General features: G+C 69.3%; 51 protein-coding genes and 2 pseudogenes (2 of these 53 cut by a window edge). 23 read left to right on the top strand and 30 right to left on the bottom strand.

Annotation, left to right across the window (positions count from 1 at the left end):
* Positions 1 to 41 carry the beginning of a hypothetical protein gene (locus tag HNP84_RS34345; protein WP_185054214.1) on the bottom strand. 391 nt of this gene lie to the left of the window's left edge, so the window shows 41 of its 432 coding nt (coding positions 1-41); it begins with the start codon at positions 39 to 41; its stop codon lies off the left edge, out of view.
* 106 nt (positions 42 to 147) lie between these two features.
* Between HNP84_RS34345 and HNP84_RS51510 the strand changes: the two genes are divergently transcribed.
* Complete coding sequence (locus HNP84_RS51510; RefSeq protein ID WP_221337137.1) at positions 148 to 351, top strand: hypothetical protein; 204 nt, start codon at positions 148 to 150, stop codon at positions 349 to 351.
* Between the two features lie 4 nt (positions 352 to 355).
* Here the strand turns inward: HNP84_RS51510 and HNP84_RS34335 are convergent, their stop codons facing one another.
* A complete protein-coding gene (locus HNP84_RS34335; protein ID WP_312926424.1) occupies positions 356 to 1273 on the bottom strand; it encodes a helix-turn-helix transcriptional regulator in 918 nt (305 codons plus the stop codon).
* Between the two features lie 268 nt (positions 1274 to 1541).
* Between HNP84_RS34335 and HNP84_RS34330 the strand changes: the two genes are divergently transcribed.
* From HNP84_RS34330 to HNP84_RS51500, 4 genes and pseudogenes are all read left to right on the top strand, one after another.
* Positions 1542 to 2564: a zinc-dependent alcohol dehydrogenase family protein gene (locus HNP84_RS34330; protein WP_185054211.1), complete on the top strand. Its 1023-nt coding sequence runs from the start codon at positions 1542 to 1544 to the stop codon at positions 2562 to 2564.
* 286 nt (positions 2565 to 2850) lie between these two features.
* Positions 2851 to 3021, top strand: a complete 171-nt coding sequence (locus HNP84_RS51505) for an alpha/beta hydrolase (RefSeq protein WP_221337135.1) — start codon at positions 2851 to 2853, stop codon at positions 3019 to 3021.
* A gap of 360 nt (positions 3022 to 3381) precedes the next feature.
* A pseudogene (locus HNP84_RS53875) lies at positions 3382 to 4083 on the top strand (xanthine dehydrogenase family protein molybdopterin-binding subunit); the annotation flags it as partial.
* Positions 4084 to 4244: 161 nt separating this feature from the next.
* Positions 4245 to 5003 carry a xanthine dehydrogenase family protein molybdopterin-binding subunit gene (locus HNP84_RS51500; RefSeq protein WP_312926421.1) on the top strand — a complete coding sequence of 253 codons (759 nt, stop codon included), beginning with the start codon at positions 4245 to 4247 and terminating at the stop codon, positions 5001 to 5003.
* 355 nt (positions 5004 to 5358) lie between these two features.
* On the opposite strand, the gene HNP84_RS34315 is transcribed toward HNP84_RS51500, so the two are convergent.
* From HNP84_RS34315 to HNP84_RS34305, 3 genes are read right to left on the bottom strand one after another with little or no spacing between them, the layout of a single operon-like run.
* The gene (locus HNP84_RS34315; protein ID WP_246519092.1) at positions 5359 to 6198 is read right to left on the bottom strand and encodes an MBL fold metallo-hydrolase; all 840 of its coding nucleotides are present in this window, start codon (positions 6196 to 6198) and stop codon (positions 5359 to 5361) included.
* The gene (locus tag HNP84_RS34310; RefSeq protein ID WP_185054210.1) at positions 6185 to 7528 is read right to left on the bottom strand and encodes an MFS transporter; all 1344 of its coding nucleotides are present in this window, start codon (positions 7526 to 7528) and stop codon (positions 6185 to 6187) included. The genes HNP84_RS34315 and HNP84_RS34310 overlap by 14 nt, the downstream gene beginning before the upstream one ends.
* A complete protein-coding gene (locus tag HNP84_RS34305) occupies positions 7518 to 8612 on the bottom strand; it encodes a carbon-nitrogen hydrolase family protein (protein WP_185054209.1) in 1095 nt (364 codons plus the stop codon). The genes HNP84_RS34310 and HNP84_RS34305 overlap by 11 nt, the downstream gene beginning before the upstream one ends.
* A 27-nt stretch (positions 8613 to 8639) precedes the next feature.
* Between HNP84_RS34305 and HNP84_RS34300 the strand changes: the two genes are divergently transcribed.
* Positions 8640 to 9560, top strand: coding sequence for a TrmB family transcriptional regulator (locus tag HNP84_RS34300; RefSeq protein ID WP_221337133.1), 921 nt, complete (start codon positions 8640 to 8642; stop codon positions 9558 to 9560).
* 74 nt (positions 9561 to 9634) lie between these two features.
* On the opposite strand, the gene HNP84_RS34295 is transcribed toward HNP84_RS34300, so the two are convergent.
* Positions 9635 to 10327 (bottom strand): FadR/GntR family transcriptional regulator, encoded by a 693-nt coding sequence (locus HNP84_RS34295; protein WP_185054208.1) that lies wholly within the window; start codon positions 10325 to 10327, stop codon positions 9635 to 9637.
* Positions 10328 to 10407: 80 nt separating this feature from the next.
* Here HNP84_RS34295 and HNP84_RS34290 point away from each other — a divergent pair, with 80 nt between their 5' ends.
* The 6 genes and pseudogenes from HNP84_RS34290 to HNP84_RS57080 form a co-directional block, all read left to right on the top strand.
* Positions 10408 to 11646, top strand: coding sequence for a CaiB/BaiF CoA transferase family protein (locus HNP84_RS34290; protein ID WP_312926419.1), 1239 nt, complete (start codon positions 10408 to 10410; stop codon positions 11644 to 11646).
* On the top strand, positions 11643 to 13103 hold the full coding sequence (locus HNP84_RS56370; RefSeq protein ID WP_185054206.1) for a carboxyl transferase domain-containing protein: 1461 nt from the start codon (positions 11643 to 11645) through the stop codon (positions 13101 to 13103). Before HNP84_RS34290 ends, HNP84_RS56370 begins: the two co-directional genes overlap by 4 nt.
* Positions 13104 to 13704: 601 nt before the next feature.
* A complete protein-coding gene (locus HNP84_RS34280; RefSeq protein WP_185054205.1) occupies positions 13705 to 14184 on the top strand; it encodes a hypothetical protein in 480 nt (159 codons plus the stop codon).
* Between the two features lie 81 nt (positions 14185 to 14265).
* A protein-coding gene (locus HNP84_RS34275) for an IS5 family transposase (protein WP_221337132.1) occupies positions 14266 to 15089 on the top strand; the annotation gives its coding sequence in 2 pieces (ribosomal slippage) (positions 14266 to 14725 and positions 14725 to 15089; 825 coding nt in all).
* A gap of 163 nt (positions 15090 to 15252) precedes the next feature.
* Positions 15253 to 16470 (top strand): exonuclease domain-containing protein, encoded by a 1218-nt coding sequence (locus tag HNP84_RS34270; protein WP_185054204.1) that lies wholly within the window; start codon positions 15253 to 15255, stop codon positions 16468 to 16470.
* A 131-nt stretch (positions 16471 to 16601) separates the two neighbouring features.
* Positions 16602 to 17006 (top strand): annotated as a pseudogene (locus HNP84_RS57080) (IS30 family transposase); the annotation flags it as partial.
* On the opposite strand, the gene HNP84_RS34260 reads toward HNP84_RS57080, so the two are convergent.
* The 8 genes from HNP84_RS34260 to HNP84_RS34230 all read right to left on the bottom strand — a co-directional run bounded on the left by HNP84_RS34260 (position 16990) and on the right by HNP84_RS34230 (position 26278).
* Complete coding sequence (locus HNP84_RS34260; protein WP_185054203.1) at positions 16990 to 18033, bottom strand: radical SAM protein; 1044 nt, start codon at positions 18031 to 18033, stop codon at positions 16990 to 16992. The pseudogene HNP84_RS57080 and the gene HNP84_RS34260 overlap by 17 nt on opposite strands.
* Complete coding sequence (locus HNP84_RS34255; RefSeq protein ID WP_221337131.1) at positions 18003 to 18470, bottom strand: 6TM ABC transporter family protein; 468 nt, start codon at positions 18468 to 18470, stop codon at positions 18003 to 18005. The genes HNP84_RS34260 and HNP84_RS34255 overlap by 31 nt, the downstream gene beginning before the upstream one ends.
* Positions 18471 to 18487: 17 nt before the next feature.
* Positions 18488 to 20329 (bottom strand): alpha/beta hydrolase family protein, encoded by a 1842-nt coding sequence (locus tag HNP84_RS34250; protein WP_185054201.1) that lies wholly within the window; start codon positions 20327 to 20329, stop codon positions 18488 to 18490.
* 130 nt (positions 20330 to 20459) lie between these two features.
* Positions 20460 to 20741, bottom strand: a complete 282-nt coding sequence (locus tag HNP84_RS56885; RefSeq protein WP_376772002.1) for an ALQxL family class IV lanthipeptide — start codon at positions 20739 to 20741, stop codon at positions 20460 to 20462.
* A 33-nt stretch (positions 20742 to 20774) separates the two neighbouring features.
* Positions 20775 to 24332: a class IV lanthionine synthetase LanL gene (lanL, locus tag HNP84_RS34245; RefSeq protein ID WP_185054200.1), complete on the bottom strand. Its 3558-nt coding sequence runs from the start codon at positions 24330 to 24332 to the stop codon at positions 20775 to 20777.
* Positions 24329 to 24631, bottom strand: coding sequence for a hypothetical protein (locus HNP84_RS34240; protein WP_185054199.1), 303 nt, complete (start codon positions 24629 to 24631; stop codon positions 24329 to 24331). Before HNP84_RS34240 ends, lanL begins: the two co-directional genes overlap by 4 nt.
* Before the next feature lie 584 nt (positions 24632 to 25215).
* A complete protein-coding gene (locus tag HNP84_RS34235) occupies positions 25216 to 25359 on the bottom strand; it encodes a hypothetical protein (protein ID WP_185054198.1) in 144 nt (47 codons plus the stop codon).
* Between the two features lie 307 nt (positions 25360 to 25666).
* The gene (locus HNP84_RS34230) at positions 25667 to 26278 is read right to left on the bottom strand and encodes a TetR/AcrR family transcriptional regulator (RefSeq protein ID WP_246519090.1); all 612 of its coding nucleotides are present in this window, start codon (positions 26276 to 26278) and stop codon (positions 25667 to 25669) included.
* Between the two features lie 122 nt (positions 26279 to 26400).
* Between HNP84_RS34230 and HNP84_RS34225 the strand changes: the two genes are divergently transcribed.
* Positions 26401 to 27300, top strand: coding sequence for an NmrA/HSCARG family protein (locus HNP84_RS34225; protein ID WP_312926410.1), 900 nt, complete (start codon positions 26401 to 26403; stop codon positions 27298 to 27300).
* 292 nt (positions 27301 to 27592) lie between these two features.
* Here HNP84_RS34225 and HNP84_RS55440 read toward each other — a convergent pair whose 3' ends face one another.
* The 5 genes from HNP84_RS55440 to HNP84_RS34200 form a co-directional block, all read right to left on the bottom strand.
* Entirely contained in the window at positions 27593 to 27715 is a 123-nt protein-coding gene (locus HNP84_RS55440) for a hypothetical protein (protein ID WP_281396370.1), read from the bottom strand.
* A 556-nt stretch (positions 27716 to 28271) separates the two neighbouring features.
* Positions 28272 to 29915 carry a tannase/feruloyl esterase family alpha/beta hydrolase gene (locus tag HNP84_RS34215; RefSeq protein ID WP_185054196.1) on the bottom strand — a complete coding sequence of 548 codons (1644 nt, stop codon included), beginning with the start codon at positions 29913 to 29915 and terminating at the stop codon, positions 28272 to 28274.
* 332 nt (positions 29916 to 30247) lie between these two features.
* A complete protein-coding gene (locus HNP84_RS34210; protein ID WP_185054195.1) occupies positions 30248 to 31657 on the bottom strand; it encodes an aldehyde dehydrogenase family protein in 1410 nt (469 codons plus the stop codon).
* A 29-nt stretch (positions 31658 to 31686) separates the two neighbouring features.
* The gene (locus HNP84_RS34205; RefSeq protein ID WP_185054194.1) at positions 31687 to 32424 is read right to left on the bottom strand and encodes a GntR family transcriptional regulator; all 738 of its coding nucleotides are present in this window, start codon (positions 32422 to 32424) and stop codon (positions 31687 to 31689) included.
* Between the two features lie 14 nt (positions 32425 to 32438).
* Positions 32439 to 32966: a VOC family protein gene (locus HNP84_RS34200; RefSeq protein WP_185054193.1), complete on the bottom strand. Its 528-nt coding sequence runs from the start codon at positions 32964 to 32966 to the stop codon at positions 32439 to 32441.
* Between the two features lie 242 nt (positions 32967 to 33208).
* Here HNP84_RS34200 and HNP84_RS34195 point away from each other — a divergent pair, with 242 nt between their 5' ends.
* Both HNP84_RS34195 and HNP84_RS34190 read left to right on the top strand, forming a co-directional pair.
* Positions 33209 to 35356 carry an alpha-ketoacid dehydrogenase subunit alpha/beta gene (locus HNP84_RS34195; RefSeq protein WP_221337129.1) on the top strand — a complete coding sequence of 716 codons (2148 nt, stop codon included), beginning with the start codon at positions 33209 to 33211 and terminating at the stop codon, positions 35354 to 35356.
* Positions 35356 to 36729: a dihydrolipoamide acetyltransferase family protein gene (locus HNP84_RS34190; RefSeq protein WP_185054191.1), complete on the top strand. Its 1374-nt coding sequence runs from the start codon at positions 35356 to 35358 to the stop codon at positions 36727 to 36729. The genes HNP84_RS34195 and HNP84_RS34190 overlap by 1 nt, the downstream gene beginning before the upstream one ends.
* 41 nt (positions 36730 to 36770) lie before the next feature.
* Here the strand turns inward: HNP84_RS34190 and HNP84_RS34185 are convergent, their stop codons facing one another.
* On the bottom strand, positions 36771 to 37520 hold the full coding sequence (locus HNP84_RS34185) for a helix-turn-helix domain-containing protein (RefSeq protein ID WP_185054190.1): 750 nt from the start codon (positions 37518 to 37520) through the stop codon (positions 36771 to 36773).
* Between the two features lie 197 nt (positions 37521 to 37717).
* On the opposite strand from HNP84_RS34185, the gene HNP84_RS34180 reads away from it, so the two are divergent.
* From HNP84_RS34180 to HNP84_RS34145, 8 genes are all read left to right on the top strand, one after another.
* Positions 37718 to 38944, top strand: coding sequence for an amino acid ABC transporter substrate-binding protein (locus tag HNP84_RS34180; RefSeq protein ID WP_185054189.1), 1227 nt, complete (start codon positions 37718 to 37720; stop codon positions 38942 to 38944).
* A complete protein-coding gene (locus HNP84_RS34175) occupies positions 38941 to 39732 on the top strand; it encodes an ABC transporter ATP-binding protein (RefSeq protein WP_185054188.1) in 792 nt (263 codons plus the stop codon). The genes HNP84_RS34180 and HNP84_RS34175 overlap by 4 nt, the downstream gene beginning before the upstream one ends.
* On the top strand, positions 39729 to 40523 hold the full coding sequence (locus HNP84_RS34170) for an ABC transporter ATP-binding protein (RefSeq protein ID WP_185054187.1): 795 nt from the start codon (positions 39729 to 39731) through the stop codon (positions 40521 to 40523). The genes HNP84_RS34175 and HNP84_RS34170 overlap by 4 nt, the downstream gene beginning before the upstream one ends.
* Positions 40520 to 41392 carry a branched-chain amino acid ABC transporter permease gene (locus HNP84_RS34165; RefSeq protein ID WP_185054186.1) on the top strand — a complete coding sequence of 291 codons (873 nt, stop codon included), beginning with the start codon at positions 40520 to 40522 and terminating at the stop codon, positions 41390 to 41392. The genes HNP84_RS34170 and HNP84_RS34165 overlap by 4 nt, the downstream gene beginning before the upstream one ends.
* A complete protein-coding gene (locus HNP84_RS34160; RefSeq protein WP_185054185.1) occupies positions 41389 to 42390 on the top strand; it encodes a branched-chain amino acid ABC transporter permease in 1002 nt (333 codons plus the stop codon). The genes HNP84_RS34165 and HNP84_RS34160 overlap by 4 nt, the downstream gene beginning before the upstream one ends.
* A 43-nt stretch (positions 42391 to 42433) precedes the next feature.
* On the top strand, positions 42434 to 43375 hold the full coding sequence (locus HNP84_RS34155) for an NAD(P)-dependent oxidoreductase (RefSeq protein WP_185054184.1): 942 nt from the start codon (positions 42434 to 42436) through the stop codon (positions 43373 to 43375).
* A gap of 77 nt (positions 43376 to 43452) precedes the next feature.
* Positions 43453 to 44313 (top strand): enoyl-CoA hydratase/isomerase family protein, encoded by an 861-nt coding sequence (locus HNP84_RS34150; protein ID WP_185054183.1) that lies wholly within the window; start codon positions 43453 to 43455, stop codon positions 44311 to 44313.
* 45 nt (positions 44314 to 44358) lie between these two features.
* Positions 44359 to 44919: a VOC family protein gene (locus HNP84_RS34145; RefSeq protein ID WP_221337128.1), complete on the top strand. Its 561-nt coding sequence runs from the start codon at positions 44359 to 44361 to the stop codon at positions 44917 to 44919.
* Between the two features lie 235 nt (positions 44920 to 45154).
* Here the strand turns inward: HNP84_RS34145 and HNP84_RS34140 are convergent, their stop codons facing one another.
* The 10 genes from HNP84_RS34140 to pglZ form a co-directional block, all read right to left on the bottom strand.
* Positions 45155 to 45475, bottom strand: coding sequence for a type I-E CRISPR-associated protein Cas6/Cse3/CasE (locus HNP84_RS34140; RefSeq protein ID WP_246519089.1), 321 nt, complete (start codon positions 45473 to 45475; stop codon positions 45155 to 45157).
* Positions 45476 to 45479: 4 nt separating this feature from the next.
* Entirely contained in the window at positions 45480 to 46169 is a 690-nt protein-coding gene (cas6e, locus tag HNP84_RS34135; protein ID WP_185054181.1) for a type I-E CRISPR-associated protein Cas6/Cse3/CasE, read from the bottom strand.
* Positions 46166 to 46915: a type I-E CRISPR-associated protein Cas5/CasD gene (gene cas5e, locus HNP84_RS34130; protein WP_185054180.1), complete on the bottom strand. Its 750-nt coding sequence runs from the start codon at positions 46913 to 46915 to the stop codon at positions 46166 to 46168. Before cas5e ends, cas6e begins: the two co-directional genes overlap by 4 nt.
* On the bottom strand, positions 46912 to 48198 hold the full coding sequence (cas7e, locus tag HNP84_RS34125; RefSeq protein ID WP_185054179.1) for a type I-E CRISPR-associated protein Cas7/Cse4/CasC: 1287 nt from the start codon (positions 48196 to 48198) through the stop codon (positions 46912 to 46914). The genes cas5e and cas7e overlap by 4 nt, the downstream gene beginning before the upstream one ends.
* A 20-nt stretch (positions 48199 to 48218) precedes the next feature.
* Positions 48219 to 48830: a type I-E CRISPR-associated protein Cse2/CasB gene (casB, locus tag HNP84_RS34120; RefSeq protein WP_185054178.1), complete on the bottom strand. Its 612-nt coding sequence runs from the start codon at positions 48828 to 48830 to the stop codon at positions 48219 to 48221.
* On the bottom strand, positions 48827 to 50683 hold the full coding sequence (gene casA / locus HNP84_RS34115; RefSeq protein ID WP_281396369.1) for a type I-E CRISPR-associated protein Cse1/CasA: 1857 nt from the start codon (positions 50681 to 50683) through the stop codon (positions 48827 to 48829). Before casA ends, casB begins: the two co-directional genes overlap by 4 nt.
* A 31-nt stretch (positions 50684 to 50714) precedes the next feature.
* The gene (locus tag HNP84_RS34110) at positions 50715 to 53306 is read right to left on the bottom strand and encodes a CRISPR-associated endonuclease Cas3'' (protein WP_185054176.1); all 2592 of its coding nucleotides are present in this window, start codon (positions 53304 to 53306) and stop codon (positions 50715 to 50717) included.
* A gap of 117 nt (positions 53307 to 53423) precedes the next feature.
* Positions 53424 to 55574 carry a DEAD/DEAH box helicase gene (locus HNP84_RS34105; protein WP_185054175.1) on the bottom strand — a complete coding sequence of 717 codons (2151 nt, stop codon included), beginning with the start codon at positions 55572 to 55574 and terminating at the stop codon, positions 53424 to 53426.
* Complete coding sequence (gene brxD, locus HNP84_RS34100) at positions 55574 to 56902, bottom strand: BREX system ATP-binding protein BrxD (protein ID WP_185054174.1); 1329 nt, start codon at positions 56900 to 56902, stop codon at positions 55574 to 55576. Before brxD ends, HNP84_RS34105 begins: the two co-directional genes overlap by 1 nt.
* 25 nt (positions 56903 to 56927) lie before the next feature.
* Positions 56928 to 57671, bottom strand: partial view of a BREX-2 system phosphatase PglZ gene (pglZ, locus tag HNP84_RS34095; RefSeq protein ID WP_185054173.1) — the end only. 2142 nt of this gene lie beyond the right edge of the window; the window shows 744 of its 2886 coding nt (coding positions 2143-2886); the start codon falls outside the window, past its right edge; the stop codon is at positions 56928 to 56930.

Here is a 57671-nt window from a genome sequence, read left to right as displayed (position 1 = left end):
GCGGCCATGAGCACGCTGCTGAGCACGCTGCGCTTCTTCATCCTGGCATCCCTGCTTCTTCTTGGAGGCAAAATACGAGCAAGTGGTCGCATTTGAGGACGTGATCAGATTACGAGGGGCTGCTCGTATTTCTCAAGGAACGCTGGGATGAACCTCGGGCGTCCGGTACTGGAACGCGACATGGCGACGATGGTGAGCGGGGCAGGCATGGCCCGGAACGGGGTCCAGGTCCTCGAAACGCTCGGCGATGGCGATCAGGTCGAGGCGACTCTGCCCCACACCCGGACCGAGGGACACCAGGTCGGGACTCATCGCACGTCCCGGGCAGTGGGTTATGAAGACGGCCTTTGAATCGTCACCTGCGCTGAGCGTCCGCGTCGTGTGGCTGGGCGGGCTGGTCGAGGGTGGCGGCCCAGCTGGCGAGCAGGCGCAGGGCATCCGAGGAGGGGGTGTCGGGGGTGGCGGTGTAGACGGTCAGGTTCAGGCCGGGGTCGGCGTGCAGGTCCATGGACTCGTAGTCGAGGACCAGGTCGCCGACGGCCGGGTGGTGGTACGCCTTGGTGCCGGTGTGGTGCAGGCGGACGTTGTGCTGGGCCCAGCGGCCGCGGAAGTCGTCGCTGCGGGTGGACAGCTCCCCGATCAGCTGGGTGAGCTCCTTGTTGTAGGGGTCGCGTCCGGCCTCGGTGCGCAGCAGGGCGACGGTGATGTCGGCGGCGGTGTCCCAGTCGGGGAAGAAGTCCGGCCCGGCCGGGTCGAGGAACTGGAAGCGCGCGATGTTGGCCGGCTGGGGGCGAGCGGTGTCCGGGCGCGGGCCGCGGCCGGGGGTGGGGATGTGTGAGTGGAAGACCGGCCAGTACATGGCGTAGCCCAGGCGGTTGGCGGCCACGATGTCCATCCGGCCGTTGCGGATGATGGCGGGCGCGTCGGTCATGGCGTCCAGCATGCGCTGCAGGCCGGGGCGCACCTTGCGGACGCGGCGGGGGCTGGGGCCGGTGGCCGCGGCGCGGGCCAGGTCGAACAGGTGGGCGCGTTCGGCGTCGTCGAGCTGCAGGGCGCGGGCGACGGCGTTCAGGACGTCGGTGGAGACGCCGTTGATGTGGCCCTTCTCCAGGCGGGTGTACCAGTCGGTGCTCACGCCGGCCAGGACGGCGACCTCCTCGCGGCGCAGGCCGGGCACCCGGCGACGGCCGCCGAGGGCCAGCCCGGCCTGCTGCGGGCTGATCCTGGCGCGCCGGCTGGCCAGGAAGTGGCGGATCTCATCGCGGTTGTCCACCTTTCTCACTGTAGACAGCGCCCTGGGGCGTAAGGGGGTGGAGATTGTCCCCCCGATAAACGCGACCTCCCGCGCGTGCGATGAACCCGGTTTCCTGGGCGATGTCACACGAAGTGATGGCATGTCCGTTCCCGGACGGGCACCGCCGTCGCCGGCGAGATCAACAGGAATCCGGCTTCGCTCGCGGACGTCGTCCCGCCTGAGGTGGTTCACGTCCGGGAGAAGCGGGCCGATCCCGCTGAAACCCATATCGAAGGAGTTACCACCCATGCGTGGAGCAGTGCTGCACGCGCCGGGCGACGTCCGCGTCGAGGACCGCCCGGACCCGCAGATCATCGAGCCCACCGACGCGATCATCCGCCTGACGGCCACCTGCATCTGCGGCTCGGACCTGTGGCCCTACCGCGGTGTGGACAAGCCGGACGGGCCGATGCCGATGGGCCACGAGTACGCCGGCGTCGTCGAAGAGGTCGGCAGCGAGGTCACCACGGTCAGGCCGGGCCAGTTCGTGGTCGGCTCGTTCTGGGCTTCTGACAACACCTGCGAGATCTGCCGATCCGGCTACCAGTGCGCGTGCGTCCAACGCGTGCTGATGGGCACCATCGGCACGCAGTCCCAGTTCGCACGGATTCCGCTCGCCGACGGCACGCTGGTGGCCACCCCCGGCATGCCGGACGCCGATCTGGTGCCGAGCCTGCTGGCCGCCTCCGACGTGCTGGGCACCGGCTGGTTCGCCGCCGTCGCCGCCGAAGCCGGGCCGGGCAAGACCGTCGCCGTCGTCGGCGACGGCGCCGTCGGACTGTGCGGCGTACTGGCCGCCAAGCAGCTCGGTGCCGAACGCATCATCGCGATGAGCCGGCACGCGCCCCGGCAGGAGCTGGCCCGCCGGTTCGGCGCCACCGACATCGTCACCGAGCGCGGCGACGACGGCGTGGCCGTGATCAAGGAGCTGACGAACGGGCTCGGCGCACACAGCGTCCTGGAGGCCGTCGGGACCCAGGAGTCGATGCTGCAGGCCATCCGCTCCACCCGGCCCGGCGGGCATGTCGGCTTCGTCGGCGTCGCCCATGACGTCGCACTGCCCGGTGACCTCATGTTCGACTCCCTGGTGCACCTGCACGGCGGCCCCGCTCCCGTCCGCCGGTATCTGCCGAAGCTGATCGAGCTGATCTGCGACCGCGCCATCGACCCGGGCAAGGTCTTCGACCTGACCCTGCCGCTGGACCAGGCGGCCGAGGGCTACAAGGCGATGGACGAGCGCCGCGCCATCAAGACCCTGCTTCGCCCCTGACCGGCCACGGCCGCTGGGCGCCCGGCCCGAACGCGGCGATCTCGGCGCCGACACGCAATTCGATCTGGACGACGACGTCACCCGCACGCCGGTTCCGCCGTAGGGGGCGCCGATGACGAGCGCCGAGCGGCTACAGCGGCGGCCGGCCGCGCCACCCGTCCTCTCCTGAGGTGTTCGTCGAGGACTTCAGCGCAGCCGTGGACTACCTCGGCACGCGCCCCTTCGTCGACAGGCAGCGCATCGGCGGAATCGGCATGTGCGGCAGCGGCGGATTCCTGATCAGCGCGTGGGAGAGCACGCCCACTCGCGGTATTTCAGCGAGGACGCCTACGAGCAGGCGGCAGAGCCGAAAGAGCTTCACGTCGTCCCGAACGCCGGCCACGTCGATCTGTACGACAAGACCGATCTGATCCCGTTCGACAAGCTGGAGGAGTTCTTCACCAAGAACCTCCTCTGATCACCAGGCCGTGCCTGCCCGGCTCCGAGCCCGCCGGGTGCGACCAGCGATGGGGCGGTGCGTCCTGGTGTCGCCCCACAGCGTCGCTCCTTTCCGATCCTCCCGCCGGTCCAAAGGAAAGTGAGGAATTCATGTCCGACAACCTCCCAGACGAAGACCGCCACGACGGGCAGGCGCCGCCGGGGGTGTCCGGCGAGGTTTCCTGTCGGTGACCGCTGCCGGTGGTGTGGTGGCCGGCCTCCTTCCGTCCGCGCTCGCGGCCAGCCGGTCGCGGTCGCGGTGGCCGAAACCCTGGAGGCCGCCCAGCATGCGGCGAGCCTGGTCAAGGTCGCCTACGCCGGCGAACGGCCCGCGACTGACATGTCCTCTTCAGCCGGAAACCCCGACCAACCCGAGAATTACCCGCGGGGCGACGTCGAGGTGGCACTACGCCAGGCGCGCAGCCGCATCGACCGGACGTACCGGCTCCAGCGCGAGCACCACAACTCGATGGAGCCGCACGCCACCCTCGCGCGCTGGGACGGCGACCGGCTCACCGTGTGGGACAAGACCCAGATGGTGCAGGGCACCCGCGCCGCCCTGGCCTCCGTGTTCGGCATCGACGAGCAGTCGGTCCGCGTCATCTCGCCGTTCGTCGGCGGGGCGTTCGGCAGCGCTCTGCGCGCCTGGCCGCACGTCACGATCGCCGCGCTGGCCGCCAGCCAGGTACGCCGCCCGGTCAAGGTCGTGCTCACCCGCGAGCAGATGTACACCGGGACGGGCTTTCGCCCGGTCACCGAGTACAAGCTGACCCTGGGCGCCGACGAGCGCGGCCGGCTCACCGCCGCCGTGCACGACATCCGCGCCGAGACCTCCACCTACGAGGACTACCGCGAGGCGCTGCTGACCCAGGGGCAGATGGTGTACACCACCCCCAACGTCCGCCAGACCTACCGCTCGATCCCGCTGGACATCAACACCCCCACCTGGATGCGCGGCCCCGGAGCGGCCACCGCCGCCTACGCGATCGAATGCGCCATGGACGAACTCGCCCACGAAGCCGGCATCGACCCGATCGAGCTGCGCCTGCGCAACGAACCCGACCAGGACCCAGGAACCGGAGCCCCGTTCTCCACCCGGCGACTGCGCGAGTGCCTGCGCACCGGCGCCGACATCGTCGGCTGGGACGACCGCAACCCCGAGCCCCGCTCGACGGCGACTGGCTGGTCGGCACCGGGGTCGCCGTGGCCACCTACCACACCGCCCGCGCCCCCGCCCAGGCGCCGGCCAGGCTCGCCCCCGACGGCACCGCCACCGTCCAGTCCGCCACCTCCGACATGGGACCCGGCACCTACACCTCCATGACCCAGGTCGCCGCCGACGCCCTCGGCCTCCCGGTGTCCCGGGTGCGCTTCCAGCTCGGCGACTCCACCATGCCGCCCGCCCCGCCCCACGGCGGCTCCATGACCATGGCCAGCGTCGGCTCCGCCGTCGCCGGCACCTGCGCCAGGCTCCGGCAGCAGGCCGTCCGGCTCGCCATCGAAGACCCCGGCTCACCCCTGCACGGCGCCGCCGCCGACGACATCGTCGTAGAGAACGGCCGCCTGCACCTGCACGGCGACCCCGGCCGCGGCGAGACCTACCAGCAGTTGCTGGCCCGTACCGGCCGCCCCCACCTGGAGGCGCGCGGCGGCTACACCCCCGGCCAGGAGACCGAACGCTTCTCCACCCACGCCTACGGCGCGGTGTTCGCCCAGGTCGCCGTGGACGAACGGCTCGGCCTGATCCGCGTGCGCCGGGTGCTCGGCGTCTACGACGCCGGCCGCGTCATCAACCCCAAGCTCGCCGAGAGCCAGGCGATCGGCGGCCTGGTCGGCGGCATCGGCATGGCCCTGCTGGAGCACACCGTCACCGACCCCCGCGACGGCCGCATCGTCAACGCCAACCTGGCCGACTACCTCGTCCCCACCAACGCCGACGTCCCCGACGTGGCCGCCGTCTAGCTGGACGGCGAGGACCGCCAAGCCGACCCCATCGGCGTCAAGGGCCTGGCCGAGGTCGTGATCGTCGGCGTGGCACCCGCGATCGCCAACGCCGTCTTCCACGCCACCGGCCGCCGCGTCCGCGACCTGCCCATCACCATCGAGGCCCTCCTGTGACACCCCGGGAAGGTCATCGCCATGCGCCGGCGACGTTGGAAGGGATCGGATGAGCGCACGCGGGCCGTCGGCACCCGAGCAGAGCACACCACCAGCCAGGAGAGAACGCGAGATGAGGTGTGGCACGGCCGCGGTGGCCGCGACCGGTCCGCGACGGAGCCGCCGGATCGTTCTCGGCATCCTCCGCGGCATCGCTGCTTCAGTGACCGGGCGTCGGAGACGCCGTGCACCAATGCCCCAGTGGCGCGGTGCACAGCCGATCGGCTATGCCTGCTGCGGCGAACGCGGAGCGGGTGTCCTCTGATCCCTGGGTGAAGTGCGCCCAGCCATCTTGGTGGGCGACAACGACGTGGGACGAACCGAGCACCTCTGCCGCCGCGGCAGCGCGTTCCGCTGTGAGGCTCAGTGGCCTCCCGCCGAACTTCGCGGGCACTGATGCCGATCCGGCGAACAGGACCGCGCAGTCGATCGTTCCGACGCGCTCGCGAATCTCGTACACGATCCCCAGTGAGGCGTTGTCACCACTGACATAGACCGTGGGATGCCGATCGACGCTGATGACGAATCCGATGACCTCGCAGTTGACGAAGCCCTCCTCGTTCAGCTCGCCATCGGCCGGGCCGTGCCGGGCAGGAACACCCGTCACCCGGAGCCGGCCGTCATCACTCGTCCAGGTCGCCCATGGATCCAGCGGTCGCGCGGGCGCGCCGAGGCGCTGTGCGGCAGTGGCCGGCGCGAGGACCACCGGCGCCCGAAGCGCGAAGGCCCGGCCGGCGTGGTCGAGGTTGTCGGGATGCAGGTCATGACTCACCAACGCCACATCGACCTCGCCGACGGCCGCCTCGTCGGCCGCAGGACCGGCCAGCTTTCGCAAGTAGCCGTAGTCGGTGGGAGAGTCGAAGGTCGGATCGCAGATCAGCCGGAAACCGGCCAGGTCGATCACGGTGGTGGGGCCGCCGAGGACCGCTACGCCGAACGGAAGGCGCCGCGGCGTCATCGGTACCGGCACGTGCTCGGGGGTGTGTTCAGAGGTGGACATGGCGTAGGTCCTTGCTGATGTAGGCGCCGACGAGCAGGAAGGCACCACCGGCCACCAGGATCACCAGGGGCGTGAGGTCGTAGTTCATCCCCTTGCCGAGCCACAGCATGTAGTAGGGGTAGAAAGCCGGGATGATGCTCGGAAGGCTGTAAGCGATCCCGTAACCGGAGGAGCGAACCTCGGTGGGGAACATCTCCATGATGTAGGCGGTGATCATGGCGAAGACGGTGAGGCCGGCGACGATGGCGATCGAGGCTCCGATGATCACAGCCGCGGATGAGGTGAAGTTGCCGATGGCGAAGGCGAACGCGATGGGGCCTGGGACGAGGTTGAACAGAGCGATCGTCATGATGACGTGGCGACGGCCGAATCGTTGGCCGGCGGCACCGATCAACGGAAAGAGCGCCACGCCGGCGACCGCTGAGATCAGGACCGTCGTGTTCACGGTTCCCGGGTCGGCGCCCAGCTTCTTGAAGTGTCCTGTGAAGACGCCGATCGTCGCGTCGAGGATGAGCCAGGCCCCGGTCGAGGTCACGAAGGCGACGGCGAAGTTACGCAGGTTCCGGCCGCGCAACAGTGCGGCGAGGGGGTTGCCGACACCGGCGGTCTTGGCCCACAGCTCGGACTCGGGCACCGACCGGAGGTAGTGGACGAACACCATGGCCGAGATCACGAACCCGACGGCGAACGGAATCCGCCACCCCCACACGCTGTAGGCGGCGTCCGCGTCGCCGGACGGGAGCACCTCCAGGATGCCCATCGTCAGCAACGTCATACAGCCGAGCGCGGCGGGATAGCCGACGTTGAGCAGGGCGCCGTAGAGTCCGCGCCGATCGCGCGGCGCGTACTCCATCGCCAGGGGGTTGGCGGCGGTGTACTCGCCGCCGAGGAAGATGCCGTCGATCAAGCGCAGGAGGACCAGCGCCCCGGCCGCCCACCAGCCGACGTCCGCATAGCCTGGCAGGAGGGCGATGAGCCCGGTACACACCGTGAAGCCGGCGGCCACCCAGACGGTCGTCTTGCGGCGTCCGACCCGGTCGCCGAGGACCCCGAAGACAATGGAGCCGATGGGCCGGCCGACCAGCGAGACGGCGAAGATCAGCGCCGTCAGCGTCGCGGCCTCGGTCGCGGAGGCGTCGGCCGGAATGAAATAGGCGATGGCCGGCGCCAGGGCGATCACCGGCAGGTAGACGTCGTACATGTCGACGAAGAACCCGCCGATCGCCGCGCGTAGCGCTTTGCGGCCCTTCGCCCGGTATTCGGGATCGTTGTTCTTCTCCAGGCGTGGGTCGGCCGCGTCGTGGGCTTCGATGTGGGTCTCAGAAGACATCGAAGACGCTCCCCTCGTGGTCAAGGGACGAGCGGCCAGGGAGCGAGCGGTCGAGGGACGAGGCCGCGGGCGGCTCATACCGCTGGTCGGCCTCCACGGGAGTCGTCTCGGTCATGGTGATCGCAGGCCGCCGGCGTTTGTCGACGCGCAGGTCGAAGATGTCGAACCGGTTGTAGGTGCCGACGATGTCGTGAGCACGCTTCAGGACGATCTCCTCGTGCAGGTCGATGGTCGCCGTCACCATGCCCTCGGAGGTCTTCGGCGGGCCGGCGATGATCTCGCCACGGGGACCGACGATGATCGAGACCGCGGGTGTTGCCCTGAGCTGCTGCTCGATGTGCGCATCGCCCTGGGCCACCGCGTCGATGGCCTCCTGGTCCAGCGCGGTGGCGGCCACGACGGTGAAGACCTTGCCCTCGAAGCTGTGAGCCGCGCTCCGCAGCCGGATGCTCTCGGCCAGGTCGTACTCCGGAGCGCCGGTCCGCTGGTCGAAGGGCCAGGCCGGCGGGTAGGTGGCGATGTGCAGCCGCTCACCCTGGGCGAGCAAGGTGTACCTGGCCAAGGTGTTGGTGTTCTCGCCGCAGATCAGGGCGCCGAGGAACCAGCCGTCGAGGTCCACCGGTTCCAGGTCGTGGGCGTCCCCATGTGACCAGGTCAACCGCTCGTGCCAGGTGCCGACCAGCTTGCGCCGGTGATTGACCAGCCTGCCGTGCCGGTCGAAGATCAGGTTCGAGTTGAACACCTGCCCCAGGCTGTGGGCGGCGCGCTCGTTGACGCCGACCGAGAGCACCACACCATGCCGCGCGGCGATGTCGCCGAGTCGTTGGGCATGAGGCCCGGGCACGGTGATGGAGGACTCGAACAGACGCAGATGAAGCTCATGCTGATCCACGGGCGGCAGCACCGACCCCCATATGGGGAACCCGGAGACGAACGTCTCTCCGAAGACGACCAACTCGGCCCCCTGGGCGGCCGCGTCCGCGACCAGTGACTCTAGCTTGTCGAGCGTGGCGTCCCGGTCGAGGAACACCGGTGCTGCTTGGACGGCGGCCACGCTTACGACGGGCAGACGATCGTTCGCCATCGGCTACTTCCATTGCTCGTTCTGTCGATGAGATTCGACACCTTCGACGAGGTAATCTCGCTTAGTCGGTTATTAGAGATTCAGATCACGACATGGGTCAACGGAAAGAATGTCGACCGTTTTCGACAACAGATCGACCGCAGACCCGTAACGCGCCGAGGAGAAACGATCATGTGGCAACAGCTGGTCGAGGCAGGTCTCGACCCGAAGGACGCGCACTTCTACCTCGCCGTCCTTCGGCGGGGGCGGGCCACCGTCGCGGAGGCCGCTCGCGAAGCCAACGTGAGCCGGACCAGTGGCTACGACATCGCGCGACGGCTCCAGGCCCGGGGGCTGGTCAGCAGAGTCGAGTCCGATCCCGGGGAAAGCGAGGATCTGCGCACACGGAGCCACCTGGTCGCCGGCGACCCCGTGCAACTCCAAGAGGAGTGGGCGATGCGGCGCCGTGTGCTCGACGACCTCGTGCCCCAGTTGCGCGCGCTGTTCTCGGCGAGCCGCGCGCGGCCCAAGGTCCGCTATCTGGAAGGGGCCCAAGGCATCCGTACGGCACTGTTCGAGACCCTTGAGTGGGATTCGCCGATCCGCGGCATCCTCTCGATGCGCGACCTCATGACCGTTCCCGGAGAGTCGGCCATGGCCGACTACATCGCCGGGCGGCGCGAGCGTGAGCTCGTCCTCAAGGTCATCCGCACCCGCGACCACGACTGGCCCGGCGGTTGGCTCACCAGTGCACGCGACTACAGGGTGGTCAAGCACGCGCCGACCGAGTACGAGTTCACCATGACCTCGGTCATCGGTTCCCGAGAGGTCGTCACGCTCTCCTCGGCGCGGGAGACGTTCGCGATGGTGATCGAGAGCGAAGAGTACGCCGAGATGCAGCGCAACTTCTTCGAGGTGCTGTGGCGCGTGAGCACCGATGCCGACAACGACGGCACCGGCATTCCCTGACCCCCGGCCCTGACACCCGAGCCCGGCACCGGACGGCCCGGCCGGACAAGCGGCGCGGGTACCGATCCACCGGCTCAGGAATCGCGCAAGATGGCGAGATCGCTGACGGTCGCCACGTGCGCGTGCATCGCCGAGGCGGCGGCCTCCGGGTCGCCGCTCCGGATCGCGGCGGCGATGCGGCGATGCTGCTCCAGTGACTCGCCCGGCCTCCCCGGCTGGCCGAGCGACTCGATCCGGGTCTCGGTGATCTCGGCCGAAAGCTCCAGCATCATCCGGCCGAGAAGCGGGGAGCGCGCGGCAGCCGTGACCGCCGCGTGGAACCGTTCGTCGCCATCCACCCCACGGCCGCCCCGCTCGATGTCGGCGGCCATCTGTTCGAGGGCGGCCTCCATCTCGACAAGGTCCGCGGCCGTGTGCCTGACGGCCGCCAGGGCGGCGAGCTTCGTCTCAAGCGCGTCGCGGGCATCGAGGACCTCCGGCAGCCGCCGTGCGTGCTCGCGAATGGCGTCCGCGATCCGCCCCATGCCCGCACCGGAGGTGATGACGGCGCCATCGCCATGGCGGACCGTCACGGCGCCGACCACCTCCATGGCCACCAGGGCCTGGCTGATCGTGGTGCGACTGACACCCAGACTGGCCGCGAGCTGCCGTTCGGGCGGGAGACGGTCTCCCACCTTGAGCCCGTTCTCCTCGGCCCAGGTAGCGATCTGACGGGCCACCGTCTCGTAGAGCCGGGGACGGGTGATCGGCCGCATCTGACTGCGCATGGGCTCAGTGTATTGACATCCACGCCCTCTGGCATATTGGGTGGGCCACTGGTCCACTCAGCCACTTCTGTGAGGCGTTCGTGTCCGCACTCTCTTCCGCACCCTTGACTCCCGCATCCGGTCCGCTCCGGGACGTCACCGTCGTCGACCTCTCCCGCGCGCTGGCCGGGCCCCATGCGACGATGATGCTCGGAGACCTGGGCGCCCGCGTGATCAAAGTGGAGGCCCCCGGCCACGGCGACGACACCCGCCGTTGGGGACCGCCTTTCCTCGCGCCCCTGGGGCAACGTGCCTACGAGGTCCGCCGGGAGGCCGAGCAGGGCAGCGAGTCGACGTACTTCCTCTCGGCCAACCGCAACAAGGCGTCGATCGCGCTCGACCTCAAGACACCCGAAGACCGGGAGACCCTCCTGCGACTGATCGACCGCGCCGACGTCCTGGTGGAGAACTTCCGGACCGGGGTGCTGGAGCGTCTCGGCCTGGACTTCGACACGCTGCTGCAGCGCAACCCGCGCCTGATAGCCCTGTCGATCACCGGCTTCGGGCACGACGGCCCCGAGGGGGGCCGCTCCGGGTACGATCAGATCGCCCAAGGTGAGGCCGGTTTGATGTCGTTCACGGGCCCGCCTGACCAGCCGGCCAAGGTCGGCACCCCGATCTCCGACATCCTCGCCGGCATGTACGGCGCGTACGGCGTCCTGGCCGCGCTGCACGAGCGTGAGCGCACCGGACGGGGCCAGATCGTCCGTACCTCCCTCCTGGCGGCCACCATCGGAGTGCACGCCTTCCAGGGCACCCGATGGACCTGCGCGGGTGAGATCCCCGTCCCCGAGGGCAACCACCACGTCTCCATCGCGCCGTACGGTCTGTTCCGCTGCGCCGACGGTGAGGTCCAGATCGCGATCGGCAGTGAACGGCTGTGGCGGGACTTCTGCGCCGGCTTCGGCATCGACCCCGGCATGGACGGGCTCGGCACCAACCCGGAGCGGGTCGCGCGTCGCGCCGAGGTCATCGAGCTGATCAACCGCGTCTTCGCCGAATGGAGCACCGAAGACCTGATCGCGCGACTCGACCAGATCGGCGTCCCCGCGGGACGGGTGCGTTCGCTGGATGAGGTCTATGAGTGGGAGCAGACCCGTAGCCAGCGTTTGCTCATCGACGTGGACCACAGCTCACTCGGACGACTCGTCCTTCCCGGGCCGCCCTTGCGGTTCTTCTCCCCCGACGGCGAGGAGGTCACCAGGACCGAGCATCAGGCCCCTCCGACCCTCGGAGAGCATCAGGACGCCGTCCTGCGGTGGCTGGAGGCAGCCCAGTGACCGGCGCGGCCGTCCGAGCCGGCGCCCGTGAGGTCATCGAGGCGGTCGTGGACGCCGGGAGCTTCGAGTCGTGGAACACGCCCCCGACCGGCACGGGAGCCGACGCCGACTACGCCGCGGCGCTTGCCCGTGCCCGGGAGCGCAGCGGCGTCGATGAGTCGGTGCTGGCGGGGTGCGCTCAGGTGGCCGGCCGTCCCGTCGTACTGATCGTCGGCGAGTTCGGCTTCCTGGGCGGCTCCATCGGGACCGTCGCCGCCGAGCGAGTCGTTCGGGCCGTGGAGCGTGCCACCCGGGCGGGCCTGCCGATCCTGGCTTCGACCGCCTCCGGCGGCACGCGGATGCAGGAGGGGACCCCGGCCTTCGTCCGGATGCTCGACATCGTCGCGGCCATCGCGCGGCACCGCGCCGCGGGCCTTCCCTACCTCGTCCACCTGCGCCACCCGACCGCCGGAGGCGTGATGGCCTCATGGGGTGCGCTCGGGCAGATCACCCTGGCCGAACCCGGCGCGTTGCTCGGCTTCCTCGGCCCACGGGTCACCGAACTCCTGACGGGCGCCCCCATGCCGGAAGGCGTGCAGACCGCCGAGAACCTCGCAGCCCGTGGTCACGTCGATGCGCTGGTCCCCATCGAAGGACTCCGCCAGGCCATCACGCCGATCCTGGACGCGCTCCTCGACCGGGAGGAGCCTTGCTCGCCGACGGCTCCATGCCCGGCGATCCGCCCTCTGGACGCCGATGCGGCGGAGGTGTGGGAGTCGGTCGAGGCCACCCGCGGACCTGACCGCCTCAGACTCTCGGATCTCTATCGGAGCGGAATCGACCTGCTGACCCCGCTCGCCGGCACCGGCCATGGCCGACCGGCCGTACAGGTGAGGCTCGCCCGCGTCACCGGTATCCCATGCGTTCTCATCGCCCAGGACCGGCATGCCGAGCACCCCCTGGGCCCTGGCGACCTGCGCGCCGCACAACGCGGTATGGCGCTTGCCGAGGAATGGAAGCTGCCGCTCATCACCCTGGTCGACACGGACGGCGCCGACCTGTCCCCCACCGCCGAGAACGGCGGGCTCGTCTTCACCATCGCACAGTGCATGGCCGATCTGCAGAACCTGACGGTGCCATCCGTGTCGGTTCTGCTCGGCCAGGGCGCAGGAGGCGGAGCCCTGGCTCTGCTGGGAGGCCGACACGTCGTGGCCACCCAGCGCTCCTGGCTTGCCCCGCTGCCGCCCGAGGGAGCCAGCGCCATCGTCCACGGCGATACAGCGCACGCGCCTGAGCTGGCGAAACGGCAGCGGATCGGCGCCCCCGACCTGCTGGCCGCCGGGATCGTCGACCGATTGGTACCAGAGCCGAAGGGCCAAACCGCTCACGAGCTGGCAGACGCGGTGGTCATGGCCACAGTCTCGGCTCTTCTGGAACAGACGGGCCTGAAAGCGACGACGACGGCGGCTCCCCAGTGACCGCAACCCGGCGGGAAGCGGGTCACGACGGCCCGCCCGCCACGAGAGGCCGGCGGGACCGGCCAAGTGGGCAGCCCGCGCATGCTGGGCGATCCGGATGAGGTCCGCGCCTACCAGGGGCCCTGTCCGCTCAGGCCGTCGTGGAACTGCCGGCCGACTCCGTCGTCCAGAAGCCGCCCGCGGCCGAGAAGGCCGAAGACAAGTCCGAAACCGATTCGAAACGACGGCTGAGGCCGCCGCGGCCGTGCTTCCCAGATTCGACTACGAGCGGCACAACCTGGGCACCTGCAACGACAAGCAGACTCCGAGCGGGCTGGTCTATACGGCGGAGGGGAGCTCAAGCCGTACAGTGCCTGCTGGACCAGGTGGCCAGGCTGAGGCGATTGGGACGCCGACCGGAAGCAGAGCGTCGCCGCCGGACGGCCGATCCCCGTGCAGTGGTCGATGTGTCAGATCCGATAACGATGGCGGTGGTTGCGTAGGCCGTGACGGCTTTGCCGCACCTCCGGGCGGCCTCAGCGCAGGAAGCGTTCCGAGACGGCCGGCATCGTGATCGCGTGTCCGGCTCGGTCGATGAGCTCGGCCAGCGCCGGGATCGGCCTTGGGCCTGTTCGAACGCGGAGATCGTGAGCCACCACAGTTGGCGGGCGCCGAGGAACGGCGTGTCGGTTTCGTGGACCGCGGTGCTCGGCCGGTTGCGGGTGTGCCGGAAAGCGCGCAGGTGGTGGCCCAGCTCGGTGTCCTCCTCGCCCGCCCAGCCGGCGTTGCCGTCCAGGTGGACGAACTGCAGGAATTGGATGCCGGCGGGGCGGTCGAACACGTTCCACTGGGCGTCGGCGGGGTGACTGTCGCCGTGGGTACGCGGCCTACTGGTGAGCACCTCTTCCTCGCTGGAGAAGAATCGGTTTCCGGCAGGTCCTGCAAGGACGGCTCGTCCGGCGTGACGTGGTCGACGTACTGGGGGGCGCGCAGCATTTCGGCGGCGGTGGCGGGCGAGTCGAAGCTAAAGATCGCCACGCCTTCGTACTCGGCCTGGCCGGAGCCGAGCGGCGGGGTGTCGATCTGGTGGACCTGCACGTAGTTCTCAGTGCGTGTTTGAGAAGATCGTTCAGGTCCGGCGTGGTGGCGTGACGACCGGCTCACGGGCGGCCAAGGTGTCCGGATGCCCCCTCAGCGCTACCCCTCGGACCTGACCGACGCCCAATGGGAACTCATCGAGCCCCTGCTCCCCGAGCCCAACACCGGTGGACGCCCGGAGAAACACCCACGCCGGGAGATCGTCAACGCCATCCTGTACGTGGTCCGATCCGGCTGCCCGTGGCGGTACCTGCCCACCGACCTGCCTCCCTGGCAGACGGTGTACTGGTACTTCCAGCAGTGGGAGCAGGCCGGAGTGACCGAGACGCTGTTGCGCGAGCTGCGCGTCAAGGCCCGCCGCCAGGCCGACCGCGCGGGTGAGCCGTCAGCGGGGATCATCGACTCTCAAAGCGTCAAGGGCGCCGACACCGTCGGGCGCGACAGCCGCGGCTACGACGCGGGCAAGAAGGTCAACGGCCGCAAGCGGTTCATCATCACCGACACCACCGGCCTGCTGGTCACCCTCGCGGTGATGGCCGCAACTGGCAGGACCGCGACGGCGCCAAGACCGCGTTGCTGTCGGCGTACCCGGCCACATCGATCCGGCATGTCTTCGCCGATCAAGGGTTTGCCGGCCGGTTGGTGGAGTGGGCTCGTGACAGGCTGCGCACCACGTTGGAGATCGTACGTAAGCCCTCTGACCAGCGAGCATTCAGCGTCATCGCACGCCGTTGGGTGGTCGAGCGGACGTTGGCGTGGCTGACCGCCTGCCGCCGTCTGGCCCGTGACTACGAACGGGATCCGAAGGTCTCCGAGGCTCTCATCCGCTGGGCGGCCATCGCTGGAATGGCACGCCGTCTCACCCGAGTTGGCCCTGCCCGGCGACAGGCCAGAATCGTGTGCGACTGATCAAGATCATCGACCTCAAACACGCACTAAGGCATATCGGTAGGATAATGCGGATATTTCACCAAATCGACATCACAAGATAATCACGTTCTAAGCCACAAGCAATCTATTTCCTCCTGGCACGCGACATTCCATCGTGAGAATGCACGCGAGGAGGACGAGCATGGCCGGCGGCCCGATCGGCTACGCGGTGATCGATGTCGAGACCACAGGGCTGCGGCCTTCCTGGCACGACCGGATCATCGAGATCGGCATCGTCCACACCGACACCGCCGGCCAGGTGACCGGCGAATGGAGCACGCTGGTCAACCCGGAGCGCGACCTCGGCCCGCAGAGCGTCCATGGCATCAGCGCCTCCGACATCCGCCACGCCCCGGCGTTCAAGGAGATCGCAGGCACCCTGGTCGCCCTGTTGCGGGACCGGATACCGGTGGCCCACAACCTCCGGTTCGATTCCGGCTTCCTGCACCACGAGTTCACCCGCATCGGCGTCCCGATCCCGCCGCTGCACGACCTCGGCGTGTGCACCATGACCGAGGCCCGGCGGTTCCTGCCGGACGCACCGCGCAATCTCGCCGGCTGCTGCGCGATGGCCGACATCCCGCTCGACGGCCGGCACGACGCGCTGATCGACGCCCGCGCCGCCGCGCGACTCCTCCGCCACTACCTCGACCTGACCCACCCGGCCTCTCCCTGGCCGGTTACCCTCCGCAGCGCGGCCACGACGACCTGGCCGGTGCTCGACGACACCGGCACCGCCTGGGTGCGCAGAGGCGTCTCGGCCGAGCGCGAGAACCACTTCCTCGCCCGCATCCTCGACCGCCTCCCCCAGACGGCACAGCCCGTCCGGGCCGAGCCCTATCTCGCCCTGCTCGACCAGGTGCTCCTGGACCACCACATCTCCGCTGCGGAGGCCGACGCCCTGGTGGAACTGGCCGCGTCACTCGACCTGGGCCGGGCGGACCTGGAGCGGCTGCACCGCGACTACCTCACCGCAGTCGCGGGCGCGGCCTTGGCCGACGGGATCATCACCGACGCCGAACGCCACGAGCTTGAGCTTGTCGCCCGCCTGCTCCGCATGTCCCCCATGGCCGTGGAGGAGGCGCTGAAGGAGGCCGCCGTATCCGCATCCGCACCTGTGCCCCGGTTCCAGCTTCGACCGGGCGATCTCATCGTATTCACCGGCGAAATGGACGGCGGACGCGAGACGTGGGAGCGGCGCGCCCGCCAGGCCGGCTATCAGCCGCACGCCAACGTGACCAAGAAGGTCCGGCTCCTGGTCGCGGCCGACCCCGACTCCCTGTCCGGTAAGGCACGCAAGGCGCGCGCGTATGGCATCCCGATCGTCACGCCCGACGCCTTCAGCCGCATGCTCGGCTGAAACGGACCTGACCTTCCGCGAATGATCGGAGCATCACCTGGTGCGATCGTGGTACCCCCGGATGGCCGAGATCAGGGGCGTCGGGTTCGCCGGCAGCCCCGGTGTGGACCGGGCACGCCGCACCATGACCGAGGCCCGGCACGGCTCGCGGTGCTTTCCGTCATCAGCGTCGGACAGGAGGCCGGCCGGTCACGCGATCGACAACCCCCGGCGAGGACCAATGCGCCACCCGCTTCGTCGATCCCGGCAAGCTCATCCACCAGCGACCCGCCGACATCGACGACCGCCAGGTGGCCGGCCACTGGGAGGGCGACCTCATCGTCGGGCAGGGCAGCCGCTCAGCGATCGGCACGCTGGTCGACCGCACCACCCGTTACGTGGTGCTCCTGCACTTGGCCGACGGCAAGTCCTCCGAGCACGTCCGCGACGCCCTGATCGAGCCCTTCGCCGGCCTGCTCCGCGATTTCGCCCGCTCGCTCACCTGGGATCAAGGCAGCGAGATGAGCCGCCACGACGAGTTCACCGCCGCGGCAGGGGGAATTCGGGGCGGCGGCTGATTCGTTCGCGGACGGCGGTGGAGCCGAAGCGCTGGTCGATGAGGCGTGCTGCCTCGGCCCACTGCTTCATGGTCTTGGCCGGGCCCAAGGCGTTGGTGACGATGGGGTCGCTCCATCGTGCCTTGGCGCGCTTCCACAGCACGTCGGGGGGATCGGTGAGAATGTTCCCCACCGTTCCCTCGTAGATGGGCATCGCCCGCACCTCGCCGTCCGGCTCAATTTGCAGGGCATTGAAGACGATGCCGCGGGCGATCAATTCGGGGTGCATTTGCAGGATACGGTTGTCGGTCGTGCCCACCATCACCGAGGCAGGCGCGAGGGCTCGCAGCCGCTGGGCGTGGCTCGGGTCGTTCAGCCGGTTGATCTGTTCATCGGTGAGCAGCTCGTGCTCGTCGAATCGCGGGCGGCTTGCCAATCCCCCCGGTACTGCCGCCCCGAAGGCAATGAACTGAAGATGGCTGAACCGGGACGCGATGGCCTCGCAGAACAGCTCCATGTGATGGAAATTGCTCTGCAGCAGGACGCAGTCGATGCCGAAGTTGAGGGGCGGTTGTCCGTTGGACTTTCGCTCCGCGCTGACCTCGTCGAGAATCGTCAGCGCCCGCATCGCGCGGGAGAATGAGCCTTGCCTGCCGCGAATGCGGTCATGCACCTCGGGGGTCGCACCGTCCACGCTGACCACGACCTTGTCGCAGACGTCGGCCAGCTTCCGGGCGATGTCGTGATCCATCAGCCAGCCGCTGGTGTAGACGGCGACTTTCAGGCCGGCGTCAGCCATGCGTTCGATGACCTTGATCAGGTTCGGGATCAGCAGCGGCTCGCCTCCGGCGATCGCGACTCCTGCCGGCCGCATGGCGGCGATGGCCTCTGCGACGCGCAGCATGCCGCCCTCGCTCAATCGCCGTGCGGGCCGCCTGCCCGACTCCGAATAGCAGTGAACGCACCGGAGCGGGCACGCGTAGGTGATGTCCCAGATCACCTCGTCCGGCCTCTCGTGACTTGCCATTTCGTATCTCCTTCGAGCTGCGGTTGTTCTGATCGCTGGGCATGCGTGCTACTGGGCGGCCCAGATGCTCCTCCGGCCGGCTTGGGCGTCGGCCAGCAGCGCGGCGATGAGGCCGAGTTTCCGCTGGTAGTCAGATCCCCGGCGGTGTGACGACGCCTGACCGCCACCCCCGATGCCAGTACGGCTCGCAGCAGTTGGTGGCGCAGGGCGCGGGAGACCCGGGCGAGGATCCTTACGGCGGTGAGGCCGCTGACGACGCCGGTCAGTGCCGACAGCACGAGCAGTCCCGTGAGGGCCGCCATCGGCCATGTCAGGTCGTCTCCGGCGAGAATGCCCTCCATCGCTCGGGCCGCGAGCGCGGGCAGCAGCAGCGAGACGCCCACCGCGATCGGTCCGCACACGGTGTCGATCGTGGTGCCGCCCGGCGCGAGCCGCATGACGTGAAGGATTGTCCTCATGCCGGGGCTGTCTGCGTGGCGAGCGCGAGGTTGTCCCTCACAGAGCTGAGCAGGAAGTCCACGACCTCGTCGAGCAGCGCGCTGCCGCCCCGGCCGCTCAACGGGTAGTGCTCCCCGCCCGCTATCTCCCGGTAGATAAACCTGCGGTCTGCCGTCAGCCTCTGGGCCAGGGCGCGCGAGTGCTCCACAGGGATGACGTCGTCATGCTCGCCGTGGATGACCATCAGGGGCGCCTGGATCTGGGGGCCCAGGCGGAGCAGATCTCGTGGGCCAAGGTCGTCGTCGAGGTCGGTACAGCCGCCCAGCCGGTCGAGGAGCGACCGCACCGCGGGCGAGCCGTCGGCGTACAGTCGGGAGCCGGACAGGAAGGGGCCGACCACCGCGCAACTCGACCACATCGGTGGGTCCGCCGCAGCTGCCAGCAGGGCCAGGAACGCGCCATACGACGCGCCGAACAGCATGGGCGCCGGGTGCCGCGGGTAGTGGCGCGCCGTGTTGACGGCGGCGAGGAGGTGGCGGATGTCGGCTAGATCGGGGCCGCCCCACTGATCCACGATGGCGGCTCGATGCGCGGCCCCGTAACCGGTGCTCCCCCGCTGGTTGGGCGCGATCACACTGATTCCCGCCTGGGCAAAACGCTGGAGGGTGGGGTCGAAGCTCAGGTCCCAGGCGGCTTCGGGGCCGCCGTGCAACGCGATGAGCACATGTTTGTTGTGCCGCCAGTCCGGACCGTAGACGACGGCCTCCATCGTCCCGGCGGGCCCATCGAAGCGCTCAAGCCGGGCATCGCACCAGGGCAAGGTCTCCGGCGTGTCGTGTCCCTCCGCCCACTCCGCGGCGGTGCCGGACGGGTCGACGGCGAGCACGCCGGAAGGATGCGTGGGGGCGGAGTAGCTGACGCGCAGCGCGCCCTCGGTCCAGGCGCTCGCGAACCCGATCACTCCTGGCGGAATTGGCTGCTCGCGCACCTTGCCGGTGCGCCGCTCGTGGATCAGCAGACGGGAACGCGCTCCGTCGGTGACCTTCAGCGCGAGTCGATCCCCGGCCGGGTCGACGGCCAGCGGCAGCACGACGCCCTCGATGTCGTTCAGCTCGCCTGGCACGCGAGCATGCGCGTCACCGGGGGTGAGCCAGCCCAACTTCACGCCATCCGGGGTGTCGACCGCGACCAGCACGTCCCCCGTCGCGGGGGACGACAGCAGGACCGCGCCTACGTCGTGGGCGAACGGTGTCACAGCGGCGTTCGTCAGATCCAGTACGACGGCTCGGCGTTCGCCGTCCACGATTTGATTGGCCGCGAGCTGGCGACCGTCAGGCGTGAGGCGGCACTCCTTGGTGATCATACCCGGTAGGCCCACGACCGGTTCGAGGCCCTCGTCGGTGAGCCGCTGGATGACCGTGCGGCTGTCCGTGTAGGACACCAGCATGGCCGGCACGGCCGGATCGGGGCTCGGAAAGGCGCGCAACCCCTCGGCTCGCACAGTGGTCACCCGATGCTCAATGTGGCCGCCAGAATCGGACGGGGTTATGACGGTGACCTCATGGGTGCCGGATCCAGGCCGTAGCAGGACAATCCTTCCGTCCTCCGCCGGAATCACCTGCGCCGGCACCACGACAGCGGCCGCCGTATCGACCCGCCGGACGTCCGCGTGCCCCCGCTCGAACGACCATGCCTCAATGGCGATCCGGCCGTCGCCGTCGATGGTCAGGCACGCGGCATGTTCCCCCCGCGCGGAAAATCGGAAGCCGACTCGATGAACCATGTCGCCCGGAGCTACACTCACCACAATCCCCAATCCGGCTTTCGTCAATGGATGGGCCTGCCAGGCAAACGCCATCCCGCTCTGTCCAGGCGGCCCGGCGAGATGCCGGCCCCTCCCAAGCAGAGCCTTGAGAGGGACCGGCACGTACCATTTATCTGAAATCCGTCAGACGATCAAACAGAGATCAGAGAAATGTCGCCGTCGACTAGATCGTCGAACCCTGGTATTCACAGGTAATTATGAGACACGTCGCGAAGCACGGGTAAAGGCCCACGACCGTGTGCTCTTCAGCGGGCAGCGTGTCCAACGCCATGATGTCGATCTCCACAAGAATCACCTCCTTCCTGTCTGACGAACACTTTCGAGGGGCAGGCCCCCGGAAACCGGCTGCTACCCCCTGCTGAATAACCCTTGCAGGCGTCGAGGCTGCTTTCTCGAGGCTCTGCTTGGTAGGGGCCGGGCCGCCCGGAAAGAGCGGGCAGCCCATCCGTTGGACGGTGGACTAAGGGAAAGCTGATGTTCACGACCTCAGGGAGAATGCGTCGGGTAGCCATGGCCGTGGACCACCGTGCCGCAGTCGAATGAGGAAGGCCAGGATTCCGGATAGGCCGTTACCGAAGTACGCGAAGCTATCGGTGCCGGACACATCGGGAATCACCTGGCGCCCATCTCGGTGAAAACGCCGCAGATAGGCGGCTCGGGCGAGCTCCTGCGCCCATTGGCGATAGCGCGGGGTTCCGGTAGCCTCGGCCATGTCGATCAGGAACTCACCGCCGCCGGCCAGGCCGCAGCACTGGCCGAGCATCGTGGACCATTGGGATCGGCGGATCGCGGTGGCGGCCTGATCGAGCAGCGGGCAGAGGCTTTCGTCGCCGGTATGGCGCCACATCTGGAGCAGGAAGGCTCCCACGCCGCTTGATCCGCTGCACCAACGGGTGTGCAGGGTTTCATCGCCGGGCTCGGCGCCCCAGTAGGCGGCGTCGTCCTTCATATGCGCAGCCGACACCAGCGTGTCAGCCGCCTGCCCCGCCAGATCGACGTAGGAGCTGTCGTCGAGTGCCCGTCCAGCGGCGAGCAGGAAGGCTCCGATCCCCGCCGCCCCATGGGCGAAGCCGTAGTGGACGACGCCGGCCAGGGAAGAGTTGAAATCCTGCGGGATCGGCCACAGGATCTGTCCGTCTCGATGTTCGGCTGCCGCCAGGAGAGCGTCGGCCGCCGTCCGCGTCCGGGCGAGGAACTCTTCGTTTCCGGTCTTCTCCCAGAATCGTAGCTGGGCGAGACCGGCCCCTGCAGTGCCGTGGCAGACGTCGGGGTTAGGCCAGGAAAGGGGCACGCGCAGCGCGAGGTCGGTCGCAACGTCGACCAATCGCCGGTCGTTGAGCAGTTGGCCCGCTTCCAGGAGCGCCCATGCCGTGCCCGACCGGCCGAATTGCAGACCGGGGAGCAGGCGAGGCTCGTACGGCACGGCACGGCGGATCCAGTTCGCCGCGATGGCGACAGTCTCTCCTAGCGCCGTGCTCGGCCGAACCTCATAGGCACGAGTGAGCACGCCCAGCACCCCGGCGGCGCCGTGCTGCACGTTGAGCGGATCGGTCGTCCGGTCCATGGGCGTGGCCGGCCACAGTCGTGCCTCGTTCTCCGGCTCCATGGTCGCGATCAGATGATCGATCCCGTCGGCGATCAGCCCATCGATGGCCGCGTCGCTGATCTGCTCGGGTTTCGAAGAGACATCAAATGAAACGGCATGGGCTTCCTTCATGAGGTCGCGTGCGGCCGCCAGGCCGGGACGCCGCCCGGGGTCCTCATCCATGAGCCCGAGGATGACGACTGCCAGGCGACGGACGACTGGATTGCCGATCGACATGTGCGCCAGCCAGGCCCGCAGGCGCTCGTGCGTCGTACGCGCCTGCGGCCGCTCGGGCGCGAGCAACGGATCGACCCCGCTGGCCAGGTAGAACAGGGTCGCGCCCAGGCCGTACAGGTCGACGCTCTGGTCGGGGGCGGGGCCCAGACCTGTCACCGACACCTGCTCGGGAGCGCCGTAGGCGGGAGTGAACGCCCGCACCGTGGTCTCGCCGGGGCGGGCGGCGAGTTCCACATCGATCAGGCGCAGGTCGCCTTCGGGGGTGACCATCAGATTGTCGGGAGTGAAATCCTGAAAGACCAGCCCGCGCCCGTGCACCTCCTCCAGCAGGTCGATCAGCTGCGAGGCCAGCCTGACCGCCTTACCGGTCGGAGGTCCCCAGGCGACACCGTCGGTGAACCGCAGTTGGGTCCACACCCATTCCCGCAGGGTGACACCGGTGACCGCCTCCTGCACCAGGAACAGGTCCCCTTGCTGGTCGAACAGACCGACCAGGCGGGGCGTCACCGTCGACGTGCCCAGCGTCTCCAGCAAGGACGCCTCGCGCCTAAGCGCGTCGCGGATGTCCCTCCCGGTCATGTCGCCGCTCACGTGAGCTCTGGCCTGCTTGACGATCACCTGCTCGCCGGTCACCTGATCCGTGGCCCGGTAGACACCGCCCCTGAAGGCGTGCCTGACCGCAATGCTGACCGCGTACCGTCCATCCAGCAGGACCGTCGTTGGTGCGGCGGCCTGGCCGGTGGCACCAGCCGGCGCGGACTGGAAGGGGTCGCGTGGCGCCCAGGTCGGCGGGGTGAACCATGCCTTGCGCTTGTCGAGAACCGGCTCGCCCTCGGGGTTGACCAGCATCGCCTCATACGACCCGTCGTTGCCCAGCATCGGCAGCCCGTGAAACGCGCCGAACCGATAGTGCACCAGGCTGCCCTCACGGTAACGCCGATCGGACAGAATGGCGGGGCCGGGCAACCCCGCCGTCGACTCGTGCAGCTCATCGGCCAGCAGGCGCAGCCGCTCCTCGTCGCCCTGCGGGTATGCCGTGATGAACTTGCCGCCGCCACCTCGGTCGTAGCGCGCTGACGTCAACTGCCGCACGGCGTCGAGGGTGTGCGCGAATTTGAATTCGCATCCGTGTCGGACCAGCACGTCGGCGGCCCGGGCCAGTACGTGAGGAGCGGACAGGACCGTCGCCGACAGGTGCAGCTTCCAACCCTGGATGGCCTGCCGTCTCGGCTGCCGACCAGGCCGCACATTGCACCAGAAGTTGCCCGGCTCTACCCGCCAATCGGCGGCTTCGTGGCGGCCGATAATGGCACGTACGCAATCCTCCAAAATCGTGTCTTCGACTGCCGTGCTCTGTGCACGTGGTGTGGTCATAGTTGTTCTTCCGTCGGTGATGAGATAACAGTCCGACCGCTTTGATCTGCCCTTGCCATCGACTCGTTTTCGTTGAGTTTTGATCGCGGAGTTGCTGTTGGCCTCGTCTCCGTACTGGGCGGAGCGTGTGTGCAACAGGTATTTCTCGGGGGCGGAACAGAACGGATCCGGGCCAGCACCCAAGAGAGGGAGGCGACTGTCCGGGTGGCCGATCGGCGCGGCCATGAGAGTTTGGGCGGCCCGGACCTGAGAACCGCGCAAGATACCCTCGCTGGCGTCTTCCAACGGCTCGCAGGCGCCGTCAGAGGCCAGCAGCAGACGCGTAGGCCAGGGTGACAGTCCTGGTGCCGATGACCGGTTGATCGGTGACGTCGCCAAGGTAGGAGGGGACGGCGTTCCGATCGTGCCAGCGGGCCCGCGGTCCCGGTCGAGCAGGACCTGCCGCAGGTTGTGGTTCTTGGTCAACAGCCGCAGTTGACCGGTGGGCCTGAGGAGGTAGGCGCGAGTATCGCCACACCAGGCGATCTCAAGATCCTTGCCGACAGCGTCGACCACGACAACTGCGACGGCGGACGGCGTCTCCTCGCCATCACACTCCTGGCGAACGCGCTCGACTGCAGCCACTGCGTGCACGGTGCGAAACCCTGCCTCGGCACCCCGCAGGGCGGCGGCGCGGGCGAGGCGGCGGGCGGCACGGCAGGTCCAGGTGCGGATGATGTCAGAAGATCCGATCCCGTCAAGCATGACGTAGGCGCAGGTGCCGGCGTGGGTGAAGATGGCGGTGGCGTCACACTGGTGGCTGCGGTCACCGATGAGCTGAGCGGTAGCGCTGACGCTCATAACGGCTCCCATCGAGGCTGGTTCTGATCAGGCTGCGCAGGCTGAAAAGGAAGCCGCGGCGGCGTGATGAGTTGCTGGAGCACTAGTTGTAATCGGCCGTTCATGGCCCGGTCTGCGTCGTTTTGCACACTGCGGCGAAGGAACTTCGCGCAGGCCCGGTGATCGCTTCGAGGCGCCACACCTCCACTTTTAGTGCCGCTTTTGTAAGGGCTGCTGCGCAGCCATACGCTCACGAGCATGGAAACGTTTCCGATGATGGTCACGATCACGGCCATTAACGCAGGATCCATGACAGCCACTCACTCACTCCCTCCCCATCCCCTCCCCGCGGAGCCCATTGCCGCTCCGCGTGGCTTGGCGGAAGGTGTCCGTGCAGCCCTTGATCAGGAAGAAAGTCATACGAGTCTTGCTCGCCGGTCACTACGGCGCGTCTGCTCCACGCCGCGCTGAATCATCTTCCACGGCTGGGCCGCTACCCAGCCCACCGATCCGGGCCGCACGCCCTGACGGCACACCTATCTATGTTTATCCTGGGTAATCTGTCGGCCAGTAAGACCCCGGCGATTCAGGCGTGAGCGGCCAGGAACAAAGTCCAGTTGTGCTTCACGCCGCCCCATGCCTCGTGGGCCAACCCGATCGAGCCGCAGTTCAGGCCGCTACGCACCCTCGTGATCTCCGGATCGGACCATCCCAAATCATGTTGCCTTGGCTCGTGAGCTGCAGGTTTACCTGCGATGGCGCAATGCCAACGCCCGCCATCCCAAGGTCCTGGCCGTCCAACGTCGCGAAACGGGCTCGCGTCCAGACGAACGTCGGCAACGGTGGGGTCGACCTCGACGCGAAGCCGCGTGATCAAACCCGGTGAACGTTCGTGGTCAGCCGACTAGTGTCCTGAGGCAGTAATTCGTCGACAATATGAGAAGAGGGCGTCGAGGATCTCTTCGGCGGTCTTGGCCCAGACGAAGGGCTTGGGGTCCTCATTCCAGGAGGCGATCCAGGCGCGGATGTCCTTCACCAGCGCCTGCACCGTCTTATGGACGCCGTGTCGCAACGTGCACGGCCGGAATCGGCCTGCAGTGCAAGATGGCGACAATGGGGGTTATCGCCGGGCACAGCAACTAGGCGCCTGCGGGAACCCTTCGGACTCGTAATCCGCCCGATCGCGTCGGCGCCCTTGCCCCGCCTTGGATCTACGCGGCGGATCCGGTGGCATTGACCGCCCGTTGGCTCGACCTGCTGCCTGCCCCATACGCGGAGGACCGCCGCTCGCGTCTCGGGAACCATCATCGCGTGAGCAGGATCGACCTTGTGGGTCACATCGCTGATGCCACTCGCTATGCGTCCTTCGCTGCTTCTTGCACGGGGTGAATTCCGGCCAGTGCGAGGCTGAGCAGCCGGTCGGCCTGGGCTGCACCGTCGGCTTCTCCTTCCGCGACCAGGGAGATGGCGTTGACGAGTTGAAGCAGATCCGTGATGGAGACGTCGGAGCGTACGGCGTTTGCGCGGCGGGCTCGGGCCAGCAAGTCCGCTCCAGCGTTGGTGATCATTGTGCGGCATGAGACACCCAGCGCGGAGTCGCTGTCCTGGGGACTGTGCATCAGCGAGGCAGCCAGACCTCGGTTCGACACGGCGTGCCGGGTGACGGTTCTCAGCCAAGTCTCCAGCGCGCGTCCGGGATCGGGGTCGGTGGCCAGGTCGGCTGCGGTGGCGCGCAGAGCCTCGACTCTGTCCCGGAAAACGGCTTCCAGCAGCTGCTGCCGTGCGGGAAAGTGCCGGTGCAGCGTGGCCGACCCGACGCCTGCCCGGCGGGCGATCTCCTCCAGGGATGCGTCGGCTCCGTCCTCGGCGATGGCCTCGGCGGCCGCGGCCAGGATGCGGTCGTAATTGCGGCGCGCATCCGCGCGCATCGGCCGCGCGGGCGATGTCCGATGACTGTCTGACGGCATGTGATTCTCCGACGGGCCTTGCAAAAACGGGGCGGCCCTCCATATTCTACTCACCCGAAACCGGAGGACTCCCCCAGTTAGATGGACACCCTCCACGCATGCCCATGATCTGGAGATATGTCGTGAAGACCATTGTCGTCATAGGAGCAACTGGCCTGCAGGGTCGTACGGTGACGGCACACCTGCTCGCCGATGGCTGGTCGGTGCGGGCGGTGACGCGTGATCCCGATGCCGCCGGAGCCCGCGCGCTGGAGCAGGCGGGGGCCGAGCTCGTCCGCGCCGATATGGACGACGTCGCCTCGCTCCGCGCCGCTGCCGAAGGCGCGTACGGCCTGTTCAGCGTTCAGCCCACCGTAGGCTCTCCAGGCACCCCGGAAGGTTTCTCCGCTGAGGACGAGGTCCGCTGGGGCCGCAATGTCGCCGACGCAGCACACGCCTCCGGCGTGCAGCACCTTGTCTACGCGTCCCTCGCCGGCGCCGGCCGCCACAACACCGAAAAGCTGCCACAGAACATAGTGAGCAAGTGGCGAATCGAACAGCACATCAACCGGCTGGGCCTGCCCGCGACATTCCTGCGCCTGGTCTCGTTCATGGAGAACTACACCGGTGCGTACCACCTGAGCGACGGCGCCGTGACTACCGCATTCGCCGCTGACGTGCCGCAACAGATCATGGCCGTCGACGACGTCGGCGCGTTCACCGCACTGGCCTTCGCTCAGCCGGGCGAGTGGATAGGCCGCGCTGTGGACCTGGCCGGAGACGAACTGACCCCGGTCCAGATCGCTGCGGCCATTTCTGAGGCGATAGGCCGGCCTCTACCATACGTTCAGATCCCGATCGAGGCGATCGCCGCGATGGATGAGGAACTCGCCTTCGCTTCCACCTGGCTCAACGAACGAGGATGGCGCGCCGACGTGGCCTTCACCCGCGCCCTGCACCCGCGCCTGATGGACCTGCGCACCTGGCTGGAGCGGAAAGGAGCAAACCAGATCGCCAGTTTTCTGGCCGCACAAGATACCTGAAGGGTGTCAAACCTGGGCCCAAGATTTCGACCTGCTCTTGCATGACTGCGCCCAGTTGGTCAGCCGGCTCGTTGATACTCGTCGATCGGCCCGCCGAGGACGTGGCAGCGCTCGATTTGGCCCGTCGACAGCGGGACCACGTCGGAGTCGATGTCGGGGGGAGCTCGAAGGCCCAGGGTGCTGTGTGGCCTGTGCCGATTGCAATGACCGGCGTATTCGTCCAGCCCCGATCCGGTATCAGGAACCGGGACGCGCCAGCCCGGTCCTTCAGATCGGCGAGGAGGTTTCGGGCTTACTGGGCAGCTCGTGTGCCCTCAGGGTGGGCGGTCACGCCGAGCACGTGCACGAAACGGGTGCCGACCTCCACCACGAAGACGACGTACAACCGGCGCAGCGTGACTGAGACGGTGTCCACCGTGAAGAAGTCACAAGCCAGCGTGCTCGCGGCTTGGGCGCGGAGAAGATCACGCCAGTGATCGTCGGCCGTCTTGGTGCCGGACCAAGCCGCGCTTGTTCAAGACTAGGCGGATCGTTGCGCTGCTCACTCGATCGGCCAGTGGAGCTCCACGAGCCTTGAGCATGCTTGAGCCCGGCCACTGCTTCGACCAGGGCCGCAGTACAAACCTGCAGCTCACAACTGTGCACGGAGTGTTGACTCCCTTCAGAGTTGTGCCTGCGTGCGGGACCGGAGCCCACATGGTATGACGAGCAAGCTCGCACTCCGCCGGCTCAAGGGCTTCCCACTGGCACTCCGAGCCATCGGTACAGGGCGTCGGCGAAGAACGTGGCGCCTGATCCGGCCCAGCCGACGTAACGCCCGGCGAAGAAGGGGCAGTGCGGTGATGAGCGGGATCAGATGTCCGGCACGGCGCGGGTGGAGGGCTCTCCCCCGCGCCGTGAAGGATGCGGTCACGCGATCCGGTGCCAGAACGACCTGAGCGCATGGCACTGGTCCCGCCGCCGCGAGAGGATCACGAGCCGTTTCCCACCGCCTTGGCGAACGAGGTGCCACAGCGGAAGCTCTCCGGCCGGTCCGGATCACCGCCCTGGTAGACCTGCACCTGCGGATACGGGCACAGCGCCCGCTCGCGCACGATCTTCCCGTCCTCGCCGGTGTGCGCGGCCGGCAGCGTCCGCGGCGCGACTCCTCGCTCGACCCACGCCACCAGCGCGCCGAACGGATCGGTGGGCTTGGGGCCGGCACCGCCGCCGCAGTGGTCGACGCCGGGCGCGAGGAACAGCCGGAAGAAGTCGTCCGTCCGCTCACCCGAGATCTGCCGGACCTCCTTGTAGTAGTGCACGGACTGATCGGCGGGGAACGCCCCGTCGGCGAGCCCGTGCCACATCAGCAGCTTGCCGCCCCGGTTGGCGAAGGGCTGAAGCACCGGGTCAGAGCCCGACAGGATGTCCAGCCGGCTGCGGTACATCGGGCCGAACACGTTGATCAGCTCATCGGTGGTCGAGGTCCGCCAGTCGTAGGCGGGATCGTGCTTGAGAAAGTTCTGGATCGGCCAGCCGGTGTACGTACGGCTGTTGTTAAGGTCGACGCCGGGCGTGTAGCCGTACCAGACGAACCGGCCGGACTCGGTTCGCGGGCCTTCGAGGATCTTGGTCACGACCTCGATCTCACGCGCGGTTATCTCCCCGCAGGGAAGAGACCGGCCGATCTGCCCGTTCAGCACCTCGCGGTAGTCGCAACCGGCCGGGTTGCTGACGAGGCCGTCGACCAGGCCGTCCTCGCCGTCGCACGCCTGCACGATCGTCTCGGTCAAGGCCGTCATCTTGCATTCCGGGATGAAACCGCCGAACGCGTCGTTCTGCAGGAACGCCGGCCAGGACATCGTCATGTTCAGCCGCTCGGCGCCGTAGATGGCCGGCGCCTCGGCCAGCACGCCGTCGAAGTCGCCGGGGAACCGCTGGGTCATCTCCAGCCCCTGGCGCCCTCCGTTGGAGCAGCCCCGCCAGTACGAATAGCGGGCCGGTGACCCGTAGTACCGGTGCACGACGGCCTTGGCGAGGACGGCGTTGTCGTGCACGCTGCGGTAGGACCAGTTCTCGAACAGCTGCCAGTTGAACCTGCCGCCGGTCAGGAAGATGTGGATCTGCGGCTTCTCCACGGACAGGCCGGCGTCGCTGACGGTGACCGCGTAGCCGTCCTCGAGCGCGGAGACCATCGACGGTGCGCCGTAGGTCGCCCTCGTGCCACCCCCGCCGACGGCCTGGAGCCGGCCGTTCCAGTCCTTGGGCAGCCAGACCCAGACGTGGACGTCGTCGGCCGGCAGGCCCTCGGTCCCCTCACGCCCGTGGGTGAGCGCGATCTCGACCTCGCAGAACACGCGGTCGGGCACCGTCGTGCCGGAGGGCGGGGTGATCAGGGCTTTGCCTCCTCCGGGGTTGAGGGCGGCGCGTACGCCGGTGATCCGGGCGCCGGGCACGGTGAGCCGTTCGAAGTGCTCCGCACGGCAGCCTTGTCCGCGCCCGATCTGTTCCGTTCCCGCCTCGGGCCGCTCCGGCGGGCCGTCCGGTGCGGCTGCCGCATCGACGCCGCCGGCCGCCACGAACACGGCCGCCAAAAGCGCCGCGAGAGTCGCGCGCCGCCCTCTCCGTCTGGCCATCGGACCTCCCATTGGGGCGAAGAATCACTACTTATCATGCATATGATTAGCCCGATGTGATTCAAGTGCCCGCCAAAGCCCGTGTCAATACCGGCCGCGCGGCTCTCAGGGGGCGGCTCTCAGGGGGGCGGCACGAGGCGGCGGCCGGGGCGTGCCACGCCTCCTCCACCTGGGACAGCGGCATGGGCAGGGGGCCACGGCCAGGTCGCCCGCGGTGATCCGTTCGGCGAGGATGCCGGCCGCGCCGTCCTGGTCTCCCTCACGCCGTCTCCCTTACGCCCCTGGGCAGGGAACTCACCGAGCGGGGCGCCGCCGGCCGGAAGGGGTGAGGGTCAGGCGATCCAGACGGTCTTCATGTTGCAGAACTCGCGGATCCCGGCCGGGCCCAGCTCGCGCCCGTAGCCCGAGTTCCGGATCCCGCCGAAGGGCAGCTCCGGATAGGAGACGGACATGCCGTTGACGAAGACCGCACCCGCCTCCAGGGCGTCGATCATGCGACGCTCCTGCTCGGGGTCGCTCGTCCACACCGAGGAGCTGAGCCCGTACGGCGTGCCGTTGGCCAGCGCGACCGCCTCCTGTTCGTCGCGCGCCCGGTACAGGACCGCGACCGGGCCGAACGCCTCCTCGCGGAACAGCCGGCACTCCGGCCCGACGCCCTCCAGCAGGGTCGGCGGGTAGTACCAGCCGGCGGTGTCCGCGGGCGTGGCGGCCGTGGCCAGCACCCGCGCGCCGTGCGCCACGGCGTCGTCGACCTGCGCGGCCAGCTCGTCGCGGCCCCGGGCGGTCGCGATCGGGCCGATGTCGGTGGCCTCGTCGAACGGGTCGCCCACGGTGAGGGCGGCGATCTTCTCGGCGAAGAGGCCGGCGAACTCGTCGTAGACGTCGGTGTGGACGATGAAGCGCTTGCCGGCGATGCAGGACTGGCCGTTGTTGTTCATCCGCGCGGCGAGCGCCGTCGCGGCCGCCTTCCCGACGTCGGCGCTCGGCATCACGACGAAGGGGTCGGACCCGCCGAGTTCGAGCACCGCCTTCTTGATGGCGCGCCCAGCCGCCGCGCCGACCGCGCGGCCCGCGCCCTCGGAGCCGGTGAGGGTGACGGCGGCGATCCGCGGGTCGGCGATGATCCCCTCGACGACGTCCGAGCCGGCCAGCAGCGCGCCGAACGCGCCGGCCGGGAACCCGCCGCGCGCGAACAGCGAGTCGAGGTACAGCGCCGAGTCCGGGACGTTCGGCGCGTGCTTCAGCAGGCCGGCGTTGCCCGCCATCAGCGCGGGGGCCGCGAACCTGATCACCTGCCAGATCGGGTAGTTCCACGGCATGACCGCCAGGACCACGCCGAGCGGCTGGTAGCGCGTCAGCGCCCGCCGCGCCCCCACCCTCTCCGGCGCCTCCAGCGGCGTGTCCGCCAGGAACGCCGCGGCGTGGCCGGCGTAGAACCGCATGGTCCGCACGCTCTTGGCCACCTCGTCCCGGGCCTGGCGGATCGGCTTGCCCATCTCGGTGACGATGGCGCGCGCGACGTCGGCGGCGTCGGCTTCGAGCAGTGCGGCCGACTCTCGCATCCATGAGGCACGGGTGGCGAAGTCGGTGCCGCGCAGGACGCGGGCGGCGTCGTGCGCCGCCCGTACGCGCCGCTCGACCTCGGGCGGGGTGTGCGCGGCGGCCTTCCTGACCACCTGACCTGTCGCCGGGTCGGTCACGGCGATCGGGGGCGCGGTCGGCGGCTGGGTGGCGGTCGTCATGCGAAAGGGCCTTTCTTCGCGGAGTGGGTTCAGTCCGGCCCGGAGGGCAGGACGTCGAACAGCTCCGGGTGCTGGGCGAGTTGCAGGCGCGTACGCCGGATGTGGCCGCGCACGACCAGGTCCGCCTGGTCGGCGTCGCCCTCGCGCAGGGCCCGGACCAGCATCCGGTGCTCGTCGTGGACGATCGTGCTGCGCTGTTCCAGGAAGACCTGGGTGAACATCAGCCGATAGTGATGGGTCATGTTCCACATCCGCTGCACGATCTCGTGCAGGACGACGGTTCGGGCTCCGGAGTAGGACAGGGCGTGGAACTCGCGGTCGAGCCGCAGGAAGTGCTCGGCGCGGCCCGTGTGCGCCATCTCCTCGGCCAGGTCGTCCATCCGGTCGAGGATCTCGGGCGTGAGGCCGGGCAGGCTCGCGCGCAGGAGCAGCGGCTCGACGTGCTCGCGGATCTGGTAGAACTCCTCGCACTCGCCGCGGCTGAACCGCGCCACCCAGGCCCCGGAGTTGGCGACGAGCCGCACCAGGCCGTCGGCCTCCAGGATGCTCAGGGCCCCGCGCACCGGGATGCGGCTGGCGCCGTACTGCGCCGCGATCTCCTCCTGCCGGATCCTGCTGCCGGGAGGCAGCTCCCCCGACAGGATCGATGCCCGCAGACCGTCGGCGATGCGCCGGCTGGCCTTGCCGTGCCGCGCGCTGTCGGCGCTGGTCGCGATTTCCGGGCCCGGGGATGTCACCGGGGCGCCGGCCGGGTGCTTGTCGGTCATGGAGTACAGCATGCCTAACGGGCCGGGCGGGTCGGATCCCACAGGATCACCGGCGCGCCCGCCTCGTACGCCTTGCCGCCGGGGAAGCTGACCAGCTCGAACTGCATCCCCCACGGCGACAGGAAGTAGATCCATCTCTGTCCCGCGCTGGCGTTGGCGCTCGCGACGGGCTCGCCGAGCACCCGTACGCCCCGAGCCCGCAGGTAGGCGACGGCGGCGTCGAGGTCGTCCACGTAGAACGCGATGTGATGCCCGCCGATGTCGCTGTTGCGCGGCGGCGGCCGTTGCCCGTCGGCGGGCTCCCACTCGAAGACCTCGAAGTTGGAGCCGAACCCGCAGCGGTAGAAGCGCAGCCTGCGCATCACCGAGCGCGGATGGACGTTGAGCTGCTCCCGCATCCAGTCGTCGTGCTCGTGCGCGAACGGGCCCAGCTCGTAGACGCGCCGGCACCCGAGCACCTCGACCAGGAAGGCGTCCGCCTCGTCCAGGTCCGGCACGGTGAACCCGATGTGCTCGGTCCCGCGCAAGCCGGGCAGTGGCATGGATCTCCTCCTCCGGTGGGTCGGCTGGGGCCGCCGCCCACAGCGGGCGGCGGCCCCATTGGATACATTACGACCGCAGATCCCGCTGTCAAGGGCCGTTTTCCGAGGATACGTCTTGCGATTGGATCCGATCGTGCGTAGATTGCGAGTCTCCGACGCGGCGAACGGCGCGTCGGCGGCAATCGACGGCGGTGAGGAAGCTGATGCCACGAAAACGACGTTTGGCGGCAATTCGCCCATGGGTGCACCTCAGCGCGACCAAGTCCGACTGGCAGGAGGCCGACCCTGCCCTGCTGAGCGGCATGCTGGGGCAACTGCACCTCATCCGGGCCTTCGAGGAGACCGTGCTCGAACTCGCGTCGCAGGGCCTGGTCCACGGGCCCGCGCATTCGAGCATCGGGCAGGAGGGCGGGGCCGTCGGCTCGGCCATCGGGCTGCGGACCTCCGATGCGATCAACGGCTCGCACCGCAGCCACCACCAGTTCCTCGCCAAGGCCCTCACCCACCTGACGGGCGGCAAGGCCGACCTCGCGGAACTGGTCCACGACGACGTGCGCACGCTGCTGCGCCGCACGCTGGCCGAGATCCTCGGTCTCGCCCAGGGCTTCAGCAGGGGGCGGGGCGGCTCGATCCACCTGCAGTGGCTCGAAGCGGGCGCCCTGGGCAGCAACGCGATCGTCGGCGGAGGCGTCCCGCTGGCCGCCGGGAACGCCTGGGCCCAGCGGCGGGCCGGCACCGACGACATCACCGTCACCTACTTCGGCGACGGCGCGGTCAACATCGGCGGCGTCCTGGAGTCGATGAACCTCGCCGCCGCCTGGGACCTGCCCCTGTGCCTGTTCATCGAGAACAACCTGTACGCGGTCGCCACGCGGGTCGGCGAGGTCACCCGCGAGGACCGGCTCTCGGCCCGCGGGCTCGGCTTCGGCATCCCCTCGTGGAAGGTCGACGGCATGGACCCGCTCGCGGTGCACCTGGCCACCAGGCAGGCCGAGGAGATCATGCGCGCGGGAGACGGGCCCGTGATCATCGAGGCCGACGTCTACCGCTACTTCCACCAGAACGGCGCCTACGCCGGCAGCGCGTTCGGCTACCGGACCAAGGACGAGGAGGCCGAGTGGCGTCTGCGTGACCCGATCGTCAAGCTCGAACGGGAGATGCGCGACCTCGGCCTGCTCGACGAGGCGACGGCCCGGGGCGTGCGCGAGCAGGCGCAGGAGGCGATGCGGCAGGTCACCGGCGAGCTGGTCGAGCCAGACCCGGAGGCGGGGGGCAAGCGCAGGATCCGCCCGGAGTTGTGGCCGGACCCCGCGACCGTGGACGACGGCCTGCGCGGCGATGCGGGCGCGCTGGCGGGCGCGCGGACGCTGGACCCGGCCGCGTACGACGGGCCGCGCAAGACCGTGCGCTTCATCGACGCCGCCTCGGACGTCCTCGGGCGGCGGATGGCCGCCGACCCGCGGGTGATCGTCCTCGGCGAGGACGTGCACCGGCTCGGCGGCGGCACCAACGGGGTGACCAAGAAGGCGCTGCAGGTCGCGCCCGACCGGGTCCTGGGCACGCCCATCAGCGAGAACGCCTTCGCCGGCCTGGGCGCCGGCATGGCGCTGGACGGCCGCTTCCGCCCGGTGATCGAGTTCATGTACCCGGACTTCCTCTGGGTCGCCGCCGACCAGGTGTTCAACCAGATCGGCAAGGCGCGGCACATGTTCGGCGGGCACAACAACGTCCCGCTCGTCCTGCGCACGAAGGTCGCGATGGGCACCGGCTACGGCTCGCAGCACCTCATGGACCCGGCCGGGATCTTCGCGACCAGTCCGGGCTGGCGGATCGTCGCTCCGTCGACCGCGTCGGACTACATCGGGCTGTTCAACACGGCGATGCTGCTGGAGGACCCCGTCCTGGTGATCGAGCACGTCGATCTCTACAGGGCGCGCCAGGAGGTGCCCGAGGACGACCTCGACTACTGCCTGCCGCTCGGGCGGGCCGCGCTGCGACGCACCGGCTCCGAGCTCACCGTGATCAGCTACCTGTCCATGGTGCACCGGGCCGCCGAGGCCATCGACGAGGCGGGGGTGGACGCCGACCTCATCGACCTGCGCTGGCTGGACCGGGCGTCCATCGACTGGGACACCATCGGGGCCAGCGTCCGCAAGACCAACGGCGTGCTCATCGTCGAGCAGGGCGCGCGCGGCACGTCGTACGGGGGGTGGCTCGCCGACGAGATCCAGCGCCGCTACTTCGACTGGCTCGACCTGCCGGTGGAACGGGTCACCGGCGCCGAGGCGAGCCCGAGCATCTCCCGCGTCCTCGAAGCCGCCGCGATCGCGCAGGTGGACGACATCGTCGCGGCCCTGAAGCGGTGCCGGGCCGCCATCGGAGCCGTGTGATGGCGGCCGTCATCCGGATGCCGGAGGTGCTCACCGGCATGGGCGAGGCCACCTTGCTCGCCTGGCACGTCGCGCCCGGGGACGAGGTGTCGGCCGGCCAGCCGATCGCCGAGGTCGAGACGGACAAGGCGGCGGTCGACTTCGAGGCCGATCGCGCCGGTGTCGTCGCCGGCCTGCTCGTCGGCGACGGCGAACAGGTCGCGGTCGGCACGCCGATCCTCGTGCTCGCAGACCCCGGCCAGTCGGCCGAGGCCGCGCTGGCCGAGGCCCGCGGCGCCGCGGCCGACCCGGAGGACCGGGACGAGCCGGCCGTGCCTGAAACTGCCGTGACGGCCGAGCGGCCGGGCAGGCGGTTCGCCACCCCCCTCGTACGCAAGCTGGCGCGCGAGCGGGGCATCGACCTCGCCACGGTGACCGGCACCGGCCCGGGGGGCCGCGTGGTGCGCCGCGACCTCGACCGCCACGTACGCCCCGCCGAGCCCGCCGGCGTCACGGCTCCCGCGCCCGGCCACGACGCGCAGCCGGCCGGGACCGAGAGGGCCGGGACCGAGCGGGCCGTGGCGGCCATGCCGGCAGCGCCCGCAGCGCCGGCGGCCCCCGTGCCCCCCGCGCCCGCAGCGCCGACGCTCCCCGCGCCCGCAGCACCGGCGCCCCCCGCGCCCGGAGCGCTCTCTGCGCCCGCAGCCGGATACACCGACATCCCGCACAGCGGCATGCGCCGGGCCATCGCCCGCCGGCTCACCGAGAGCAAGAACACGGTCCCCCACTTCTACCTCGTCGCGGACTGCCGGGTGGACGCCCTGCTGGAGCTGCGCCGCACGATCAAGGAGGATGCGGCCACCTCGGTCACGCCGTCCGTCAACGACTTCGTCGTCAAGGCGGCCGCCGCGGCGTTCCAGGAGGTGCCGGAGGCGAACGTGATCTGGACGCCGGACGCGATCCGCAGGTTCGGCCCGGTCTCCATCGCGGTGGCGGTCGCGCTCGACGACGGCCTGGTCACGCCGGTCATCCACGACGTGGACCGGCGTTCCCTCACCGACGTCAGCCGTACCGCAGCGGACCTGGTGGCCCGCGCCCGCGCCGGGCGGCTCAAGCAGGCCGAGCTCGAAGGGGGGTCGTTCACCGTCTCGAACCTCGGCATGTACGGGATCGAGCGGTTCGCCGCGATCATCAACCCGCCCCACTCGGGGATCCTCGCCGTCGGCGCGGCGAGCAGGCGGCCCGTCGTCGGCGACGACGGCGCCGTCGGCGCGGCGACGGTGATGACGGTCACCCTCTCGGTGGACCACCGCGCGCTCGACGGCGCCCTCGGGGCCCGCTGGCTGCGGGCGTTCCAGAAGATCATCGAGAACCCGATGAGGATCCTCCTGTAGTCCCGCCGGCCGCGGCGTTCAGGGAAGCCGCGGCCGGCGGGCTATCCGTTGTCCGTCTGCACGATGAAGGAAAGGGCCCGGACCACCTGGTCGGTCTCGTTGCGGAACTGGTGCGGGATCAGCGGGTCGAAGGCGGCCGAGTCGCCCGCGTGCAGGGCGTAGGTCTCGAAGCCGATGTCGGCGTGCAGCGTGCCCTCAAGGATGAGCAGGTACTCCCGTCCCTCGTGGCGGACCGCCTTGTGGTTGTCGCTCGAGTGCCCGCCGGGCTGGTACACGACTTCGAGGAAGTCGACGAGCCCGTCGGCGTCGGGCGTCAGCCGCTCCCAGCGGACGCCGCTGGACAGCTCGATGCGCCGGCGGCTCTGCGCCCGCTGGATGATGCCCGTGCCGGACGAGTCCTTGGCCCGCCCCCAGGCGTTGGTCACGTAGGACACGCCATCGTCGCGCTGCCTGTCGTTCTCTCTGCCGCGCTCTGCGGGCGTGGCGGGGTCGTGATCGGAGCCCGCCCTGGCCGCCGGGGTCACCTCGCCGAAGCCGAAGAGGTAGTCCAGGCTGACGCGCAGCTCGTTCGCCAGCGCGTACAGCACCTGGGCCGACGGGGCGCTGTGCCCGCGCTCGATCTGGGAGATGAGGCTGGGAGAGCATCCGGCACGCCGGGCGAGCTCGCGGACGGAGAGCGAACGCTCGGTCCGGACCCGGCGCAGGCGGACGCCCAGCCCGAGCCCCGGGCCGGCCGGTTCCTCGCCGCCGGCGCCGAGCGCGTCCTCCGCCACCGACGTCTCGGTCGACATCGTTTCCTCCAGTTGCACATCTCGACGGAAGCAGGCGTCCACCTGCCCGGACGACATTCTGTCATGCGGCGTTTCAGTAAACAAAGTGCAGCTTCATTCACCTCACAGCCACACCTTGACAGTAGTGCTGCACACAGCGTTTCATGTAGGCGCACACAAGGGGTGACCGCGGTCACGTCTCGAAACAGGAGGCCCCCATGCCCAAGTGGTACACCCAAGCGGCCCGCCGAGCGGTCGTCGCCGCCGTGGTGCTGGGCACGTTCCCGCTGTCCGCCTGCGCCGGCGGTGACGCGGCGGAGGAGCCGGACGGACCGATCAAGATCGGCGGCACCCTGGGCCTGACCGGCGCGCTCGCGGGCCCGGCGGGCGAGTACAAGGCCATCTACGACATGTGGGCCGCGCAGGTGAACAAAGCCGGCGGCATCTCGGGCCGCAAGGTGGAGATGATCATCAAGAACGACGACAGCACCCCCGCCACCGCGCAGACCCTGTACCAGTCCCTGCTGACGACCGACCAGGTCGACATCCTGCTGGCGCCGTACTCCACCTACGTCGGCACCCCGATCGTCCCGCTCGCCCGCTCCGGCGGGAAGATCCTTTTCAACGGCGGGTTCCCGAGTGAGCCGCTCTCGGACGAGGCCAAGGGGTGGATGGTCGGGACATATCCGTACATGGAGAGCCAGTACACCCGCGGAGTCTTCGAGGCGGTCAAGTCCCTGCCCGCGGATCGGCGACCGTCGCGCGTCGGCATCCTGACGCTGAACAACCCCTTCACGCTGGCGGTCCGCGACGGCCACAAGGGCGAGAACGGCGCGATCCGCTACGCCGAGGACGCTGGGATGGAGGTCGTCTACAACGAGGAGTACAGCTCCGACACCACCGACTTCACCTCGGCGATCAACTCGGCCAAGGCGGCGCGCGTCGAGCTGTTCCTCGTCCTCGGCCTCCCGGAGGACTCGGTCCGGATCCTGCGGGCCGCGCACACGCAACAGTTCGCTCCCAAGCTGACGTGCGCCTGCGGGTCCCAGGTGAGCACCCTGCCGACCTGGCCGGAGGTCGGGGCCGCCACCGAGGGCGTGCTCGGCACCACGACCGCCTGGCCGAGCCAGGGCTTCGAAGGGCTGGACGAGCTGGCCGCCCTGTCCAGATCGCGTGGCGAAGAGGTCATCCCGGCGTACGCGATCGTCGCCTACTCCACCCTGCAGGTCGTGCAGCAGGCGATCGCGGGCGCCGGCACCACCGACCAGGACCGGCTGCGGGAGTACATCTACTCGCACACCTTCGACACCGCCGTGGGCAAGATCAAGTTCAACCCCAACGGCACGGTGCCCTACTCCCAGGTCATCGTGCAGACGATCGGCGGGAAGACCTTCCCGATCTGGCCGGCGGACCTGGCCGACCACGACCTGGCGGTGTCCAGGTGAGGCGCGGCCACGAGACACGACGGCCGCCGACGACACGCGAGACACACGACGGCCCGGTTCTCCAAGCCGAGGGCCTCTCCAGGCGGTTCGGCGGCGTCCAGGCGGTCCGTGACGTCGGCCTGCGGCTCCACCGGGGCGAGGTCCTCGGGGTGATCGGACCGAACGGGTCCGGCAAGACCACCACGATCAACCTCCTCTGCGGCGCGATCCGGCCAGGCAAGGGATCGGTCAGGCTGCTCGGCCGGGAGATCGCCCGCAAGCCCGCCCACGCGGTGGCCGCCCTGGGCGTCGGGCGCACGTTCCAGAACCCGCGGGTGTTCTCGACCCTGACGGTCCTGGAGAACATGTACGTCCCCGTCGCACACCGGGTGAGCCCGGCCGCCGCCAGGAGCATGGCGGCGCGGGCGCACGAGTGGATCGAGCTGACCGGGCTCGGCGGGTTCGCCCACCGGGTGGCGAGCGAGCTGTCCGGGGGCCAGCGCAAACTGGTCGAGTTCGCGCGGGTCATGGTCCAGCGGCCGGCCGTCGTGCTGATGGACGAGCCGTTCGCGGGCGTGCACCCCGTGGTCAAGGAGGCCCTGTACGCCCAGATCCAGCGCGCCGCCGGGGATCTGGGCACGGCGTTCCTGGTGGTGAGCCACGAGGTGCCCGACCTGGTGTCCCTCTCGGACCGGTTCGTGTGCATGGCCCAGGGCGAGGTCCTCGTCGAGGGCGCGCCGCAAGAGGTGTGCGCGAACCCGTCGGTCATCGAGGCGTACCTCGGCGCCCCCTTGGAAGGAGCGGCATGACCACTCGCCCTCGCGGCCTCGCCGTCGCGCTCGACGAGGTGACCGCCGAGTACTTCGCCGACCAGCCGATCCTCGACGGGCTCAGCCTGCACGCCCCCGCCGGGAAGATCAGCGTGATCATCGGCCCGAACGGGTCGGGCAAGTCGACCGCGCTGCGGGTGCTCGCGGGCTTCCTCCGCCCGAGCAGGGGCGAGGTCTGGCTGATCGACGGCTCCTCGCGGACGTCCATCGGCGCCGGGCCGCCCCACCTGCGCAGCGGCCTGGGCATCGGCTACGTCCCCCAGGGCCACTCGGTCTTCCCGGCGATGTCGGTGTACGACAACCTGCTGGTCGGCGCCTGGCCGATCCGGCGCGAGAGGCGGCGCGCGCGACGCACGATCCAGGAGCTGTTCGACCGCTACCCCGTCCTCGCCGGCAAGCGCGGCGCTGCGGCGGGCAGCCTGTCCGGCGGCCAGCAGCGCATCCTGGAGCTGGCGCGCGCCCTGGTGCCCGACCCCGCCGTGGTCCTGGTCGACGAGCCCTCCGCCGGGGTGGCGCCCGCCGTCGCGGCCACGATGTACCAGGAGCTGGAGGCGCTGCGCGACGAGGGGCGTACGGTCGTCCTCGTCGACCAGGACCTGAGGCCCGCGCTCGCCATCGCAGACGTGGTGCACGTGCTGCAGTCGGGCAGGTGCGTCTCCTCGGGCTCCTCCCGCGAACTCGGCGCCGACCTGGACGCGCTCGTCAGGAGCTGGCTGTCGGCCGGCGGCGACGCCCCGTCCGCCCGCGCGGCCCGGGGAGGCGCGTCATGACCGCCGTGGCACAGGTGGTGACGGTGGGCGTCCTGCTCGGGATGATCTACACCCTGGTCGGGCTCGGCATGACGTTGTCGCTGGGCGTGCTCGGCATCCTGAACCTCACCCACGGGCTCGCCGTGGTGGGCGGGTCCATCCTCGCCTTCGAGGTCGTCCGGACCTGGGGCCTGCCCGTCGGCGTCGCGCTCGCGCTGTCGATCCCCCTCGGGTTCGGGGCCGGGGTCGTCATGCACGTGGGCCTGGTGCGCCGGGCCCAGCGCGTCTCGCCGGAGTCGGGCCTGCTCGTGCTCTTCGGGGCCATGCTCCTCCTGCAGGCCATCGCGGTGCAGGTCTGGCGCAGCGACACCCGAACCCTGTCGCTGAGCTTCAGCGAGCACCTCTCCTCGTTCGCCGGCGTGACCGTGCGCACCGACTACGCGGTCGCCGCCGCCGCGGCCGCGGGCCTCCTCCTCGTCATGTGGGCGGTCATCAGGTTCACCATGTTCGGCCGGGCGGTCCAGGCCCTGTCGCAGCAGCCCGACGCCGCGCGCATCCTCGGCGTCAACGCCGACCGCTACACCACCGTCGTCTTCGGCATCAGCATGGCCCTTGCCACGTCCTCGGGGGTCCTCCTGGCCGGCGTCTTCCCGTTCTCCGTGCAGACCCAGACCCAGTGGCTGGCCTACGCCTTCATCGTCGTCCTGGTCGGCGGCACGGGCGGGGTCGTCAACGCCGCCGCGGGCGGCCTGGCGCTCGGCATGGGCCAGGCCGTGCTCAACGAGCTGCTGCCGCTGACCTGGGTCTCCGTCGTCGTCTACGGCCTCCTGGTCCTCGCCATGGTCGCGCGCGGCGGCGGCCTGTCCGCCGCGAAGGAGCGAGCCCTGTGAACAGCCACACCCACGCGCCCGTACGCCCCCGGTGGCACGCGGCCGCGGCCGCCCTGCGGCACCCCGCGCTCAAGGTCGCGGCGCCGCTCGCGCTTCTCGCCGCGACGGGCGTCTGGGGCGCCGTCACCGGCGACATCGCCGGCCTGCGCATAGCGAGCACCGTCCTGATGTACATCGCGCTCGCGGAGGGGTGGAACCTCCTGGGCGGCTACGCCGGATACCTGAACTTCGGCACCGTCATCTTCCTCGGGATCGGCGCCTACACCACCGCGATCGCCGTGACCGGGACCGGCGTGAACGCCCTGGTCACCATCCCCCTCGCCGCGCTGGTCGCGGCGGGCGTCTCCGTCCTGATCGGCATCCCGGGGTTCCGGCTGCGCGGCGACTACTTCGCGGTGGCCACGTTCGTGCTCACGCTGGCGGCCAGGGAGCTGGCGAACGTGCTGGAGATCACCGGCGGGTCCGTGGGGCTGTTCCTCCCGCCGGTCGCGGACTCCCTGGGGGCGTCCACGCGGCTGTTCTTCTTCCTCTTCCTGGCGCTCGCCGCCGTCAGCGTCGCCATCTGCTGGGTGAGCGAGAGGACGCGGTGGTTCAGCGCCCTGGTGGCCGTGCGGGAGGACGAGGACGCGGCCGAGGTTCTGGGCGTGCCGACGTTGCGGCTCAAGGTGGTGGCGCTCGCGGTGGGCGCGGCCATCGCCGGCGCCGCCGGCTCCCTGTACGCGGCGCAGTCGCTCTACATCGAGCCGACGGGGACCTTCGACTTCCGCGTCTCGCTCGCGGTGGTCGTGGCCGTGATCCTCGGCGGCAAGGGCACCTGGTACGGCCCCGTCGCCGGCGCGGTCCTGACCCAGCTCCTCGCCACGCAGCTCTTCGTACGGCTGCAGGGCGTCTGGGACCAGCTCATCTTCGGTCTCCTCCTGATCGCGGTGGCGCTGCTGGCCCCGCGCGGCATCACCCGGCTGACCCGCCGGGCCCGCGGCCGCCGGTTCGGCGTCTGACCAGGGGTAACCACACCACACAGGCACAACAGGGAGGGAACCCATGAACACCACCACCACGACCTCAGGCTCCGGACCCGCGACGCCCCGCCGCGTCGGCTTCGCCGGGCTCGGGCACATGGGGTCCGCCATGGCGGCGCGCCTCCTTGAGGCGGGCTACGACGTCACGGTGTGGAGCCGGACCAGAAGCAAGGTCGACGAGCTGGCCGAACGCGGCGCCACCCCCGGCGACGGGCCGGAGGACGCCATCGCCACCGGGATGCTGTTCTCGATGCTCAGCGACGAGGACGCGGTGCGCCAGGTGGTCACGCCCGAGCGCCTGCGCGCCGCGCCCGAGGGCTTCATCCACGTCAACCACGCCACGATCAGCCCTGGCGCGGCCGGCGAGTTCGCCGCGGCGGCGGCCGAGAGCGGCCACGGGTACGTCAGCGCCCCCGTCGTCGGCCGCCCGGACGCCGTCGTCGCGGGCAGGCTGACCATCCTCGCGTCCGGCGAGCCGCGGGCCCGTGCCGCGGTGTCGCCGATGCTCGACGCCATGGGCCGGCGGGTCTGGGACTTCGGGCCGCAGGCGCCGTCGGCCGTCGTCGCCAAGATCTCCGTCAACTACATGATCGTGCACGCGCTGCAGGCCCTGGCCGAGTCGATCACCCTGCTGGAACGGCACGGCCTGGACGGGGAGCGGTTCGTCGAGCTGATCAACGACTCCGTGTTCCCCGGCCCGGTGTACGGCGGCTACGGCCGCGCGATCGCCGCCGGCGCCTACACGCCCCCCGGATTCACCAGCCGGCTCGGGCTCAAGGACCTCATGCTGGCCCTCGGCGCCGCCGAGGACGCCAAGGTCCCGCTCCCCACCGGCCCGGTCCTGCGCGAGGTCTTCGAGGCCGCGGTCGAGCAGGTCGGCGCGGACCTGGACTGGGCCTGCGTCGCCGAGGTCACCCGGCGCCGCGCCGCCGGCGACCAGGACTCCGGCAAGAACCCCGGCTGAGACACCGCCTGAAACACCGCCTGAAACACCAAAGCCCCCGCCTTGCCCAACCCACCACATAACGGAGGCAGACGAGCATGTCACTGCAGGAGTTCCTCCCCACCCCGAAGTTCGAGGAGTACAAGGAGCACTTCAAGGACTTCTTCACCATGGAGCGGCGTGAGGACGGGGTGCTCCTCGCCCGAGCCCACACCCGCGGCGGCTCCGTCCAGTTGAGCGTGCAGAACCACCGGGCCCTCGGCCAGTTCCTCAAGACGGCCGGCGCGGACCCGGAGAACGAGCTGCTCATCCTCACCGGTTCCGGGCCCGACTGGATGATGGGCTCCGACCCCACCGGGTTCGAGATCGAGGAGGAGGACCTGGAGTACTGGGCGTACGAGTACGCCTACAAGGACGGCCGGGTCAACGTGAGCAGCCTGGTCAACGACCTGGAGATCCCGACGATCGGCCTGGTCAACGGCGACGGGTACCACTCCGAGGTGCTGCTGATGTGCGACCTGACGCTGATGGCGGACGACGCGCGCATCTACGACCTGCACTACGGCATCAGCTCCGTGCCCGGCGACGGGATCCACAGTTGCTTCCAGGAGCTGCTGGGGGTGAAGCGGGCGGCGTACGCGCTGCTGACGGGCGAGTCGATCGACGCGCGCACGGCGCTGGAGTACGGCATGGTGAACGAGATCCTGCCGGCCGCCGAGCTCGTCGGCCGCGCGTACACCATCGCCGACCACATCATGAGCCAGCCGCGTACGGTCCGGCGCCTGACGACGCAGATCATCCGGCGGCCGTGGAAGAAGCGCATCGTGGACGACCTCGACGGCGGCTTCGGCATCCAGATGTTCGGCCACCTGGCCAAGGGCAGGTCGGTGCACAGCGACGAGCACATCTCCAAGGCCGGGAGCTACGTGCGCGAGGGCCGCCGCACGCCCTTCGACTGACCCCGCCGCCACCCGCCGGACCGCCGCGTCACAAAGGAGATCTCCATGCCGGACACCCCGCAGGTCCCCCTGGCCGTCAACCACATCGGCCTCACCGTCCCCGACGTCCACGCCGCCATCGACTGGTACGAGGCGGTGTTCGGCTTCCGCTGCATCATGGGCCCGCGGGTGCTGGAGCCGGGCGGGCACGGGGAGGCCGCGGCGGTGTTCGGCCCCCGGTTCCGCCGCGCCTGGCAGGCGCACCTGCTCACCGGCAACTCCGTGGGCATCGAGCTGTTCCAGTTCATCGACCCGCCGGTGCACGGGCCGCGGGAGGAGCGGGTGCCCTACCTCGACCGCGGCCAGTGGCACCTGTGCCTCACCCACCCCGACGTCCGGCACATGGTGGACCGCGTCGTCGAGGCCGGCGGCACGCTGATCGCGCCGCCGTACGAGTTCGTGCCGGGGCGTCCCTGGACGCTGGCGTACACGACCGACCCGTGGGGCACCGTGCTGGAGATCATGAGCCACAGCTACGCCGAGGTGTTCGGCAACTGGCCCCAGCCGGGGCAACTGACCCCGCCGACACTCGTGCCCCGCCCCGGCACCGCCGACGGCTCCGAGTGACACCGCCCCGGCGTCCCGGCAGTACTCCTCGCCTTGGGCGAGGATGCCGGGGATCTCGCTCCAGGCCACGCGGCCGGTGTCGAAGCCGTCTTTCACCATTGGCAGCGACCGGATCGGGGTGTGCGTCCGCGTCGTCCAAGACGACACGGGGCAAGTGAGTCGGCGATGCGCGGCAGCATGGCCAGGGGCGGGCGGCCGAGCCGCCGCCGCGCATCCGACGGTGTGCCCCGCGCCATCAGGTCGCCATGGGGGCGAGGCTGAGCAGGCCACAGCCGTACGCCTTGCCCCGGCCGATCCCGGCCCGGACGGCGGCGCGTACCAGCTCCGCGTCCTTGATGACGGCGACGCCGTCGCAGCGGGTCGCCGCGTGCTGTACCGCATCCTCGCCGACACCGCGGATGTCAGGCATGGAGCTGGAGATCAAGGTACGCAGAATCAGCCCAGCGGCCTCCGCTTTGGCCTTCCACCACTCTTCGGCCACCTCTTCCCCCAAGCGACGATCTTGGCCGTACTCCCCAGGTATGGGGGGCGAATCCTGCCGGAGACCTGCGTGCATGATGTCAGGTCGCGGGGTGGACCGAGAGTAGGCCGCAGCCGTAGGACTTGCCGCGGCCGATGCCGGTGCGGAGGTGCTCGACGAGGAGTGCGGCGTCGGTGATGGTAGCTGTGCCGTCGAAACGGGTGCGAGCGTGGAGGATACGGTGCTCCTTACCAGCACGATCCCGGCGGTCGCCCACGGCGTCGGGCAGACTGACCGAGTCAGCGGTGTGTACGGCGAGGCCGGCGGTCTCAGCGCGACGGCGCCACCACTCCTCGGCTTCTGGGCCATGAAGTGGCCTGAGCGTACCAGCCGGCTTTCCGTCTGGACTCAGGCCGCTGCGGCGGCGGGTGGCGTTCGCGGTGATGGTGTACTGCACCACGGTCCCCTTGTGCAGCCGGTCGAGGAGTGGGGCGAGAGACTTGGTGAGCGCTTCGCCGTACTGGTCCGGGAGCCGGTCCAAGGTGGGGCGAAGAGCACTTTGCAGGAGCACGACATGTTCGCGGTCACGGCGTTCGTACCGGAACAGGAGGCCGGCTTCGCGACGGGCCTCCTCTCCGAGGTTGGAAGGGAACAGCCGCATAAGGGTCCGGTGCAGGGCGGTGACGTCCTGGACGTCCCGGTGGACCTCGCGGCTCCACGGATTGAGGCGGATACGAGTCAGCCAGAGGGCAGAAGAGAACGTGGACGGCGTGAAAGGGGTCTCGGTCATCGTGCGGCCCTTGGCTGGGGGCATGGGACATGGAAAGTGCGGACGTAGCGGGGGTGGTAGCGGCGATCCTCGCTGCGGAAGGAGACGGGCAAGTCGTAGCGGAGTTCTGCGTCGCGAGCGGTGGGGTCGGTGTCGATGATGGTGCGCAGGTGCTGCGGACGAGGGCCGATCCCGGCGCCTTGCCAGGGGTGGGCGTGCAGGATCTCATCCAGGGAGAGCGGGCTGAGTGCCTCGGCCGGATCGGCGTCGACGACCGGTCTGGCAGGCACAAAAGAACGCCGGCCAAGGTAGAGGGGCCAATGCGGAGAGCGTAGAACCGTGTGGAGTTCCGGTAGCGCTGGGAGGAGATGTGAAGGGGACTGTGGCTCCTCCAACGCGACGAGGAAGACCGCGTCGGACAGGTAGGCGCGGCGGGAGACCACCGCGCTCAGGGTGCTGCGCATTGCCGGAGTGGGCGGAAGTCCGTCTTTTCGGTCCCGGAAGGGCTTCTCTCTCGCACGGATCACACCTTGCGCGGTGTGGTAGTCCTCGGCAAGGACGCCTTCGCGGTCCACTCGAACCCCCATGCGCAGGGTGGCAAGAGCGCGGATACGGTCGTCCGCGTCGCGTGGGATGCCAAGGGCTGCAGCAAGCAGGCCCACTACCCCGGACTTGCTGGGCTCGGTCGCCGTGTCCCGTACGGTGAAGCGAGAGCGCACGCCCCAGGACTGCATAGGCGCGTCGAGGATGAGCAGGAGGGCCGTCACCGGCCGCCTCCTGCACCCGTATCCACGCCGCTGCTGCCCGGAATGGGTTGATCGGGCAGTCCGACTTCCCTCAGGACTGCGGAGATGAACCCGCTGCAGGTGTCCGGACTCTGCGTGGCGGCTCCCTCGGGGATCCTCACGCCGTCGGCGAGCGTGGTCAGGATGCTGGTCGGGGCGGCGTGGGTGTCGTAGAACCGAGTGAGCTTGGTGTAGTGGTGCAGTAGCCGCTCGGTGGAAACGGCCATGAGGTCGTCGGCGTCCTCGACAGGCCGTAGGAAGGCGTTGGCGAGGTTCCATGCCCCGCGCTCGCGGATGACGGCGAAGAAAGTCTCGGGGGAGGTGCGGGAGGCCATGCTCGCTTGCTTGCCGCGCGGTACGGCCTCGATGAACCCGGCGAGCCAGGCGTAGGTCGCGCGAGCGACAAGTGCGGGGTCGGCTTGGGGGCCACGATCGCCGTTCACAGCAAAGGGGCGTAGATTGCTGCGGAGCTGGTCAAGGTCGAGGTTGGCGTAACGGTAGTAGCAGGCGGTGTTGAACTCCTGCGTACCGAGCATGCTAGCGCCCGTCTCGTCGGCACGAGACAGGTCGTCCAGCGCGGTGAAGTAGTCGAACTCGGTGGTCACGCCGTGGGTGGACAGAGCGTGCGCCACCTGCGATGCAGCGGTGACGTTTCGCTCCGGATGGTCGGCGATCATGCGACCGAACAGCGCGATGTCCACGGCCTGTGCCGGCTTGAGAAACTTATCGAGTACTTCGGCGCGGAGCTTCTTGAGTGGGGCGCTCGACTTCATCAAGGTCTCCACCTTCGACTTTGTCAGCTTCTCCTCCCTGCCGTTCTTCTCCTTGTTCTGCTTGTCGTGGTCGGCGAGGGTCCGGGAGAGCAGCGGCCAGTGCGCGTCGCACAGCGCTGCGAGCCGCTCCGCGGCACCGTGGGTGAGGAATAGCAGGTAGGTCGGTAGTCGCTCCTTGTCATCGAGGGCGATGGACAGCACCAGGAGAGCGAGCTGCGTGGCGGCGAGCGCCTGGGCTGGGTCCTCGGTCTTGCCGTGCCGGTCCACCAAGAACCTAGCGGCCTCCTCGGCGAACCGCTTGGAACGGATGCCGAGTTCGTTCTGGTGCAGGCCATGGAGGCCGAAGTCGTCGCGGACGGCACGTTTGAGGGCCTGGCTGGAGATCCTGGCCCGGGTGACGCCTCCGAAGCGGGCGGTTTTGGGTTGGCCGAGTTGGTCTCGGTTGAGGTTGCTAACGGGGAAGGACTGCAGGAGGTGGAGTTCGATGATCACGGTTTCTCCGGTGGCGGTGGTCAGGAAGACTCGGCCGGGGGCTGCGGACGCTGAGGGATCTCCACATCGGCATCGCCGCTGTGAGGGGCATGGTCGGGGGTGTGCAGGGCGCGGTCGTACTCGACGGCCCAGCGCAGCAGAAGCTGGCTGCGGCGCGGATCGTCTCTGCCATCACGACGCGGCCGCAGCAGGACTAGCAGGTCCTCCAACAGGTGAAGGAAGTCGAGGGCGATGCCGGACTGGCCGAGTAGTTGCACTGCCTCGCGCATGTAGTAGGGCAATGAAGCGGGTTCGGCGGAGAGCAAGCCCTGAAAGCGCGCCGGTACCCCGCCGCCGGGCCGCGCGCGGGCAAGCTGCCCCATCGCGGTTCCAAAGCGGTGGCGCTTCGCGCCTTCCGTCCCCATGTCTGCGTACGCGTACAGGCCGGCCGTGAGCAGCCAGATCTGCAACTCGGCCTCTGGAGGATCGTGCTGGAGGACGAAGCGACACACCTGAAGATCGGGCTCCGGGCGCCTGAGACTCTCGGCCATGCGAGCGCGGAGAGCTCGGTCGTCGCCGAGGCCATATAAGGCGGTCACGAAGGCTTCGCGTCGCGCAGCACGTGCATTGGCGGGGCTGTCGGGTGCAGTCACTGGGTGTCCTCAGGCGGTGTGTGCCCGGCCAGGGCTCTGTCGAAGACTTTGAGAGCCTGGCTGCGGGCGTACCGATAGCGCTGGTAGTAGCGGGCAGCGGTCAGGAGAGTGCGGCCGGTGCGGGCCTGGTGGTGCAGCCACTGCTCGGCGGCACGATCGGCCGTCTCGGCGACGCCCCGCTTCCAGGCATCCAAGACGGTGATCACCTTCGCCGAGTCGGGCTCCGGGCGCCGGTACAGATGCCCCAGTTCTCGCAGCAGTTCTGCGAAGGGGACGGGCAGGTGCGGCCAGTAGTCCAGCTCAGCCTGGAAGCGAAAACCTTCCCGATGCTTGTCCTCGTCGGCCTTGACCGTATAGCCGGGGTCGAAGTCCGCCCGGTACTCGCGCTCCATTCGGCGCAGCACGCTGCCGAGGTCATCCGCGAGAGCCACGGCGCGGCCTATGAACAGGCCGAGCCGCGCATCATCCGCTCGGAGCAGCGCGACCGGCATGGGGACGGCCTCCTCACACCATGCGGCCAGAGCCCCGGCTCCGCCTCCTGACACCTGCTGGCCGAAAACGCGCAGCGTGTATACCGTGCCCTCGTCGAACAGCCCGTCTCGGGCGCGTGCCGCAAGGTGCTCCACGGTGCGCGTGCGTAACCGCTCCGGAGAGCTGTCGGGGAAGCTGTACCGGCTCATGCCTGCCGTGGTGTATTGCACGTACCAGCGTTTATCGGCCGGAAGCAGCAGTTCCTGGCTGTGCCGCCACACGCCGCGAACGGTGTCCAGACGGACGGGATTCAGGTCTCCTGTGGACGCCTTCTTCCGCTTCGTCTTCCCCGTCGTCCCTTCGCCTTGCTTCCCGCCGCCGGCAGCATGGTTCTCATCGACGGTCTCGCTGAACCAGGGGGCGCGGAAGGCCGCCATCTGCTCCACATCCCGGACGGGCAGTTCCAGGGTACTTCCGGGACTGACCTGCGCACCGTGGATGCGGATCCGTCCTCGATCATCGACTCGGTGGGCCAGCCGGATACGGCGCGCCGGCCAGGTCAGCAATTCGGTCCAGCCATGCGGCGACCGGGTGTCGCTTTCCGGCTCGTCCGGCGGAGCCTCCCAAGCGGGTCGATCGCTGGGCCGAGTCCCTGCGGGGCGGCCATTATCGGGATCATAGGGAAGGAGGTTGAGCAGCAGGGTCCGCTGTAAAGTGTCCGCTACGACCAGGACGCAGCCGAACTCCGTTGTGGGCGGGTTCCTCGCGGTGACGTTGCCGCCGCCGTTGTGGCGGGGCTTCGTACCACCAGTATCGTAAGCATGTGTGGCCACCAGCCAGCGGGCTGCCTCTGCGGGCTCCAGTTCCAGCCCGTCGGCGTCGGTTGTGTGGTCGAACAGTGTGGCATTGTTGCCGCGGGCGCGGAATGCGACCAGCGGCGCCACGCTCCGGCCGTTCGGCACCGGCATTCCTGGGCACTGAAGAAATGGGCGCTCCGGGTCGAGGAGATCGAAGCGGGCGGTCCACTTTTTGGCGTAGGCCCGCAGTTTCGCACTCGGAAAACCTTCCCCTTGCTCTGCCGCCTTCCACAGTGCGTGCCATTGCTCATCGTCGGTCGGCTTCAGCGAGCGGTGCAGGAAGGCGAGCAGGAGCCGGTGGAGCGCTGAGGTGACTGGCGGCGCCTCGCTTACCAGTGCGCGTAATCGGTGCGCGCGCTCCAGCAAATCGACGATGCCGAGCATGCCTGGTGTCCCGTCGTGCCACACCACGGGCAGCCACGGCTCGTAAAGTAGGTTGAACGTAGCAGCGTTGATCTCTGCCCCCCTTGACCGATGTACCGATGGTGTCGCAGTCCGGTGAGATCGAACGGCAGTGTGGCACAACTCGCCGTTCGCCGCCGTTACTTCGCGAAAGTCACGTCTGACTCTCGGCAGATCCGCCGCCGAGTCGAGCGCCGCGCCACGTCGCCACGCCGGAGGTCAGTTCTGCTAGGTTCAGATTGGGACGCGGAACTGGAATGCTGTTCGTATCCGCCATGACCTGCTGGCGCAATACAGAGTTCTCATAGACGATATGGGCTTGGCGCCACTGTCGCTGATTCCAGCCGGGTGGGCAGCAGACCGCCTCCCGCGGACCGTAGAGGGCATCAAGCATGCGCCGGATGTCGCCGGGCCCGACCGCCACTCTCCACTCGTCGGCAGACATCAGTCCCTCTTCCCCATCCCCGGACTGCTCAATGGCCAACTCGCGGAGCAGGACCCAGGTACGCAGCAACAGCGCCGCGGGCACGACGCGAGTCGCGGAAGGAGGGAAGCAGACCATTGTGCGGCCGCGCTTGGTCTCCTCCCACACCCCGGCAATTCGTACCTCCACCGGGCCGTCCCCCTGGCTGCGCCCGTGCCGCCGGATGCGCCCCATGGCCTGGAACATCCGGTCGCCCTGGGCCAACTGCACCACTCCGGCATCCAGGCTGATGTCCAATCCTTCGGCGAGTAGCGGACTCCCGAACACCACGGCTCCGCCCTGGGGCCGCACCACCCCTTCGCCCGGCGGCCCGAATGCCGCCCGCACTGCCTGGTCGGCCTTCCTACGTTCCTCCCTATCCAGCTTCGCGGACAGTTCAAAGACCTCGATGCCACGCCAGCGGGGGTTGCGCTGTACCTCAGCGCGTGCTGCGTCGGCGGCCGGGCGAACCTGCGCTGCAACGTTGTGGACCACGGCCACGCATTGCCCGCCGCCCTCTACCGCGAGATCGAGGGCCTGCTCTACGCGCCGCTCCCAAGCGGTGGCGGCCTCGACGCGCAGCGGATTCGGCATCCGTAGAAGATAACTGCGCTCTTCCTGGCCAGGTGTCTGCCTGACAGGAACGGCACGGAGGCCGGGAGCATAAGGAGACGCCCACACCACCTGATCTCCGGCAACGCATGCGGCGGCAGCCGTGTCGGATGGCTCGCCGGCCTGCGCCCCGCGCAGCCAACTGCCCACCAGCGCCCTGGAACGGGACGCGGGCAGTGTCGCCGACTGCAGCACCACCGGCACCTCCAGGTACCCAAGCCATCGCAGCAGCCGCTCCAGCAGTGCGTATTGGTAGGCGTCGTAGGTATGCACCTCGTCGAAGAGCACCACCTTCCCCGCGACTCCGGCCAGCCGGAGGAAGTTGAATTTCCCGCGAAGCACTCCACGCAGCAACTGGTCAATCGTGCCCACCCCCATTGGGGCCAACAATCCCCGATTCGAGGCGGCGAACCACTCCCTCGCCTCCCTGTCCTGCCTCCCCTGGCCCTGTGGCGGGTCCTTCGGATGGGGCTCCTCGGGCACGTCGACGCCGCTCGCATGGATGGCCGGCGCCGCTGCCTTGCGGGCTCGTTCCGCGGCGAGTACAGCCCCCGCCGATGAGTGCAGCAACCTCAGCGGAGCCTGGGCGCCCGTACGTTCCAAGAGCTCGACCGCGGCAAGGTACGTCTGATTACTGGTGGCTTGCGTGGGCATTGCCAGGTAGAAGCCTGACAACCCCATTCTGTCCACCATTGCCGCCGCCGCCAGCAGTCCCGCCTGCGTCTTCCCCGAACCGGTCGGTGCGGCGACCACCATCACGCCAGGTCCATCCACATGCGCGAGCGCTTCCTCCACCGCCGTCTGCACCGGTAGCGGCGCCCGCCCGAACAACCCCTCAAACGACACCTTCGGTGGCTGCCATACCTGCCACTGCGCACGCGCGATCTTCGCCGACTCGGTGTGCCCTACCCCATCGGCATAAGCGCGTACGTCGACGCCTTCTCCCACCGGCGGCAGTCCGTCACGGTCCGAAGCGACCCAGTCCGCCGCCACCACCAGCCCGGCCAGCAGTACCATCGCCCCCGTATCCGCCTGCACCTGAGCCCAGGCGCCGCCACGAACCTCCAGCCCCCTTAACTGGAGAAAATCCTCGACAAAACCCACCCGCCACCGCGCCCACCGGGGGTCGCCCGTCTCTCCGACTTGCCCATCCCGCACCAGGCCCACAGTGCTCGCCGCCGGGATCACTCCGTGGTGTCCCCCGAGCACTGCAGCAACGTCCCTCGCCACCTGAGGGCTTGCTCCCCAGCTCAGTAGCACCCGCTCCATCTGGACCGCCGTAATCCAGCCGTGATGCACGTCGAGACGCCAGTAGCGGTCCGGAGCCAGCCGCTCCATGTCACGCACCGCCTGCGGGGGCAGTCGCCTGCGGGCCACGTCGATGCGCACGGCCTGAAACGTCGGCGCGTACTTCCCCAGATCGTGCAGCCCACACAGCGCCGCCGCCCACTGCACAGGGTCGCCGAGCGGCCCCAGCATCGTCCGCAGCCGTTCCCCGGCCCGCCCTCTGCACAGGCTCTCCGCGATGGCCTCGGCCGCTGACGCGGTGTCCAAGGCATGACATATCAGCGGGTGCACGTACCCAGAGCGGCTTTTCGTCGCGTCTTTCACTTTCGCCCATGGCGCGCGGAGATCCGGAACGTCCCCTGCGTCCGCGTTAACGCCATCCACGGGATTCGAGGATGCCCACGTTCGCGACCAACCACAACAGCCGACCGGGTCACTGACCAGTTGCAGGCCCTCCCCCGACGGCCACCGGCAGGCGAATCGCAGGTGTAGGAGTGGCGTCTATAGATCTTCAGAACCTGGCATGAACTGCAGACGGACCGGCTCGGTCAGCGCAGCTCGGGCTCCGTCGAAGTCAGCCAGCCGGGCCGCGACCGTCGCTACCGCCAGTCGTTCCGGCAGGACGGCCGAGAACTTCAACCCCTTGACGGCACGGCGATCAACGTCCGGCAGTACCAATATCTCGCCATCGCCTGCCCTGTTTCGAGCCTCCTGCCAAGCAGCGGGGGTGAGGTCCTCGCGGAGCCGTACCGCGAAGTCTGTAGGACGCTGAACCGGGTCGGCGATCGACGGCAATGTGGCGGCGAGCGTCGCGTTCGCGCGGTAGCCGGCCCAGGTCCACCACCGCACGTCGTCACCTGTCCGGGTGATCAGGGTTGCGCCGGGGTGCACGGTGGCGGGCGCCTCCTGCTCTCGCCATTCGGCAAGACATCTCCGGGCTCGGCGGGTGAGCGCAACTGGTGGGTCGGCACCGAGTAGGACCTCGCGCATCGCGCGTGTCAGGGCGTAGGACAGCCCGGCGATGCCGCCGCTCGTCCACTTGGCGACGCCTCCATCGTCTGCCGGCTCTACGAAGGCGCGTCGACGTGCCCAATCGATGAAGGTCACCCGCCAGCTCCGGCCGCCGAGCAGCAGCACACGAGGGCCCGGTCTTTCCTCGGTCAGCACCGTGGGATCGGTTCGCCCGATCTCCTGGCGGCCGGCCAGCACGGTGAACTGCGGGGGCGCGGTGAAGGACGCAGTCAGCTCAATGAAGTGGCGCTGCCCGAAGCGCCGCTCCGCCTCGGGGCCGATGAACAGCATTCCGCCGTCCTCGTCGAGGAATCCCTCGTAGAGCATGTGCCGCAGGATGGGGGCCGCCGAGCGGTCGAAGGGGACCAGCCCGTTCCACTCCTCCGGCCACAGATGGTCACCGAGCCGATGCTGCTGGAGAGTCACGGCGAGCAGTTGCTGCGCCACCAGATGGCGGGGTTCCGGTGGTGCGGTCACGGGCTCCACCCAGCCGCGTCCCCACAGCAGGAGCAACCCAGCGGCCTGCAGCAACGCCTCGTCCCTCGTCGTGAGGAACAGGCAGTTCCGTACGGTCCCGGCGCGCCGTCCGGTGCGCCCGATCCGCTGCAGAAATGACGCGACCGTGGCAGGCGAGTCGATCTGAATCACTCGGTCCAGGTCACCGACATCGATGCCGAGTTCCAGCGTGGAGGTGGACACGATGACGCAGTCGCGAGCCTCGGCGAAGGCCTGCTCTGAACGTTTGCGCTCTTCGACGGACAGCGAGGCATGGGACAGGAAGACGTTCACCTCGCGGGCGCGCAGAGCCGCGCCCAGTTGTTCCACTTGCCGCCGCGAGTCGCAGAACACCAACCGCTTCTCACCTCGGTGTAGCACTGCGATCAGCTTCGCGGCATTGTCCAGGGAACCGACATAGTCCAGTTCGACTTCCCCAGCCGGGCATGAGCCATCGGGTTCTGCAGCACGCGGGAGTTCGGGCGCCACCACCCGGCCCGGCCGCTTCCCAACACCGGCTCCCTGCAACCACTGGAGCAGGTGTCCCGGGTTCCCCACAGTGGCCGACAGGCCGATCCGCTGGATGGCATGGCCGGCCACCCGCTCCAGCCGTTCGAGCACCGCAAGCAGGTGCCAGCCGCGGTCGTCGTCGGCGAAGGCGTGTACCTCGTCGACGACCACGGCCCGGACGCGGCCCAGTAGGTGCGCGTGGTCGGTCTTGACGCCGATCAGCATGGCTTCGAGCGACTCGGGGGTGGTGAGCAGAATGTCGGGCGGGTCGGTGCGGATACGCCGCCGCTGCGAGTCAGGGATGTCGCCGTGCCACAGCGCGGCCCGGCGCCCGAGCCACTGCGCGTAGGAGTCAATCCGTGGGAGGAGGTTGTTGAGCAGTGCCTTGAGCGGACACAGGTACAGCACCGATGCGCCGGTCCAGTGCTGTTCCGCCATCGCGGACAACAGCGGGAAGCAGGCTGCCTCGGTCTTGCCGCCCGCGGTCGGAGCGAGCAGGATCGCGTCGTCGCCAGCCATCAGAGGCTCGATCGCCGCCCGCTGCAGCGGGCGCAGGTCGGGCCAGCCGAGGGTGTTCACGATGTGGTGCCGGACGACCGGATCGAGCCGGTCCACGGGGTCGCCGCGATCGGCCATCACAGTTCCAGGTCGACGTCGTCGGCCGAGGCGGCGATGTTCCGTTCCGTGTCGGTGAGTTCGCTGCTGTGCACGGTCAGCGTGTAGTGCTGCCGGGGGTCGAAGTCCTCGAACTGATCGATACGGTCGAGAACGTCGCCGACGAGCTTCTTCAGGAACAGGCGGGGTACGACCCCGACCTTGCCGCCCAGCGCCCCACCGACCGCTCGCGCCAGGTCGGCGATGTAGGCGTCGTCTGCGAGGGCCTTGATCCGGTCGGGTGCGTCGGCTCCGTCGGCGTAGAGGTCGCGGACGGTCACTCCGAGGTCTACCAGGGATTCCATGGTGAAGCCGGGCAGCCGGATCTGCACCGCTCGCGGGTTGTCGAAGCGGGGGTCGGTCGTGAAGTCGGTCGCCAGCCGCTGGGCCAGCGGTGCGAGGCGCTGCACTCCCTGCTGCCCGTCGTAGAACGCCGGCGTACCGGTGATCACCAGGTACAGGCCGGGGAAACGGCCGGAATGCACCTCGTCGATGAGCTGACGCAGCGCGTTGAGCGCTTTGTCGCGCGCGTCGGAGCGCACCCGCTGCAGGGTCTCGACCTCGTCCAACACGACGAGGAGTCCAGGGTGGCCGCCGTCGCGCAGCACGGTCAACAGGCCCTGCAGGAAGCCAAGCGCGCCGAAGTGGTCGAGGTCGCCGCGCACGCCCGCGAACCGGCGGGCGGCAGCGGCGACGTGCGGCTGCCCACCGAGCCAGGCCAGCACGGCAGCGGCGATGGTCTCGTCTCCGGCGGCGAGCGCGGAGCGGTATCCCCGCAGAGCGGTCGCGAAGGACGGCGCGTGCCGCGACACCTCGATGAGTCGGGCGGTCAGCAGCTTCTCCACCTCGGCGGGCAGCTCGTCCTCACCCGCGCCGGCGTTGAGAGCGTCCTCCTCCAGCGCGTAGAACCATGCGTCCACCACCGGCCGCAGAGCGCTCGGCGGGAAGCTCGCGGTGGTGAGCCGTTCGGTCAGCCGCCGGTAGACGGTCTCCAGCCGGTGCAAGGGCGTTTCGGTCTCCGAGATCTGAATCTCGGCCGTGGCGAAGTTCCGCCGTTTGGCCCGCTCCCCCAGCCACCGGGTGAAGAACGTCTTGCCGGAGCCGTACTCGCCCCGCACGGCCTTGAACACCGATGCGCCGGAGGCGACCGCGTCCAGTTCGGCGTCGAGCGCCGACTGGAAGCGGTCGAGGCCGGTGGCGAGCAGGTCGAGCCCGCTCTCGGGTACGGCGCCGCGCCGCAGCGCATCGATCACGGCGCGGCGGCGCACCGTACTGACCTGGGTGGAACGGGAGGGCCGAGCGGTACTCACGCCTGCCAGTCTCCCATCGTGCTCATCATCCCAGTTCGAACTGGTCCCGTAGTAGTCCCGTGTTCAGCCGCAGCGTGCGTCCATCAGGCAGGGTCTCCAGGACCTGCACTCCGTCGTAGTTGAGGAGCTGACGCAGGACGGCGGCGAACCCGTCGGCCCGGCCCGCAGGGTAGCCGACGCGCTGGGCCAAGGCGGTGACCGGCAGGGCGCCGGTGTCGAGCATGGCCCGGATGGCCGTCTCGACCTTGTCCATGGGTGGCTTGCGGGCCAGCAACCCCACTTGTGCCTGGAAGATCTCCGACTTCAGCAACGCCTCAACCAGCGCGTCATCGGGTGAGACGAGGCGAGGAGACAGCAGGGCGTCGTCGTTCGCGGGGCTCAGGACCACGTCGAAGAGAGCGTCGCCCATCTGCTCAGCGCGGGCCTTCGACGGTTTGACGCGCCGCTTCGGCTCGGGTGCCGCCGCAACGACCGGGGCGGCGGGGCGGACGGTCTTCTGCTCCGGCGACCACCATGCCGGATGCTGATCGCCGAGCTCGCGCCAGCCCTTGGGAGGCTCGGCGCCGAAGGGCAGGAAGGCCAGGACGGGGATGGTGAACTCGGCGAGCGAGGCGCCGCCGTGGTAGCCGGCCTTCTGCGCGGTGTAGCGGGAGTCGGCGTCCCAGAGGGCCACTATCGCGGCGCCCGGCTCCGGCCACACCACCCGCGGCCCAGACAACGCGATCTCGGACTCGGCCACTGGACCACCAGGCGTTCGATGCCGGGCAGA

Origin of the sequence: Thermocatellispora tengchongensis, assembly GCF_014202315.1 — a bacterium.
Lineage (GTDB): Bacteria > Actinomycetota > Actinomycetes > Streptosporangiales > Streptosporangiaceae > Thermocatellispora > Thermocatellispora tengchongensis.
Note: the sequence above shows the minus strand (reverse complement) of the source record. Positions and strands in the feature narration are given on the sequence as shown.

Excerpts from the sequence above, each read along its gene's own strand:
- HNP84_RS34300 (WP_221337133.1), top strand. The coding sequence starts at position 8,640 with ATGAGATTCGACACCTTCGACGAGGTAATCTCGCTTAGTCGGTTATTA.
- HNP84_RS34215 (WP_185054196.1), bottom strand. The coding sequence starts at position 29,915 with ATGGCCAGACGGAGAGGGCGGCGCGCGACTCTCGCGGCGCTTTTGGCG.
- HNP84_RS34170 (WP_185054187.1), top strand. The coding sequence starts at position 39,729 with ATGACCACTCGCCCTCGCGGCCTCGCCGTCGCGCTCGACGAGGTGACC.
- HNP84_RS34315 (WP_246519092.1), bottom strand. The coding sequence starts at position 6,198 with ATGTCCACCTCTGAACACACCCCCGAGCACGTGCCGGTACCGATGACG.
- HNP84_RS34230 (WP_246519090.1), bottom strand. The coding sequence starts at position 26,278 with ATGCCGTCAGACAGTCATCGGACATCGCCCGCGCGGCCGATGCGCGCG.
- HNP84_RS34190 (WP_185054191.1), top strand. The coding sequence starts at position 35,356 with ATGGCGGCCGTCATCCGGATGCCGGAGGTGCTCACCGGCATGGGCGAG.
- HNP84_RS34165 (WP_185054186.1), top strand. The coding sequence starts at position 40,520 with ATGACCGCCGTGGCACAGGTGGTGACGGTGGGCGTCCTGCTCGGGATG.
- HNP84_RS34210 (WP_185054195.1), bottom strand. The coding sequence starts at position 31,657 with ATGACGACCGCCACCCAGCCGCCGACCGCGCCCCCGATCGCCGTGACC.
- HNP84_RS34140 (WP_246519089.1), bottom strand. The coding sequence starts at position 45,475 with ATGCACGCAGGTCTCCGGCAGGATTCGCCCCCCATACCTGGGGAGTAC.
- HNP84_RS34270 (WP_185054204.1), top strand. The coding sequence starts at position 15,253 with ATGGCCGGCGGCCCGATCGGCTACGCGGTGATCGATGTCGAGACCACA.
- HNP84_RS34310 (WP_185054210.1), bottom strand. The coding sequence starts at position 7,528 with ATGTCTTCTGAGACCCACATCGAAGCCCACGACGCGGCCGACCCACGC.
- HNP84_RS34150 (WP_185054183.1), top strand. The coding sequence starts at position 43,453 with ATGTCACTGCAGGAGTTCCTCCCCACCCCGAAGTTCGAGGAGTACAAG.
- HNP84_RS34200 (WP_185054193.1), bottom strand. The coding sequence starts at position 32,966 with ATGCCACTGCCCGGCTTGCGCGGGACCGAGCACATCGGGTTCACCGTG.
- HNP84_RS34295 (WP_185054208.1), bottom strand. The coding sequence starts at position 10,327 with ATGCGCAGTCAGATGCGGCCGATCACCCGTCCCCGGCTCTACGAGACG.
- HNP84_RS34180 (WP_185054189.1), top strand. The coding sequence starts at position 37,718 with ATGCCCAAGTGGTACACCCAAGCGGCCCGCCGAGCGGTCGTCGCCGCC.
- HNP84_RS34185 (WP_185054190.1), bottom strand. The coding sequence starts at position 37,520 with ATGTCGACCGAGACGTCGGTGGCGGAGGACGCGCTCGGCGCCGGCGGC.
- HNP84_RS56885 (WP_376772002.1), bottom strand. The coding sequence starts at position 20,741 with ATGGGCTGCCCGCTCTTTCCGGGCGGCCCGGCCCCTACCAAGCAGAGC.
- HNP84_RS34145 (WP_221337128.1), top strand. The coding sequence starts at position 44,359 with ATGCCGGACACCCCGCAGGTCCCCCTGGCCGTCAACCACATCGGCCTC.
- cas6e (WP_185054181.1), bottom strand. The coding sequence starts at position 46,169 with ATGACCGAGACCCCTTTCACGCCGTCCACGTTCTCTTCTGCCCTCTGG.
- HNP84_RS51510 (WP_221337137.1), top strand. The coding sequence starts at position 148 with ATGAACCTCGGGCGTCCGGTACTGGAACGCGACATGGCGACGATGGTG.
- HNP84_RS34330 (WP_185054211.1), top strand. The coding sequence starts at position 1,542 with ATGCGTGGAGCAGTGCTGCACGCGCCGGGCGACGTCCGCGTCGAGGAC.
- HNP84_RS34155 (WP_185054184.1), top strand. The coding sequence starts at position 42,434 with ATGAACACCACCACCACGACCTCAGGCTCCGGACCCGCGACGCCCCGC.
- HNP84_RS34205 (WP_185054194.1), bottom strand. The coding sequence starts at position 32,424 with ATGACCGACAAGCACCCGGCCGGCGCCCCGGTGACATCCCCGGGCCCG.
- HNP84_RS34250 (WP_185054201.1), bottom strand. The coding sequence starts at position 20,329 with ATGGCGTTTGCCTGGCAGGCCCATCCATTGACGAAAGCCGGATTGGGG.
- HNP84_RS34260 (WP_185054203.1), bottom strand. The coding sequence starts at position 18,033 with ATGGCAAGTCACGAGAGGCCGGACGAGGTGATCTGGGACATCACCTAC.
- HNP84_RS34305 (WP_185054209.1), bottom strand. The coding sequence starts at position 8,612 with ATGGCGAACGATCGTCTGCCCGTCGTAAGCGTGGCCGCCGTCCAAGCA.
- HNP84_RS34105 (WP_185054175.1), bottom strand. The coding sequence starts at position 55,574 with ATGGCCGATCGCGGCGACCCCGTGGACCGGCTCGATCCGGTCGTCCGG.
- HNP84_RS34255 (WP_221337131.1), bottom strand. The coding sequence starts at position 18,470 with ATGCGGCTCGCGCCGGGCGGCACCACGATCGACACCGTGTGCGGACCG.
- lanL (WP_185054200.1), bottom strand. The coding sequence starts at position 24,332 with ATGAGCGTCAGCGCTACCGCTCAGCTCATCGGTGACCGCAGCCACCAG.